Origin of the sequence: Dyadobacter sp. UC 10 (genome assembly GCF_008369915.1) — a bacterium.
GTDB lineage: Bacteria > Bacteroidota > Bacteroidia > Cytophagales > Spirosomataceae > Dyadobacter.
This window is the reverse complement of sequence record NZ_VSRN01000001.1, coordinates 403,701-461,371: the sequence shown is the minus strand read 5'-3', so window position 1 is coordinate 461,371 and position 57,671 is coordinate 403,701. Positions and strand designations below refer to the sequence as shown.

General features: G+C 48.8%; 46 protein-coding genes and 1 tRNA gene (2 of these 47 cut by a window edge). 28 read left to right on the top strand and 19 right to left on the bottom strand.

What is annotated here, in order from left to right:
* The 5 genes from rny to FXO21_RS01600 all read right to left on the bottom strand — a co-directional run.
* Nucleotides 1-850, bottom strand: the 5' portion of a protein-coding gene (gene rny / locus FXO21_RS01620; RefSeq protein ID WP_149638459.1) for a ribonuclease Y. Its footprint begins 722 nt before the window's first position; the window shows 850 of its 1,572 coding nt (coding positions 1-850); its start codon is at nt 848-850; its stop codon lies beyond the left edge, outside the window.
* 120 nt (nt 851-970) lie between these two features.
* Nucleotides 971-1,282, bottom strand: coding sequence for a cell division protein ZapA (gene zapA / locus FXO21_RS01615; RefSeq protein ID WP_149638458.1), 312 nt, complete (start codon nt 1,280-1,282; stop codon nt 971-973).
* On the bottom strand, nt 1,279-1,623 hold the full coding sequence (locus tag FXO21_RS01610; protein ID WP_149638457.1) for a hypothetical protein: 345 nt from the start codon (nt 1,621-1,623) through the stop codon (nt 1,279-1,281). Before FXO21_RS01610 ends, zapA begins: the two co-directional genes overlap by 4 nt.
* 43 nt (nt 1,624-1,666) lie before the next feature.
* The gene (gene pheT / locus FXO21_RS01605) at nt 1,667-4,096 is read right to left on the bottom strand and encodes a phenylalanine--tRNA ligase subunit beta (protein ID WP_149638456.1); all 2,430 of its coding nucleotides are present in this window, start codon (nt 4,094-4,096) and stop codon (nt 1,667-1,669) included.
* Nucleotides 4,097-4,222: 126 nt separating this feature from the next.
* Entirely contained in the window at nt 4,223-4,867 is a 645-nt protein-coding gene (locus FXO21_RS01600) for a DUF1684 domain-containing protein (RefSeq protein ID WP_149638455.1), read from the bottom strand.
* A gap of 186 nt (nt 4,868-5,053) precedes the next feature.
* Here FXO21_RS01600 and FXO21_RS01595 point away from each other — a divergent pair, with 186 nt between their 5' ends.
* Entirely contained in the window at nt 5,054-5,431 is a 378-nt protein-coding gene (locus tag FXO21_RS01595) for a response regulator (protein WP_149638454.1), read from the top strand.
* Nucleotides 5,432-5,437: 6 nt separating this feature from the next.
* Nucleotides 5,438-6,202, top strand: coding sequence for an MBL fold metallo-hydrolase (locus tag FXO21_RS01590; protein ID WP_149638453.1), 765 nt, complete (start codon nt 5,438-5,440; stop codon nt 6,200-6,202).
* Between the two features lie 12 nt (nt 6,203-6,214).
* On the opposite strand, the gene FXO21_RS01585 is transcribed toward FXO21_RS01590, so the two are convergent.
* The 4 genes from FXO21_RS01585 to FXO21_RS01570 all read right to left on the bottom strand — a co-directional run bounded on the left by FXO21_RS01585 (nt 6,215) and on the right by FXO21_RS01570 (nt 10,750).
* Nucleotides 6,215-7,453: a DUF819 family protein gene (locus FXO21_RS01585; protein ID WP_149638452.1), complete on the bottom strand. Its 1,239-nt coding sequence runs from the start codon at nt 7,451-7,453 to the stop codon at nt 6,215-6,217.
* 145 nt (nt 7,454-7,598) lie between these two features.
* Nucleotides 7,599-9,158, bottom strand: a complete 1,560-nt coding sequence (locus FXO21_RS01580; protein WP_149638451.1) for a phosphatase PAP2 family protein — start codon at nt 9,156-9,158, stop codon at nt 7,599-7,601.
* Between the two features lie 16 nt (nt 9,159-9,174).
* On the bottom strand, nt 9,175-10,101 hold the full coding sequence (locus FXO21_RS01575) for a hypothetical protein (RefSeq protein ID WP_409014738.1): 927 nt from the start codon (nt 10,099-10,101) through the stop codon (nt 9,175-9,177).
* Between the two features lie 94 nt (nt 10,102-10,195).
* Entirely contained in the window at nt 10,196-10,750 is a 555-nt protein-coding gene (locus FXO21_RS01570) for a hypothetical protein (RefSeq protein WP_149638450.1), read from the bottom strand.
* Nucleotides 10,751-10,984: 234 nt separating this feature from the next.
* Between FXO21_RS01570 and FXO21_RS01565 the strand changes: the two genes are divergently transcribed.
* The gene (locus tag FXO21_RS01565; protein ID WP_149638449.1) at nt 10,985-11,503 is read left to right on the top strand and encodes a DinB family protein; all 519 of its coding nucleotides are present in this window, start codon (nt 10,985-10,987) and stop codon (nt 11,501-11,503) included.
* Here the strand turns inward: FXO21_RS01565 and FXO21_RS01560 are convergent.
* Both FXO21_RS01560 and FXO21_RS01555 read right to left on the bottom strand, forming a co-directional pair.
* Nucleotides 11,495-13,516: a thioredoxin domain-containing protein gene (locus tag FXO21_RS01560; RefSeq protein WP_149638448.1), complete on the bottom strand. Its 2,022-nt coding sequence runs from the start codon at nt 13,514-13,516 to the stop codon at nt 11,495-11,497. The two genes, FXO21_RS01565 and FXO21_RS01560, sit on opposite strands and share 9 nt — an antisense overlap.
* A 7-nt stretch (nt 13,517-13,523) precedes the next feature.
* Nucleotides 13,524-15,131: a T9SS type A sorting domain-containing protein gene (locus FXO21_RS01555; protein ID WP_225865528.1), complete on the bottom strand. Its 1,608-nt coding sequence runs from the start codon at nt 15,129-15,131 to the stop codon at nt 13,524-13,526.
* Nucleotides 15,132-15,273: 142 nt separating this feature from the next.
* Here FXO21_RS01555 and FXO21_RS01550 point away from each other — a divergent pair, with 142 nt between their 5' ends.
* From FXO21_RS01550 to FXO21_RS01540, 3 genes are all read left to right on the top strand, one after another.
* Nucleotides 15,274-15,729: a hypothetical protein gene (locus FXO21_RS01550; protein ID WP_149638446.1), complete on the top strand. Its 456-nt coding sequence runs from the start codon at nt 15,274-15,276 to the stop codon at nt 15,727-15,729.
* Between the two features lie 78 nt (nt 15,730-15,807).
* Nucleotides 15,808-17,121 (top strand): MFS transporter, encoded by a 1,314-nt coding sequence (locus tag FXO21_RS01545; RefSeq protein WP_149638445.1) that lies wholly within the window; start codon nt 15,808-15,810, stop codon nt 17,119-17,121.
* Between the two features lie 19 nt (nt 17,122-17,140).
* Nucleotides 17,141-17,215: transfer RNA gene (locus FXO21_RS01540), tRNA-Val, on the top strand.
* Nucleotides 17,216-17,321: 106 nt separating this feature from the next.
* Here FXO21_RS01540 and FXO21_RS01535 read toward each other — a convergent pair.
* Both FXO21_RS01535 and FXO21_RS01530 read right to left on the bottom strand, forming a co-directional pair.
* Complete coding sequence (locus tag FXO21_RS01535; RefSeq protein WP_149638444.1) at nt 17,322-17,702, bottom strand: iron chaperone; 381 nt, start codon at nt 17,700-17,702, stop codon at nt 17,322-17,324.
* A gap of 112 nt (nt 17,703-17,814) precedes the next feature.
* On the bottom strand, nt 17,815-18,183 hold the full coding sequence (locus FXO21_RS01530) for a hypothetical protein (RefSeq protein ID WP_149638443.1): 369 nt from the start codon (nt 18,181-18,183) through the stop codon (nt 17,815-17,817).
* A gap of 258 nt (nt 18,184-18,441) precedes the next feature.
* Between FXO21_RS01530 and FXO21_RS01525 the strand changes: the two genes are divergently transcribed.
* Nucleotides 18,442-19,017, top strand: coding sequence for a metal-dependent phosphohydrolase (locus FXO21_RS01525; RefSeq protein WP_149638442.1), 576 nt, complete (start codon nt 18,442-18,444; stop codon nt 19,015-19,017).
* 33 nt (nt 19,018-19,050) lie between these two features.
* The gene (locus tag FXO21_RS01520) at nt 19,051-19,350 is read left to right on the top strand and encodes a hypothetical protein (RefSeq protein WP_149638441.1); all 300 of its coding nucleotides are present in this window, start codon (nt 19,051-19,053) and stop codon (nt 19,348-19,350) included.
* Between the two features lie 18 nt (nt 19,351-19,368).
* Here FXO21_RS01520 and FXO21_RS01515 read toward each other — a convergent pair whose 3' ends face one another.
* The 3 genes from FXO21_RS01515 to FXO21_RS01505 all read right to left on the bottom strand — a co-directional run bounded on the left by FXO21_RS01515 (nt 19,369) and on the right by FXO21_RS01505 (nt 21,386).
* On the bottom strand, nt 19,369-20,214 hold the full coding sequence (locus tag FXO21_RS01515) for an SRPBCC family protein (protein ID WP_149638440.1): 846 nt from the start codon (nt 20,212-20,214) through the stop codon (nt 19,369-19,371).
* Nucleotides 20,215-20,234: 20 nt separating this feature from the next.
* Nucleotides 20,235-20,570 (bottom strand): ArsR/SmtB family transcription factor, encoded by a 336-nt coding sequence (locus FXO21_RS01510; protein WP_149638439.1) that lies wholly within the window; start codon nt 20,568-20,570, stop codon nt 20,235-20,237.
* A 90-nt stretch (nt 20,571-20,660) separates the two neighbouring features.
* The gene (locus FXO21_RS01505; RefSeq protein ID WP_149638438.1) at nt 20,661-21,386 is read right to left on the bottom strand and encodes a hypothetical protein; all 726 of its coding nucleotides are present in this window, start codon (nt 21,384-21,386) and stop codon (nt 20,661-20,663) included.
* A 155-nt stretch (nt 21,387-21,541) separates the two neighbouring features.
* Between FXO21_RS01505 and FXO21_RS01500 the strand changes: the two genes are divergently transcribed.
* From FXO21_RS01500 to ubiG, 20 genes are all read left to right on the top strand, one after another.
* Nucleotides 21,542-22,273, top strand: a complete 732-nt coding sequence (locus FXO21_RS01500) for a sulfite exporter TauE/SafE family protein (protein ID WP_225865527.1) — start codon at nt 21,542-21,544, stop codon at nt 22,271-22,273.
* Nucleotides 22,274-22,369: 96 nt separating this feature from the next.
* Nucleotides 22,370-23,020, top strand: coding sequence for a FadR/GntR family transcriptional regulator (locus FXO21_RS01495; protein ID WP_225865526.1), 651 nt, complete (start codon nt 22,370-22,372; stop codon nt 23,018-23,020).
* A gap of 28 nt (nt 23,021-23,048) precedes the next feature.
* Nucleotides 23,049-24,260 (top strand): MFS transporter, encoded by a 1,212-nt coding sequence (locus FXO21_RS01490; RefSeq protein ID WP_149638436.1) that lies wholly within the window; start codon nt 23,049-23,051, stop codon nt 24,258-24,260.
* 123 nt (nt 24,261-24,383) lie between these two features.
* Nucleotides 24,384-26,708 (top strand): alpha-galactosidase, encoded by a 2,325-nt coding sequence (locus tag FXO21_RS01485; RefSeq protein WP_225865525.1) that lies wholly within the window; start codon nt 24,384-24,386, stop codon nt 26,706-26,708.
* Between the two features lie 140 nt (nt 26,709-26,848).
* Nucleotides 26,849-27,985: a Gfo/Idh/MocA family protein gene (locus tag FXO21_RS01480; protein WP_149638435.1), complete on the top strand. Its 1,137-nt coding sequence runs from the start codon at nt 26,849-26,851 to the stop codon at nt 27,983-27,985.
* A gap of 11 nt (nt 27,986-27,996) precedes the next feature.
* Complete coding sequence (locus FXO21_RS01475; RefSeq protein ID WP_149638434.1) at nt 27,997-28,902, top strand: sugar phosphate isomerase/epimerase family protein; 906 nt, start codon at nt 27,997-27,999, stop codon at nt 28,900-28,902.
* A gap of 22 nt (nt 28,903-28,924) precedes the next feature.
* Nucleotides 28,925-29,680, top strand: coding sequence for a 3-keto-disaccharide hydrolase (locus tag FXO21_RS01470; protein WP_149638433.1), 756 nt, complete (start codon nt 28,925-28,927; stop codon nt 29,678-29,680).
* Nucleotides 29,681-29,989: 309 nt separating this feature from the next.
* Nucleotides 29,990-33,244 (top strand): SusC/RagA family TonB-linked outer membrane protein, encoded by a 3,255-nt coding sequence (locus FXO21_RS01465; protein WP_149638432.1) that lies wholly within the window; start codon nt 29,990-29,992, stop codon nt 33,242-33,244.
* 10 nt (nt 33,245-33,254) lie between these two features.
* Nucleotides 33,255-35,042, top strand: a complete 1,788-nt coding sequence (locus tag FXO21_RS01460) for a RagB/SusD family nutrient uptake outer membrane protein (protein WP_149638431.1) — start codon at nt 33,255-33,257, stop codon at nt 35,040-35,042.
* Nucleotides 35,043-35,244: 202 nt separating this feature from the next.
* A complete protein-coding gene (locus tag FXO21_RS01455) occupies nt 35,245-36,129 on the top strand; it encodes an AraC family transcriptional regulator (RefSeq protein ID WP_149638430.1) in 885 nt (294 codons plus the stop codon).
* A 140-nt stretch (nt 36,130-36,269) separates the two neighbouring features.
* Nucleotides 36,270-37,136, top strand: coding sequence for a sugar phosphate isomerase/epimerase family protein (locus FXO21_RS01450; RefSeq protein ID WP_149638429.1), 867 nt, complete (start codon nt 36,270-36,272; stop codon nt 37,134-37,136).
* Nucleotides 37,137-37,149: 13 nt separating this feature from the next.
* On the top strand, nt 37,150-40,008 hold the full coding sequence (locus FXO21_RS01445) for a PVC-type heme-binding CxxCH protein (RefSeq protein WP_149638428.1): 2,859 nt from the start codon (nt 37,150-37,152) through the stop codon (nt 40,006-40,008).
* Between the two features lie 19 nt (nt 40,009-40,027).
* Nucleotides 40,028-40,816: an SDR family NAD(P)-dependent oxidoreductase gene (locus FXO21_RS01440; RefSeq protein ID WP_149638427.1), complete on the top strand. Its 789-nt coding sequence runs from the start codon at nt 40,028-40,030 to the stop codon at nt 40,814-40,816.
* Nucleotides 40,817-40,822: 6 nt separating this feature from the next.
* Complete coding sequence (locus FXO21_RS01435) at nt 40,823-41,749, top strand: ROK family protein (RefSeq protein WP_149638426.1); 927 nt, start codon at nt 40,823-40,825, stop codon at nt 41,747-41,749.
* Nucleotides 41,746-42,564 (top strand): sugar isomerase domain-containing protein, encoded by an 819-nt coding sequence (locus FXO21_RS01430; RefSeq protein WP_149638425.1) that lies wholly within the window; start codon nt 41,746-41,748, stop codon nt 42,562-42,564. Before FXO21_RS01435 ends, FXO21_RS01430 begins: the two co-directional genes overlap by 4 nt.
* 10 nt (nt 42,565-42,574) lie before the next feature.
* On the top strand, nt 42,575-43,948 hold the full coding sequence (locus FXO21_RS01425; protein WP_149638424.1) for an FAD-dependent oxidoreductase: 1,374 nt from the start codon (nt 42,575-42,577) through the stop codon (nt 43,946-43,948).
* Between the two features lie 20 nt (nt 43,949-43,968).
* Complete coding sequence (locus FXO21_RS01420; RefSeq protein ID WP_149638423.1) at nt 43,969-44,919, top strand: phosphotriesterase family protein; 951 nt, start codon at nt 43,969-43,971, stop codon at nt 44,917-44,919.
* A gap of 91 nt (nt 44,920-45,010) precedes the next feature.
* On the top strand, nt 45,011-49,165 hold the full coding sequence (locus tag FXO21_RS01415) for a hybrid sensor histidine kinase/response regulator transcription factor (RefSeq protein WP_225865524.1): 4,155 nt from the start codon (nt 45,011-45,013) through the stop codon (nt 49,163-49,165).
* Between the two features lie 194 nt (nt 49,166-49,359).
* The gene (locus FXO21_RS01410) at nt 49,360-51,816 is read left to right on the top strand and encodes a T9SS type A sorting domain-containing protein (RefSeq protein WP_149638422.1); all 2,457 of its coding nucleotides are present in this window, start codon (nt 49,360-49,362) and stop codon (nt 51,814-51,816) included.
* Between the two features lie 31 nt (nt 51,817-51,847).
* Nucleotides 51,848-52,651 carry a bifunctional 2-polyprenyl-6-hydroxyphenol methylase/3-demethylubiquinol 3-O-methyltransferase UbiG gene (gene ubiG, locus FXO21_RS01405; protein ID WP_149638421.1) on the top strand — a complete coding sequence of 268 codons (804 nt, stop codon included), beginning with the start codon at nt 51,848-51,850 and terminating at the stop codon, nt 52,649-52,651.
* Between the two features lie 76 nt (nt 52,652-52,727).
* Here the strand turns inward: ubiG and FXO21_RS01400 are convergent, their stop codons facing one another.
* The 3 genes in view from FXO21_RS01400 to FXO21_RS01390 are tightly spaced (at most 38 nt apart) and all read right to left on the bottom strand, a layout consistent with a single transcriptional unit that may run on beyond the window.
* Nucleotides 52,728-53,948: a polysaccharide deacetylase family protein gene (locus tag FXO21_RS01400; protein ID WP_149638420.1), complete on the bottom strand. Its 1,221-nt coding sequence runs from the start codon at nt 53,946-53,948 to the stop codon at nt 52,728-52,730.
* Between the two features lie 38 nt (nt 53,949-53,986).
* On the bottom strand, nt 53,987-55,300 hold the full coding sequence (locus FXO21_RS01395) for a neutral/alkaline non-lysosomal ceramidase N-terminal domain-containing protein (RefSeq protein WP_149638419.1): 1,314 nt from the start codon (nt 55,298-55,300) through the stop codon (nt 53,987-53,989).
* Between the two features lie 9 nt (nt 55,301-55,309).
* Nucleotides 55,310-57,671, bottom strand: partial view of a PVC-type heme-binding CxxCH protein gene (locus FXO21_RS01390; protein WP_149638418.1) — the 3' portion only. 671 nt of this gene lie beyond the right edge of the window; 2,362 of the gene's 3,033 nt are visible here — the last part of the coding sequence; its start codon lies off the right edge, out of view; its stop codon occupies nt 55,310-55,312.

The window sequence follows — 57,671 nt, the reverse complement described above, 5'->3', positions numbered from 1 at the left end:
GGTGTATCCTTCCGTCCTGAACAAGTCTGTGCAGCGAAAGTCTCGCGATTTCCCTTCTGACAGGATCGAAACCGGATATGACGATCGCCTCGGGGGTATCGTCTACGATGATCTCAACGCCCGTTGCAGCTTCCAGGGCACGGATATTACGTCCTTCACGACCGATGATTTTTCCTTTGATATCATCATTTTCAATATTGAAAACTGATACGCAGTTTTCGATCGCGTGTTCGGCAGCAGTCCGTTGAATGGTTTCGATGACAATTTTCTTGGCTTCCTTGGTGGCAGTGAGGCGTGCTTCTTCCATCGCGCTTTTGACGTACGATCCGGCTCTGGTATCCGCCTCGGCTTTCAGCGCGTCGATCAGTTGCTCACGTGCCTGCTCGGCTGTTAGATTTGCTATTTTTTCAAGCTGGGTAACCTGCTGCTGTAATGATTTTTCAGCCTCTTCCTTACGTTTGGTGGCGGCTTCGAGTTGTTGGTTCAGGTTAGTTTTGAGGGCTTCCAGCTCGTTCTCCCGGCGCTTGTTCTGCTCCTGGGCCTGGTTCATGCTTTGCTCGCGCTGCTTGAGTTTTTGTTCATTGCTTTGAAGAATGCTGCGTTTCTTGTTGGCATCTTCTTCGAACTCCGTTTTCAGGCGCAAATATTTTTCTTTGGCTTCAAGAATGCGGTCTTTTTTGATGTTTTCGGCTGCACTTTCCGCATTTCGAAGAATTTCAGCGGCCCTCTCCTGGGCTTCTTTTTCCTTTTGATCAAATGATCGCTGGAAAATGTATTTACCTGCAAAAATACCCACGCCAATGGCAATGATATCAGAGAGGACTACGATGAAAAACAAAGAATTTGACATTTCCATAATGGTTTATATATAGTTGGTTTTACCGACTACGCCAATACTAAAAATGCCGAAATTGAAGGATTTGAAAGAAGTATTAGAAGATTCTCAAATTAAAGGGTTGCTCTAAAGTTGTTAGCTTTCAATGGCACCGGAAATTGCTTCATCCAGTTTCTCAACTCTGTTCTTAAAAGCCAGGATCAGATCATCCATCTGCTCCTGGTTCCTTTGCAATGCCACAAGGCACTCAATGGAAGTCAGCGCGATGGCTTCAATGTCTCCGTATACTTTTCCTCTTAATTTATGCTGTTGCACACGATGCAAGAACACCTCATACCCATCCCTGTAAAATTTCTCCTGATCCGCCGGAACGCTCAGTTTGAAACCTCTGTCCAGCAGTTTTATAAAGACAGAAACGTCTGGATTAGGTATGCTATTTTTTTTCATAAGGTATCTTCAAGCAATTCGATGCACTTATCAATCTCCTGGATATATCTTTCAACTGAGTCTTTCAGCTCGGCAATTCCGCTTGTTGGTGTCAGTTTACTAGTGACAATTTTAGCGAAAGTTTTGGACTTATTAAAGTCTTTTTCCAAACTCCCGCTTTTTTTCTTCAATTCCCTCGACTCCTCTTTTAGCTTAATATTGGCCAGTTTCAGCTCTGCATTTTCCCGCTGCAATTCAGAAATGGTCCAACTTAATTTCTCTTTTGTATTGATCAGGAACTCAAGTTTTCTTTCCAGGTCAGAAAGTTTGTGTTCAATAATGCGCTCAATGCTCCTTTCCATTTGTCAGCCTGATGAATTTGATCAAAAACAAAAGTAACTCTGCTTATTTCCTGATGACAGCCTCAAATTCTCTTTCATACGCACCGATCAGCCTTTGCATCGATTTATCGATCACTTTGTCGGTCAGGGTCTGCTGTTCATCCTGCAAAATAAAGCTGATCGAATAGGATTTTTTTCCTTCCAGGTTTGCTCCCTCGTAGACATCAAACACATTGACCGACCGTAAAAGCTGGCGCTCAGTGCGATAGGCGATTTGCTTGAGTTCTTCAAAAGTGATTTTCTTGCTAACCACCACGGAAAGATCGCGGCGCACTTCGGGGAACTTGGGTACTTCCTTGTATTCCACCGCGGAGTTGTATTGCTTCAAAAGATATTCCCAGTCAAAATCAGCGAAATAGACCGGCGCCTTGATATCCAGCTTTTTAGTGATCGCCGCATGGAGCAGACCAAGGGTAACCACCGGTTTTTTGTTAGCCAAAAGCGTTAGTCCGCTTTTGAAGATCGTTTGATTAGCTTCCTGCTTTTCGACTTCTTTAATTTTTAAGGATGTCAGCACCTGATTGACAAATGCAGCCAGATCGTGAAAAGTAACTTCGCGGGATTTTTCGATCCAGTTTTCCTGGCGGATATTACCTGTCAGGAAAACGGAAAGCCTTTCCTTCTCTACATATTTTTCTCCTGTCTGATGATAGGTTTTACCAAATTCAAACAGTTTCAGATCACGCTGCCTGCGGTTTACATTGTGGGCTATTACCTCCAATCCTGAAAATAGAAGCGTCTGGCGCATTACCGACAGATCTTCGCTCAGATAGTTCAGGATTTTCACCGGCCCGCCGAAAAGGCTTTCTCCCAGCGTCTGCTGGTACTCTTCTTTCGTCAGCGAGTTGTTGATCATTTCATTGAATCCATTGCCCACAAGAAGCTCAGCCGCGCGCAATCTTAGCTTTTCCGGATCGTTGACTGGAAAGTCAGACAGAAAATCAGAGCTCATCGACTCGGACAATTCAACCTGGCCAAACCCGTAAATACGCAGGATCTCTTCGATCACGTCCGCCTCTCTTTGCACATCAACCCGGTATGGTGGTACAATCGCCGTAAAAGTAGCCTCAGTCTCATTTTCAACCCGAATATCCAGATCACTCAAAATGGTTTTGATCTGCTCCGTTTCCAGTGTTTTCCCGATCAGCCTGTTGATATTACGGTATTTCATTTCAACCCTGAAATCCTGAATCGGCCCGGGATAAATATCAACAATATCAGATGTAACCTGCCCGCCGGCAACCTGCTGGATCAATAATGCAGCACGTTTCAGTGCAAAAAGGGGCATATTAGGATCAGTACCTCGCTCAAAACGGAAAGATGAATCCGTCTTCAGACTAAACCGCTGGGCAGTTTTGCGCACCCAGGCAGGTGAGAAATAGGCGGCTTCCAGGAAAATAGAGGTGGTTTCGGCCGAAACTCCGGAAGTAAGCCCTCCGAAAACACCGGCAATGCACATCGGCTCCGGTGTAACGCCGTCACCTGCATTACAAACCATCAGGTCGGTCGACGATAGTTTTCTTTCAACACCGTCGAGGGTAACGAAGGGGGTACCTTCTGCCAGGGTAGTTACAATAACTTTGCCGCCTTTTACTTTTGCAGCATCGTAAGCGTGCATTGGCTGGCCCAGCTCGTGACATACGTAGTTGGTAATATCTACAATATTGTTGATCGAGCGGATACCGATCGTTTGTAAGCGCGTTTTCAGCCACTCCGGTGATTCTCCTACCGTAATACCTGAAATTGTCAATCCTGTAAACCGTGGAGCAGCTTCCTGATTGCGTACTTCCACCGGAATCACAAGTTCTTGATTGGTTGCCGTAAAATCGGCAACGGAAGGAAGCGTAATAGGTCGGTTTAAAACGGCTTTCAGATCCCGTGCGACACCAAAATGCGAAGCTGCATCGGCTCTGTTAGGCGTTAATCCTATTTCAATCAGATAGTCGGAAGAAATACCAAAATATTCGCTGGCCGGTGTTCCGTTTGGCGCGTCGGTATTCAAAACCAGGATACCATCATGAGAAGTACCGATCCCAAGTTCATCTTCTGCGCAGATCATGCCTTCCGACAAAGCGCCGCGGATCTTTGATTTTTTCAATACCAAAGGCTGCTCGCTGCCGGTTGGGTAAAGTACGGCGCCGACGGTCGCTACGACCACTTTCTGGCCTGCGGCGACATTAGCCGCGCCGCATACGATTGAAAGGGGATTTTCTCCGCCTACGTCAACGGTTGTCATGCTCAGTCTGTCGGCTTCCGGATGTTTTTCACAAGTTAAAACCTGCCCAATTACTACGCCCTGCAAGCCGCCTTTTACAGATTCTATCTCTTCTATTGCTTCCACTTCCAGTCCGGTGGCTGTCAGCAGTTTCCCGATTTCTTCGGGTGTTTCGTTAATTTCAATGAGGTCTTTAAGCCACTTATAAGAGATCTTCATGCGATTACTGTAATGATAATAAAAGCGGCTTTGTCGTAAAACCGCTTTTATGCAAAAATAATGATTTAGTTGGAACGCGACTTTGTCAAATGCATTACAAATGACTTTTTCTGTGGGCCAAACGCGTTATTCGTGAACCGCACTCTCGATCAATTCGCCGGCTTCAATGGGCACGGTCAGCTTATTTTCAGCTGGCGGAACCGGGCATGCGTACGATTCCTGATATACACAATAAGGATTATACGCTTTGTTAAAATCCAGGACCAGCATATTGTTTTTGATGTCGGCAGCAGGGTAATCAATGTAGCGGCCGCCTCCGTAAGTTTGCTTTCCGCTGGTGGCATCCCGGAACAGAACAGAGATAACGCCTTCATTTTTAAGCAATAATAGTTTCTGGTCTTCGCCCATAATCTTGAAATTGGCATAACCGTACTTCTCATATTTTTCTTCGGTACCATCGGTGTATTTCACGATCATTTCCTTATCGTCGTTCATATAAGGAGATATTGTCGCAATGACGCGAAATGTCATGTTCGGATCGAAGTAATGCAGTCCATGGAAGCTTTCCTTGTTGGCGATCGGCGAATCTTCCGCAGTCCGGAACTGCTCATCTTTGGCTGCTCTTTCTTCAAGCAGTTTGGTTTTGTATTGCTGGGGATCTACTGCGGCAAGGGGATCATTGGCCGAGGAAAAATTTTCGATCATAAAGTAGGCCAGGATTGCGATAACCATCGCGATCGTGCTGTACCGGATCACTTTATTTTTAAACATAACTAAAACGGTAATGGTAAACGGTTTGCAAACTTACACCTTATGCCAGCACGGAAAAAAGTATCCCGGCTTTATTTACTTTTTTGTGACAATTTTGAAATTTCACGCAAAACTGGTTTGTGTTGTTGATTGAAATATACCTAAATTGACCTGGCAAATAATTAAAACCAATACCTGACCCATCATATGTCATACACAAAGCGAGTCCTCATTGCCGAAGACAGTTCAGTAATTCAAAATCTGGCAAGGAAAATACTGGAATTCCAACACTATGAAATCACTTCGGTGAAAAATGGCGAACAAGTATTGCAGCTTCTTGAGAAAGAGGATTTTGATATCATTTTGCTTGATATCAATATGCCCGTGATGGATGGAATGGAATGTGCAAGAAGTATCCGCAAATTGCCTAACGAGAAAAAGGCCAAAACGCCGATCGTTGCTATCACGGGAAATGCAAAAAATTATTCAGAAGAAGATTTCAAAGAGGCTGGATTTGATGACGCGCTGATGAAACCTTTGAATTTTGACCGCCTGGTTGAAGTGGTGGCGCATCTGACAGAATAATACCGAATGAGGATCACATTTTTAGGGACCGGCACATCACAGGGAATACCAGTTATCGCCTGTGAATGTGCCGTTTGCCATTCTGGTGACCAGCATAACAACCGTTTACGAGCCTCCGTACTGATCGAAACAAAAGGCCGGACTTTCGTGATCGACACAGGCCCTGACTTTCGTCAGCAAATGTTGAGGGCCGATGTGAAACATCTCGACGCTGCCATTTTTACCCATCAGCATAAGGACCACACCGCTGGTTTGGACGATATCCGGGCCTTCAATCATCGCCAGCAAAAGGATATGCCGCTATACGGCCGGCCCGAAGTACTCAATCAGATCCGTAGCGAATTCTCCTATGCCTTTTCTGAAACACGCTACCCCGGCGTTCCGCATTTTGAAATGCATCCCATTGAAAACAAGCCGTTTGATATAGCTGGAGTGAATGTGACGCCCATTGAAGTCATGCATCACAAATTGCCAGTTTACGGTTACAGGATAGGCGGCTTCACCTATATTACCGACGCCAATTTCATTTCTGAAAAAGAGCAGGAGAAAATCATAGGGTCGGAAGTTCTGGTGCTCGATACTTTACAAAAAGAGCCGCACCTTTCTCATTTCACGCTTTCGCAGGCGCTTGAACTGATTGAAAAATTGAAAATCCCGAAAGCATATCTTACCCATATCAGCCACAAGCTCGGGTTACATGCGGATATCGAGCAGGAACTCCCCCGAAATGTGCGGCTTGCTTACGACGGATTGGTTCTGCAGACTTTGTAAGTATGCTAAGAATTACAATGACTTACTAACAAACTGCATGGCCAGCGCGGTCAGATATCCGCCGTAAGTCCCGATCGCATAGCCCAGAATCGCCAGCAGAACGCCTACCGGGGCCAATGAAGGATGGAAAGAGGCGGCAACCACCGAAGCCGAAGCCGAGCCGCCAACATTCGCCTGGCTCCCTACCGCCAGAAAGAAAAAGGGGATCTTAAGCCATTTGCAAACCGCTATCAATATGACGGCGTGAATGGAGATCCAGATCAGTCCAATGGCAAATAAACCCAGATTCCCTGCAACAGCGCCCAGGTCCATCTGCATCCCTATCGTTGCGATCAGAACATACAGAAAGACGCTGCCCAGCTTGGAGGCGCCCGAATATTCCAGCTTTCGCGCGGGAGTGACCGATAGGGCAATGCCGATCAGCGTTGCAATGCTGATCACCCAGAAAAAGTTGGAAGTCAAACTATACTTTTCGAGTTGCGGATAGTTCGCCTTCAAAAATGGAGTTATCAATTCCGCCAAACCGTGTGACAGGCCGGTCGCGCCGAAGCCGACAGCAGCCATAAACATATAATCTTTCATTTGAGGATTGCGCTCATTCAGCCGGGTCTCACTGTCCATGTGCAGCTTAACGTCTTCAACCAGCGCACTGTTCGCACCCAGTAGTTTATCCACACGGCTAGCAACTCCGGCTCCGTAAATCAATGCGGCCATCCATAGTTCGGCGACCAGAACATCGAGGGCGACCATTTGAGAAAACAACACATCACTGGGCTTGAAGACTTCCCGGAGTGCAGTCTGATTTGCGCCGCCGCCGATCCAGCTTCCTGCGACGGTAGCGAGTCCGCGCCAAACCGCGTCGGGGCCTTCGCCGGCAACAGTCTGCGGGCTGATGCTTCCTACGATCCAAAGCGCCAGCGGCCCGCCTATCATAATGCCCATGGTACCGGTCAGCATGGCTATCAACGCTTTCGGGCCCAGTTTTGCAAGTGATTTCCAGTCCATTCCGATGGTGAAAAACACCAGGCAAGCCGGCAGGAAATATTTGGAAACGACCGGGTATAATTGAGATCCGGCACCGTCGATAACGCCAAAAGAGTTAAGCAGCCCCGGAATAAAATAGCAAAGGAGCAGCGGCGGAATGATGCTGTAAAAACGTTTCCAGGATTTAGTATCGAGAGAGGCAGTATAGAATATTCCGCCCAGTATTAACATTAGAATTCCCAGTACGACAGCGTCGTTTTTGATCATTTGTTTGAAAGTCAGGTTTCGTCTCCGGGTAAAAATAGCGGTGTTTTTGAAATATTGGTCAAAACAGCCGGATATTGACCAATGCAAAGGCATAAAAATAGCAGTACCAGGGTGGCACTGCTATTTTTTGTGTTTTCAAGATAGTTTATTCTGCGCCGTCTGTTTTCGCTCTTGCAACAGCGAATTCACCTACTTTATGGCCTGAGGATAGTCCGGCCTCGCAGTCGAACCGGTAGTGGATCAATCCATAAATGCGCGATACCGAGGCTTCATTGGCCATTGCGTCCAGCTTTTGCTTTTCGGCTGGGAAAATATGCGCCAGCAGCTCTGCCGCAGCTCCCGAGAAGGTGGAATGCCCCGAGGTATAGGATGGAAAGTTTGGTAATCCCACTGAGGTTTTTACTTTTCTGTCCATCTGGTTGGGCCGGGGGTAGTAGTAGTAATATTTAGCGTCCCAGCAGGCAATACCGGCATCCTGTAAAGTTGTCCCGAGCAACGCAAGTGTTCTGGCTGTCCTTACTTCACTGAATTTTTTTTCGTGGCAAAGATTGGCGGCGCGGCGGTGCCAGTGCCCCGGAGGCGTGTAGCTTCCTACGCCGTCGGACCAAAAACTGGCAATCCGGGCTTGTTCCCGTGTCTGATTTTTGGCAATGCTGGTAAGCTCGTCCATATCCTTTTTAAACCCGGCGCTGCCAATTGCAGGAGGGGGTGTCGGGCGCAAGGTAGGGACCGTTGCGGCGTCGAAGTTCCAGGGCTTTACAAAACCGTAAGTTGGCAGCATAGGAGCGCGTGGCGGGAACTCCTGGCTGACCCAGGGCTCTGAGATGCCGATCAACTTGGCATTCGCGATCATCTCCGCCGTCTTGGCCTGGTTATTGGCCGCACCCATTCCATCAGTTTTCGCTCTGGCCATGATCTTTTCACCAACCGCTTTTCCTAACGCACTTCCTGCCTCGATATCACTTGCTACGTTCATTCCTGCCCACATGCGGCTTTCCTTGTGTTCTTTCAGCTTTTGCTCAAGGTAAGGTACTTCACCGGGAAACATTGCCTTTAAAATCTGAAAAGAAGCTTCGGCTACCACGGCATCTTCGGAGGGGTACGAAGGCAGGTCTGTAACAGGCAGCAATGTTTTGATCCCTCCGTCTGTTTTGGAAGGGGCCGGTCGCCTGTATTTAAATTTATAATTCCAGGCACTGACCAGCGCGTCGTACTGTGCCACACTCAGGTATGCCAGCGCGCGCGCTGTATAAGGAGGGTTCGCAAATGGAAACTTCGGGTCTGCCAGCGGGTTGGCCGGATCAGGAAGTGGGTATTTACCATCCTTGTCGGACGCTGGCGGGGTGTTGTAGCGTGCGGCCAGCTCGCGACCAATTTCATTCCAGCGAAATACAGCCCCGGCGCCCCAGAAATTAACCTGCTCTTTTTGGTGAGGTGTTACTGCGTCAGCGATGTCCCGGAGCTTTTTTAGCTCGGTTTTATAGTATTCACTGTTGACAGCGGTCGGCTCGGCGACAGCGATCTCGCCCGAAGAAGCTAGCACATATGGTTTCCAGTTACCCGCATTCTCTTCCAGGCTGGAAGGCTCGTTGATACCGGCTGTCGGTTCATCAACATTTTTATTGCAAGAAAAAAGGGCCAGAGAAATGATGACAAGCATCCCGGCACTGCCGGATCTGAGGCTAGCTATTTGAATTTGTTTCATTTTAAAAAAATGTCGTTTATTTCTTATCAGTTTTTGCATAGCGGAACTGGTAAAGGATACCAGCCGAAAGTGCAGTGCTTTGTCCCACATTTGAACCTTGAACAACATACGCAGCCCTTGCATTGACGCCAATATTTTTTGGCTGATATTTGGCGTAAACCCCCAGGCTGGTCGACTTCATGTTATTGGTAGGAAACGGCATGTCATTTCTTCGGATAAAATCGCCCCCGTCACACGCGCCGTATTCCAGGTACGCTTCCGCCTGGATCGCACGCTTAAGATAGCCAAGTCGCACTGCTGCGTCATAGGCGTTTGGGACACGTACCTGATTTGAACTATACAATTTGTTGTCGGCCAGGTACGAATCGCGGTCTATTTCAATATTGCTGCGGAAAATGTAGCTGGCATGCGCAGTCATATAAATGCCGGTTTTGTGCTGGTAGCTTGCCAGCAGCCTTGCCGTGGCTGTCTTGCATTGTATCCCGATCGACATCGGCAAAAAATCCGGGATATAGTTGGTCACTGGAATAGATCCGCCAGCGATTGCGTGTAGAGAAAATCCGGAGACATTTAGAAAACGATATTTGAGCCAGCCAGACGCATCCTGAAAGCCTTTCTGCCACCGCAGGTTACCAGTACTGGTCTGGGTCCATATGTACGGCACTGCTACAATCAGGTTCAGGTTTTTGACAATACCGACTGCCAGCATCGGCATTACGCTTTGAGTTGTATGCGTGCCGATATTGAGGTTCTCCCGGCGAAGCGAATTCTCCCAGTATTTGTCCCACGAGCTATGGTTGTATGATACAGCCAGGCAGGCAGTTCTGTTGGCCATATAGATCGCATCGTTGGGCATTTGCGCCATGACGGAAGAAACCGATAGGAATAGCGCAGCACAATATACAGCCAGTGAGTACTGGATTTTAAGTATAGTTTTTAACATAAGGAATAACAGATAAAATAAAATGCCCTGACAGCTACTTGCGATGCCATGAAGGATTCATGTAAAATGAATTGATCAGAAACGAACTGTTTGATTAGCAGACTTCCGGAGGTGGGGTAGAAAGCGGGCTGTTATACGAAATGTAGATTCCAGGATTCAGCAGGCGATATTGCTTTATATTGGTAGGAAATGACCCAAAAGTCAACTGGAAATGGGTGAAGCCGCCGGCCGGAAGATAGGAATTAAAAAGGCTGCCAAATAGCTTTAATGCCTTACTATAAGGTGATTGCGGCATTTCCGAGCTGGTATCGCTAAGCATTTCCATTGCCCCGGCCAGCTCTGCGAACCTGTCCCGTGCGCCCTGATTGGATTCAAGCGTGATGTACAGTGTATCATTGGCATGACGTACCTGTACGGGGTTATAAAAATGATTTTCCGAACGTATCAAACCATTTATTTCCTCCGACAGTTGAACCTCAGGCGAGTAAGGAAGGTTAGGGTGGTACATCTTGATCAGCTTCCGGTCTCCATGCTGTCCGGACAATGCAGCAACTTGATAATCTTTTTCAAAGCACAAAACAGCCATGCTCAGGCCAAGCATATGGTAGAGCAGCAGGGACAATAGGCCGATTGGTACTATTCTTTTCAATTTGAAAGAGGATTTGTATTCAAATGTAGCAAGAAATTTAGCACATAAACAAGAAGGTTTGTGATGCAAAAATGTCTTATATCAAATGAAATAATTGTAACCCAAGGTTAATAAATTATCCGGTCTGATGGATTTGTTTGTAGTGTCCGAATCCGTATTTTGCTTTCAAGCTACCAGCGCAAATAATATCAAATACCGATTACTTTAAAAATCCCTTTAACTCCACAAAACGACATGAAAAAATCCAGTATTCAGCCAATGCCCCCATTCTTTGACAGGTACATTAACCTAATTGAAGACATTGATATTTTTGAAGCCTTTAAAAAATACGCGCCTGTGCAGGTATATGCGCAAATTGAACAGTTGCAGGCACTTGGTGATCTGGTGTATGCGCCGGGAAAATGGACGGTGAAGGATATTCTGCAGCACGTAATTGACAATGAGCGGATTATGGCCTATCGCGCGCTTCGCTTCTCACGCGGAGATAAGACAGCCCTGGCAGGGTATGAAGAAGAATTGCTGGCCGCCAATACCATGGCCGCCAATAGAAGTGTCGCTGATCTGATGACCGAATTTGAGTTGGTACGCGCCGCTACGATCCCGCTTTTCAAGAATATGAGCGAGTCAATGCTGCTCAATGTGGGGACGGCCAATGAAACGCAGATCACGCCGCTGGCGCTCGGCTTTGTTATTTTGGGACATCCGGTTCATCACATGCGCATTATCAGGGAGCGGTATTTTCCTTTATTGTGAGGCGCCTCCAAGCTGTTCAAGGGCTTTTTCAACTTCGGTGACAGGCAACTGGCAGGTTTTATTGTAACAGATATAAATGGCTGTCTTGGCATTGATATCCGTTCTGTTTTTCAGTAGAGGCAGGTCGGAGCCCTGGCTGGTACCCATCACAATTTTGTTGGGTATGAAAAAGCGGTCAAAATCTTTGCGCATGGCATCGGCCTGCTCGCCTATGATCGCGATTTCGGCTGTGGGAACTGCCCTGCCGCAATAAAGCGCTGCCCAGTTACTGACCCACTGCACGTCGGTTAAGATCAGTTTGGATATTTTCGAAAGCATTTGATCCGCAACCTCAATGTATCCGACCTTGTCGAGTATCATGCCCAGACTATACAGGTTATGTGCCATGATAGAGTTGGAGCTCGGGGTTACATTGTCAAAAAGCTCCTTTTTGCGCGCAATCAGGGCTTCGCCATAGGTGTCGGTGAAATGGAAGAAATTTTCAGCGGTGTCGTAAAAGTTAGATAGTGTGTAACCGGTGAGCGTATCGGCCTTTTGCAGCCAGCTTTCGTCAAATGTGATCTGATAAAGTGCGAGATACCCTTGTATGATGGCCGCATAATCTTCCAAAAACCCGGTAACCGAAGATTTTCCGTTTTTGTGACTGTGAAAAAGCCTTGTTTCTACGGTCATTTCTGATGCCAGAAATTCGCCTGCCGAGACGGCCAACAACCGTATATCTTCGTCGCCCAGCGCGCGATAGCATTCTGCCAGTCCTTTGATGAGCAGGCCGTTCCAGGAGGCCAGTATTTTATCATCAAGCCCGGGACGAACGCGTTCTTCCCGTTTTTTGGCAAGCTTTTCCAGCGCGTTTCTGTAACGGCCTTCGAACTGATCATCATACACACCGGCTGATTTGGCCGCTTGTGCAGGCAGTTCGGTCAAATGCAGGTGATTGTAGCCGTGCTCCCAGTTTCCGGGCCGGGAAATATTGTAAATTTTTGAAAACCAATTGAAATCATCGCCCAAAACGCTCTCCAGTTCATTTTGAGTCCATATATAATATTTGCCTTCTATTCCCTCGCTGTCTGCATCCAGCGCAGAGTAGAATCCGCCTTCCGGGCTGCGCATTTCCCTGCTCAGCCAATCGACGGTCTGCCTGATCCGGTCGGCGTAAAGCGGGTTACGGGTAAGTGCATAAGCTTCCGCATAAATTTCGAGCAGCTGCGCATTGTCATAAAGCATTTTTTCAAAATGCGGGATAAACCATTCTTCATCAACTGAATAGCGGGCCCAGCCCCCACCGGCGTGATCATAAATACCGCCCAGCGCAATGCGGTTAAGAGAAAGTTCAATGTGCCTGAGCGCCTCCGGGTTCTGGCTCACATCATAGTAACGCAGCAAAAATTTGTAAATGGAAGGCATTGGAAATTTGGGTGCCCTGTCCATTCCTCCCTGAACGGTATCAAAGTTTTTCTGCAATGTTTCAAACATCGTGTCCAGGTTTTCTACCTTAAATCCGCCCGTGGAGCTGGCAAGCCCGTATTTTTCCGAGTCTGAAACGATCATATTTTCCACAAAACCATCTGCCGACTTAGCCAGCTCGTCAAAATGGTTGGTGAATGCGTTGTGAATGCTTTGAAGCAGCTGCGTCCAGTTCTGGGGCGGCAGATAGGTTACTCCGTAAAAAGGCTTGGAATCGGGAAGCAGAAATACGTTCAGCGGCCAGCCGCCACGCACTCCCATGGCCTGTACTGCATCCATATACACCGCATCTACGTCCGGTCGCTCTTCCCGGTCGACTTTAATACAGATAAAATGCGCATTCATGATCGCAGCAATATCCTCTTTTTCAAAGCATTCCCTTTCCATGACATGGCACCAATGGCAGGCCGAATAGCCAATGCTCACCAGGATCGGCTTGTGTTCCTGCTTTGCTTTTTGCAGGGCCAAATCACCCCAGGGATACCAGTCGACTGGGTTGTGGGCGTGTTGCAACAGGTATGGGCTGGTTTCCTCGCTGAGTCGGTTCATATTCAACTTACTGGTTTACAGCTACTTTTCTGGTAATTGTTTGTTTGGAAGTCTCAAACCGGGCAAAATACATGCCAGCGGCCAGGCGGGGTAAAGAGATGGTTTCCCGGGTTTCCCCGGCTTGAGCTTTTAGTTTTTGTTTGAAAACGACCTGGCCTCTTGTATTGACCAGGGAGAAATCAACATCGGTAGCCCCATTGACTCCCGTTAACATCAAATTCAGCTCACGGGCTGCCAGATGCGGAAAAACATACGCATCAGAGAGCATCGGCTGACTGGAATTGACAGTATCGTTCAGATCGAATTTGCATAAAAAAATTTCTTTACCTGTTACCGTCACCGTCCGGGACCAACCCAGATGAGATACGCCAATGGTAGTCTGCTGGTCGTCGGCTGCATAAGGGTTTTGAGCAGCGATTAAAATCTGGTTGTCCTTTACTACGCCGCGCCAGACGGGGTTTTGCAGTTCCATATGATCGCGCGCCGACTGGGGTATGACCAGCTGGTAGTCGCCTTCGAACATATCTTTAAACTGCGAAAGGCGGTAAAGTCCGTAAATGAAATGCTCATACGCACGATAGCTTTCCCGCCGCTCGCCTGGGAAAAACGGGTTTTCCCACATCCATAACCCTTTTGCACCCGAGAAAAATGGAAATATGGCAGTGGCTTCTGCCTGAAAATCACTGATCAGCGGGGTATTGGAATCATAGCTGTCGTGGATACGCATCCATATAAAGGGGATAACCGGCTTGTCGCTCCACGCGGCATTGGCCTCGATATTAAAGAGCAGGTAGGAGAGGTAGTCCTTACCGATCGGGTGATTATAGCCGTAATAGTAATAAGGGGAAGGAGACTGAAAATCCAGGGCATTGAGGAAGCTTCCTCCGATTTTTCCCGCATTGTCCTGGGTCAGATAATGCGTACGGGCAGGGTTGGTTTTCCAATCCTGCCACGAATTGGTGGTAATATTCAGCCACGTATTACGGACAGGCACGTCACTGTAACTGCTCACACTGGCGGTTACACCTTTGGCTCTGAGCCGGTTAATCGCTTCCGTGTACCACCAGCGCATATCTCTTTTATAGGTGGCAAGAAATTCAGCATCCGAAAGACTTCTGTAACTGGCCGGGATGGAAGGATTGTTTTTCAAAGCCAGAATATCACGGTCTTCCCGCTGCATGCGCTCGATATCCAGGCATACGATATCAACATCGGTTACAGTGGAAGCAAAATTGTCCCAGTAACTGCGGTAAACCGCAGTGTCGTTTCCCCAGGGACTTCTCAAAGTATTATCTGCCCAGGGCTGCTGGCCGCTTGATGTGGCAACCCCGTACCAGAGCACTGCACGGTTCTTGCGGGGAAGTGAACCGGGCTCCGGCCCGCTGAAAGCTGCAATGTGGCTGAAACCATGTTTTAAAGGACGCGACTGTGTGTCGCCAAACCGCGGGCCACTGTAAATGATCTTGAAAGGAAGTGAAAACTCAGGAAACTTATCCCATTCGATGGTATTGATGGCAGTAACCGGATTTAGCACATAAGCAGGCTCGCAGTCCTGACCCAGGCAAGCTGACCAGGTGCAGCTAACCGCCAGAATACAGCTAAAAAATCTTCTCAAATAGTTTTTAGTGAAAAGGATCATAAGATAGGCCAGACAAATTCGTTACTTTTGTAATGTGTGCAATGTTAATTTTCCGTGAAAGCGAAATGGCTTGAACACCAAATCAATAAATGCCTTGAATTTTAAAATAAAGAAGAATATGAAAAAATTACTCCTGCTGACCTGCTTGTTTCTGGCACTTTTTGTATCAGCCTGTGACAAGAGCAAAGATAAGAACGAAACGCCTCAGCCGACAGAAAAGGCCAAAATACTGGTTAATTATCCCTGGCGCATGTCCACAGTGACAGACCTGGCAGGCAAGGATATTCCCATGAACCAGCTCAACACCCAGACCCAGGCGATCAAATCGGTAATGGACATCCAATTTTTTCAGAACAATTCTACCAAGGCCATTGACCAGAAATCCAAACAGGTAATCAATGGCGGTACCTGGTATCTGATTGAAGACAACAAAACGCTTGATATCGATATCTCGGGTTTTAAAGGAAAGTTTGGCGTTGAGGAGCTGACCAATAGCAAAATGCGCCTGAAAAGCACGATGCCTGTCAATGGAAAAGACCAGGAAACGATTATGGTATTTCAGCCGGCGATCTGATCGGCCCGAAAGGATATAAATTTGCGGAAGCGGCGGAATTGATCTGCCGCTTTTCTTATTTTGTGCCAAATACTTGGAATGAAAAAGAATATACCCTCTGTGATCAATGCCTGGTGTATGTACGACTGGGCCAATTCGGTGCACGCGCTGGTCATCGTTTCCAGCATTTTTCCCGTTTACTTCTCCGCCACCGCCCTGAGTGCGTCGGCCAGCGGGGAAGTGGATTTTCTGGGTTTCCAGATAAAAAGCTCGGTGCTGTTCTCGTACACGGTTTCAATTTCCTTTCTGATCACGGCCATGCTGGTCCCCATTTGCACAGCCGTTGCCGACTATACCGGTAAAAAGAAGCGGTTCATGCAGCTTTTCTGTTATACGGGCGCCGTGAGTTGCATGCTCTTGTACTTTTTTACAAAAGACACACTGCTTTCGTCCATTTTTTTGTTCGGCCTGAGCCTGATCGGGTGGAGCGGCAGCATTGTATTCTATGACTCGTATCTGCCTGAAATTGCTACCGAGGAAAATTTCGACCGTTACAGCGCGCGCGGGTTTTCAATGGGTTATCTGGGAAGCGTGCTGCTGCTGCTTTTCAACCTGAGCATGGTTTTGTTCCCTGATTTTTATGGTATCACCCAGAAATCACTTCCGGCCAGGATTTCCTTTTTCACTGTCGGCGTGTGGTGGATACTGTTTGCACAGATCCCTTTTCATTATTTACCCAAAGCGAACGGGGGAAAGCAAAAAGGGGGCAACTGGATATTCAACGGTTTTATTCAGCTGAAAAAAGTGTACTCAACGCTTAGGCAGCAACCGTATTTAGCTAAATTTCTGAGCGCATTTTTTATCTATACCATGGGTTTGCGCACGGTGATGTACGTGGCCACGATTTTTGGTGCCTCCGAGCTTCGGTTGCCTTCGCAAAGCCTGATTATCACCGTTTTGCTGATACAGCTGGTCGGAATTGCCGGCTCTTTTACTTTCGCCTGGCTTTCGGGACAGATCGGCAATATCTACGCTTTGATGATCGGTGTTTGCATCTGGATCGGCATTTGTACCGGGGCCTATTATACTACCGAGGCAATTGAATTTTATATGGTTGCCTGCACAGTAGGTATGGTCATGGGCGGGATTCAATCGCTTTCAAGGTCGACATTTTCCAAGCTGATTCCCGAGAATGTGACCGACACTGCTTCCTATTTCAGTTTTTACGATGTGACCGAAAAACTGGCCATTGTGATCGGTACGTTTATCTACGGATTTGTAGAGCAGCTCACTGGCAGTATGCGCAATAGTATCCTGGCGTTGCTGGTCATTTTCGTAATCGGGCTCATGCTGCTCTGGCGGATTCCGTCGCGGAAAGTTTATCGTTTCGAATTGGATCGTAATAAAAATTGATTTAATATCGCGGCTCGACAGGATGTTAGCTCAGCTGGTTCAGAGCGCCGCCTTGACAGGGCGGAGGTCAGCGGTTCGAACCCGCTACGTCCTACAAAATGATATTTAACTCGCTGGTATTTACTTATATACGGCGAGTTTTTTGTTTTAAAGCAGTATAGCAGGATTTTATCTGAAAGCAAGTGTCTCGCTGGCTTCGCTTACTTCTTTCCCTTCTCGGCAGCCATTTCATTTTCCGATTTTCTGAACCTGATGATCCCGGTGATCAGATCCATCGGAAGTGGTTCGTTATTTGGGAATTGAATAGCTGATTTGCTGACCTTATATTGCTTTAAGTCTTCTTTGAAGTTTGCCAAAAGCTGGTCACTGAAAGGATAGGAGAGCGAAATGTGGTTAGTGTAAGCCGAGTAATAAATCAGGTATCCCTTGTATTTAAAGCAAGGTATCTGGTAGCTGATCATTTCCTGCACGTCCGGAACAATCTGATGGACGGCCTGGCGGATTTGCTGCATTCTTTGAGCAGTATCACCTGAAAATACGCTATGATATTCGTCTATGGACTTGTAATCTGTCTTTGCCATCTGTTTCTATCTGTATGATACATTTAAAAGCTATTGCATATTTAAGACAGCGCATATGGCTAGTCTACTTTTCATTTTTTCAGAACTGTTTTTTTACGTTTTGAATCTGAGTTTAGCGCTTTGCTTCAATTTTTGTAATGGTGGCAGGCTGATAACCTTCCCATAAACGGTTAAAATCATCAGGACAACTCATTTTCATATTGCCGCTTATGATGTAGTTAGCGATCGTCGGGCTTGTGCTGACAGCCCAGGAACTATCCATATTGCACGCTATTAGTGCCGTTATCTGATCTGAGTACGAAGAACCTTCCTTTTTCTGCGGTACCAAAAAGTAACCGTCGCCGAGGTAAGAGACGGCTACGTCCTGAAACCTCTTTGTTGTAGGGCCGTCGCATCCACAATCCGCCTTGGGACCTTCGTGATTGCACGAAATCAATAATGTGCAAATGCAAACAGCTGAAATGATGTGGAATAGTTTCATAGTGTTTAGGTTATATTACGCAATCACGACCCGGTTTGCAAGCGATGGTTGTAGTGATCTTTAAATTTTTTCCAAAAATAATACTAAATATTTTTCTATCCCGCCTGACCGCGTGAGATTGGTTTCCACGTTCAGCGGCAGGCAGACTTACTTTCACGGTTTATTTCGAAGGTTTTGATTAGCTGATATAATTTTGTTATTTGAGCTGAGAGGCTTTGATGCAGACAGCTGCAATATTAGCTGCAAACAGACGACACCATGGAGCTTACAGAAAGACAATGGCAATTGTTTGACTTTGTAAAACAATTGCACGGTTCGCAGAAGCGGAAATACTCCGGGCAGCCCTATTATACGCACCTGCTCAGCGTGGCCGACCGGGTTAGCGGATATGTTCAGTCGGGCTGCGAGATTGAAATAGCGCTTTGCCATGACCTGATCGAGGATACCGAATGCTCACTGGCAACATTGTCTTCGTTGCTGATCAGTTTAGGTTACAGTGTGGAAGAGGATGCGGAGATACTGGCTAGTGTTGACGATCTCACTGATAAATACACATCATCCAGATATCCGAAGCTTAACAGAAAGCAGCGAAAGCTCATGGAAGCAGCGCGGATCATCTTGTCCAGGCCAATCGCCCAAACAGTGAAATATGCAGATATTATGGACAATATCCTCTCGATCACTGCCGAGGATCCTTCCTTTGCCAGAATTTACCTGGCTGAGATCGACCAATATATCTGGCGTATTGACAAAGGAAATCCGGCGCTTTACAGCGAATGCTGCCGGTTGTTTACCGCCGCTTATGAAAGTTTGCAAAAGAAGCGGCCAGCCTGAAAGCCGGCCTGCAGAAATTTTAAAGAAAATAATATGAATTCGTCTGAACAAAAGGATTTTGAGCACATTACACCCACAGATGAAGAGGTTAATGACACAATCAGACAGATCCGGGCCAGGATCGCCAGCCCGGATCGGCACGATATAAGGAAGGAGCAGATTGCGCAGGGTTATGAGCTGGCGCTGGAAATTTTATCGGAGAAATCGAGCAATTATGCCGACATACCAATGAAAGCCGGGTCAGAGCCAGCCAAGGCAATCGCTGTTCTGGCCATTAACTATCTGAAAGGGGAGTGCTCACGTCAGGTTTTGCTGGCATACTCGGCCGGGTAGCGTTTTTGTGGGCACAGACTAGCGCTTTTCGGCTAAGTCCCTGATAATTTCCACGGCTTGGTCCCACATTGCTGCGTGCTGCTGAATGTCTTTTTTAGCAAGCGGACCAGCTTCGATGCTCAGTACATAGTTTTCATCATTGGTCTTAGTCAGTTTGTATTTCTCTGAATACGCACCGGTTTGGGTACCTGGTGCCGGGTCAATATCATCGTACATATCCACCTGCAAATATTCGCCCGGACGATGCTCGGCCACGATCCCGAAGGCACATATATCTCCGGTTTCATCAGTCCATACCACATTGGAGCCTGGATTCCAGTCGCTTTTGGCAATCGCGTTTTCGCCGAAAGCCTTACCCCACTGGCCACCGGGGTTCAGCAGGATATTCCAGATTACCTCGGATAAGGCATGAATGGAAATATGCCGGGAGATTGTTTCTGTTTCCACAAATTTAGGCAGCGCCTCATTTACGAAGTAATTCCAGCCGCCGGAGAAGCTCTCGACACGGAAATTCGGATTTTCCTGAGGGAAACTTTCCAATCCTTGATGGGTCAGCCTGAGCCGGGTTTTTTTCTCACCCTCACTGAACAGTTCCCAGGTCAGCACTGAATAGCCTTTGTATTCCGGATAAGTCCAGGAGTAGCTGAGCTTCCGTGGCGGGTCAGATTCGAGTATTTCACACTCGTGCAGGTACTGTACTTTTTCATCTCCTCCGGTAAACTGGAATTTGAACCCTTTTTCAGCTTTAAATTCATCGAGTTCAAAATACCATTCTTTCATTTGCTTTCTGTCGGTAATAGCGGCCCATACTTTTTCGATGGGGGCATTGTAGGTGCGTTCAAGGATCAGTGGTTTTGCTTCCATGCTAATTGGTTTTTATCGAGTTAATCTTCCATTGAATTACTATCAATACCGCGCTCGAGAAAATCGCCCAGCGCATCTAGCTTGCTGTTCCAGAATTTCCTATGGCGGTTTAGCCACTGGTCTATTTCGCCCAGCTTGCGCACATCCGCACTGCAATAGCGCTCCCTGCCTTCGCGCCTGATGACGACCAGCCCGCATTCTGTCAGAATTTTGATGTGTTTGGAAATAGCCGGCCGGCTGATCTCGAAATGACTTGAAACCGCATTCAGATTCATGGACTGATCACTCAATATATCAATAATCTGCCGGCGGGTCGGGTCTGCTATTGCCTGAAATACATCTCTTCTTAAATCCATATATCTGAAACCATATAGTTACAAATGTATATGATACCATTTGGTTACACAAAATCTTTTTGGAATATTTTTGAGTAGGGCATGGGCAACTCAACCTGCCTGTCCAAAAAAGTACATGAGGGCAGCTGTGCCCAAAATAGCCAGTGGCCAAAGAATTATATTCCGACTATCAGGTTTAGGCCCGTCAGACAACACCCTTATACCCAGAGGAATAAATGCAACACAGAGCCCGGCAGTGCATAAAACAGACACCGGCGAAGCCCCTTTGAGCACTCCCAGCATTAAAGCAGACATCAGACCCAGGCATATGGAATGAACCAGGTTGAGTAAGCCGGATCGATAAGCACCAAATGCCAGCATAATCCAACCGAGCATAATAGCGGCTGACAAAACCGATACAATGTGGAAAGCGCCGTAGGAATCTGCGACGGCCTTTGTCGCCACTTCCAGATTTTGCACATCGACCAGCTGAAAAGCCAGGTGGTTAATGCCATAGTGAAAAGTTCGCGCAAATAGCCCGAGCATAACCAATGTCCCTGCCCATAATCCCAGCATTGGTTTCTTTTGACCAATATACCTCGCTACTGTGAGTACTGCCGGCCAGAGCAGAATATTACCTGCCAGGAAAAGGTTGTAAGCTGTAGCAAGGCGGGTCGGATGCGCATGGTAAGCTGTCAGTTGCTGGGGAAAGAAAAAGTCAAATTCTACTATAAGAATCTGAGCAGTCAGAAGCAGGAGTGGCCCGATAATCATAGAGGTTCCGCCGATCCAACGGCCGGGGAACCAAAAATCGGGAGTATTAGTAGGTTCAACCATTAACGCGTGTCAAGTTTTTGTTCAGACAATTAAGTACAATGCAAGGTACTATGCAATGCATAATACATAGGCGGTATTTTTACTTTTTTTCTGGTAATATCGCTGATTAAAAAGACGGTGATCTGCCTATTGATTTTAAATTATTTACAATTACTATGACCATTTTATTTATCATGTCGATCAGTTTTTTTGCGACACTCGTCCGTTCGACATTTGGATTCGGCGAGTCTCTGATTGCCGTACCGCTTCTGATCTTGTTCCTGCCCATCGGCGTTTCTGTTCCCTTGTCCGTACTTCTTTCAATTTTGATTGCCCTCATTGTCGTCATCCAGGATCATAGCAAAGTCCAATTTCAAAGTGCAAAATGGCTTATTTTTTATGCGTTGCCGGGAATACCCGTTGGCCTTATGCTGTTGTTTTTTGCCAGCGTATTTTGGATTAAACTTCTTTTGGGGATATTGCTGGTTGTCTATTCCCTCTATTCTCTTTTCGGAAAACAAACGCTCAGCAATGTGAGCAGTGACCGGGCCTGGCTTTTTGTATGCGGTTTCTTTTCCGGCGTCTTCGGAGGAGCTTATGGCATAAATGGACCTGCGTTGGTCGTTTATGGGAAGTTGCGTGGTTGGAGTGCAAACCAGTTCAGAGCGACCTTACAAGCGTACTTTTTTGTGGCTAGTTCAGCAAGCATCATTGGATACGGCTACAAAGGACTAATAACGCAACAAGTACTGACTCATTTTTCATACGCTGCTCCTGCTGCAATACCGGCAATTTTTTTTGGACGGTACCTCAATAATAAACTGGAAAGCAAAGACTTCTATCAATACGTCTACATTGGCCTGCTTACCATGGGAGCATTCCTCATTATTCATACTTCCTACCAGTAATAGACTGTTGCAGGCGTTATTTTTCGTCCTCAATAAGGTATCTAATCAAAATCTGACGAAGAAGAATTATCTTCGTCATCAGATGATATGATGAATATGACAATTAATCGAAAATCCCTTGCTGATGAAGTCGCAAGTCAGCTGATCGCCTTTATAAATTCTGGGCATTTTGTAGCTGGTCAGCAATTGCCGACCGAGCCGGAGTTGATGAAACAATTCGGGGTTGGCCGTTCTACGGTTCGGGAAGCGGTCAGGATGCTGGCAAATTCCGGATTGTTGCGCGTTCAGCAAGGCGTCGGGACCTTCATTGTGGAGAATCCGGAAAACAGCGAACCGCTGCATCAACGTTTGAAACGTGCAGCTGCAAAAGATATTGATGAAGTAAGGCAATTGTTGGAAGTTGATATTGCGCAAAAAGCGGCCGTCAATCATACACAAAAGCAGCTTGATCAGATCGAGGAGTATCTGAAAGAACGAATTCGAACCTCTCATGAGGGAAAAACGGAGGAATGCATACAAGCGGATATTAACTTTCATCTGAGTATTGCCAAAGCTTCCGGCAACGATATTCTGGCTGATCTGTATCAGGCGTTTTCTTCCCGGTTGAAAAGTTGGTTTTTACAAATCCACCCGGACACGAGCAGGTTTATCGAAACCAACGACCTGCATCAGTCGTTGTTTTTGAGCATTAAAGAAGGGAACGAGGAAGATGCATTCAATTATGCCAGACAAATTCTAAAACGTTAATTTCATTTACCAAAAAACATCAGATGATATGATGAATAAGTCGATTACGCAGCCACTGCCAACGCCGATACCGCAATCTCAGAAAACCGTCTACCCAATTCTCTTTGCGATCAGCTTTGCACATTTGCTGAATGATACCATGCAGGCAGTCATCGCCTCCATTTACCCAATGCTCAAAGTCAATTTTCATCTCAGTTTTTCCCAAATCGGCCTGGTGACCCTGTGCTATCAGCTAACCGCTTCCATGCTGCAGCCGTTTATCGGGCTGTACACAGATAAAAATCCCAAGCCTTATTCTATTGTTGCCGGAATGGCTTTTTCCCTGGTCGGAATAGTGTCGCTGGCCTGGGCAAATTCTTTTGGCCTGGTTCTGATTGCTGTCGCCCTCATTGGGATTGGATCGTCCATATTTCATCCCGAATCATCACGCATTGCTCATTTGTCGTCCGGAGGCAAACGGGGATTCGCTCAGTCTTTTTTCCAGCTGGGCGGCAACAGTGGTAGCGCATTAGGCCCCTTGTTAGCCGCGCTGATTGTTGCGCCGCTGGGCCAGCATGGCATTATGTGGTTCGCAGTGGCTGCTATACTGGGTGGATTGCTGGCATTTAATATCGGAAAATGGTACAAGGGAAGCGTGCTGCCTAAAACCACTAAAACCGCATCTTCTGCCAATCCTTTAATAGGTCGCAACAAGGTTGTTTTTTCCCTTGTGATCCTGCTCGTTCTGATCTTCTCAAAGTATGTCTATCTGGCTGGGATGACCAGTTATTATACGTTCTTTTTAATGAACAAATTCGGTTTGGGTATACAGGATGCCCAGATTCAATTGTTTATATTTTCGTCAGCTGTTGCCATTGGGACGCTGGCCGGAGGCCCGCTGGGTGATCGCTTTGGTCGTAAATACGTGATCTGGATTTCGATCCTGGGAGCAGCTCCTTTTACTATGCTGTTACCTTACGCGAATTTGTTTTGGACTACCATTCTGTCCGTCTGCATCGGATTGATTATCTCGTCCGCCTTTTCCGCGATAGTTGTTTACGCTCAGGAGTTGGTACCTGGCAAGGTGGGACTGATTGGCGGATTATTTTTTGGCTTATCATTCGGTATGGGTGGCCTTGGTTCTGCCTTATTAGGTAGCCTTGCTGACCAAACCAGTATCATATACGTGTTTCAACTCTGCGCTTTTTTGCCCTTGATAGGCATTATCACAAGCCTTTTGCCGAAACTTAAAAATGCCTGATCAACAATGAATTAGAAGAGAAGCAATGACTGGTACCTTGTCGATGCCGGTGGTTGGGGGCAAATCGGGGCGTCTTTGTTTGAGCCGCCCGATAAACTTATAGCTGTAAATCCTTGGAACACAATGACATTGACGCGAAAAGAGTTTTTGAGATCTGCCACGCTGGCTACGACTGGGTTGCTGACTATCCCGCCATCATTCACCCTGGCAACTGCCCGTTCGATTAAAAAGCAGGCCGTTGCCTTGCCCCATTTTCCTGACAAACTGCATGCTTTTATATGGAGAAACTGGGGTCTGGTGTCTACGGAACGGCTTGCCACAGTGACCGGCGCAAAAACGGAGGATATACTCAGGCTTGCCAGTACGATCGGGCTTCCCGCCGCAAAACCGGTTTCGTCTGACCAGGAGCAGCGGAGTTACCTCACAGTGATCAGGCGGAACTGGCACCTGCTGCCCAGGGAGCAACTGCTGGAACTGCTGGATTGGACAGATGAAAAACTGAGTTTTACGTTACAGGAGGATGATTTTTTCTATATCAAACTGGGTAGCATCAAACCTGAATGCGAACCGGTAAAATTCCGGGCTTCTTCCGGGTTGGTACAAAAGCGGGAACAATGGCTGTCGGATGTTATGCGTGAAGAGTTCCCGGATGGGCTGTCACAGGATGGGCAGCCGCTTTTCGAGTTTGTAAAAGAATTGTCGAAAGCACCTGAAAACACAGTTGAACAAACTTCTTCCGGTTTTTCGCCAAGATTCGGATATGCCTATTTTGCCCTTTTCGGCGATCCGCTCTTGCAGTCCGGCATTGATCCATATCCCGACGGTTACCTTGCGCAAATGGCGGCTTCGGGGATGGACGGAACCTGGATGCACATCGTACTTTCCAAAATTACACCCTTCCCGTGGGACCCGGCTCTAAGCGAAAATTGGGAGCAGCGGCTCGAAAATCTGGGCAAACTGGTTGCAAAAGCTAAAAAGCACGGGATCGGGATTTATCTATACCTCAATGAACCCCGGTTCATGCCACTCGCCTTTTTTGAAAAACACCCGGACCTGAAAGGTGTGCAGATCGGCGGGCAGGCATCGCTTTGCACGAGCCACCCCGAAGTACAGCAATATCTGGTAGAGGCGATGGCGACCATCACATCAAGGGTGCCCGAGCTGGCCGGCTTTTTTTCTATTACCGCATCAGAAAACCATACCAATTGCTGGTCGCACGGAAAAGGGGCAGAATGCCCGCGCTGTTCAAAACGTGGTCCGTCTGAGGTGATCGCCGAACTGAACCAGCTTTATCTGAAAGGTATCAATCAAGGCCTGGCTAACCATAAACAACAAAAAGGTCCGGGACTGATTGTCTGGGACTGGGGCTGGCAGGAGGGTTGGGCTGAAGATATTATTCCTGCATTGCCTAAAACCGCCGCGCTGATGAGCGTGAGCGAGTGGGACCTTGAAATAAACCGCGGCGGCGTAAAAAACAAGGTAGGTGAGTACTCGATATCATCGGTAGGTCCGGGACCGCGTGCGTTGCGGCATTGGGAAATAGCCCGGAAAAACGGTCTGAAAACCATTGCGAAAATCCAGGCTGGCTGTACCTGGGAAATCGCAGCCGTTCCCTATATCCCGGCCATGGAAAACGTGGCGCGACATGCCGAAAATCTGCGTAATACACAGGTTGACGGACTTATGTTGGGCTGGACACTGGGTGGCTATCCCTCTCCTAATCTTGAAATCGTTGCCGAAATGGGAGGCAGCAAAATGATCACGGCACCGGAGGCTATGCAGAAAGTGGCCGAACGCAGGTATGGTGCTGCAGGCGTGGCGGTAACAAAGGCCTGGCGGCAATTCAGCAAGGCTTTCAGTGAATTTCCTTACCATGTCGGCGTGGTTTACTCGGCACCTTTACAGGCGGGGCCATCGAGTTTATTATGGTCAAAACCTACTGGCTATCAAGCGAGTATGGTTGGTCTGGCATATGACGATGTAAACAGCTGGCGGGCCAATTATCCGGTTGAGATTTTTATTTCACAGCTGCAAAAGGTGGCCGCGGGTTTTCACGATGCGCTCGCTTATTTACGCAGAGAAATTGTGGATATGCCATTATCGGTACACATGCGCAAGGCTGTGACCGACGAGTGCGGCGTGGCTGAAACCGTGGCGGTACATTACAGCAGCGTCGCCAACCAGGCGTTATTTGTGGTGACCAGAGACAAGCTGGCTGCGGAAAGGGATAAAAAGCGGGCGGCAAACCTGGTGACCGAACTTGAAAATATCCTTCGACACGAAATGAAGCTGGCCAAACGCATGGCCATATTACAGCATAATGACAGTCGGCTGGGCTTTGAAGCATCCAATCATTATTTCTATGTACGTAACGATCTGGCGGAAAAGGTAATCAACTGCCGCGATTTGCTGGATCACTGGTTGCCTGAGGTCAAAAAAGCGTTGTAAGTGGGTAGAATTGAAACTTACCAGTGCTACAAGTAAATTTTTATATCAAAATAGTTTAATTTTTTGGTATAAAAGTACTGGATGAATCCGATTAAATAGATCAACTTTGACGCTTTGGAACACTCTGATCACAAAGCCGAATGCAAGTATCTCCCAGCCCAGATCTCGAATATCTCCCACGCCTGCCGCAGGACAAAAGCATAGGAATCGGTTGCATCGGTTCGGGATTCATCATGGCCGACTGCCACCTCGTTGCTTACAGGAATGCAGGCTTTAATCCTGTCGCCATTGCCTCGCGCAACCGCGCAAACAGCCAGGCCGTGGCAGATCGTCATGGGATCAAAACGGTTTACAATACGTACCAGGAACTCCTGCACGATCCGAAAGTTGAAATTGTAGACATAGCTGTGCCTCCACAGTTATTGCTGGGAATCGTGAAAGATGCAATCAAACATGCAGGCCGCATCAAGGGCATCCTGGCACAAAAACCATTGGGGATCAACTTCGCCGAGGCGCAGGAAATCGTAAGGCTTTGTGAGGAAGCTGGTATCGCACTGGGCGTCAATCAGAATATGCGGTACGATCAGTCTATCCGGGCCTGCAAGGATATTCTGGACAAAGGTTACCTCGGCAAACCCGTATTTGCGTCTATCGACATGCGTGCCATTCCGCATTGGATGCCCTGGCAAAAAGAACTCGGCTGGGCTACGCTCCGTACCATGAGTATCCACCACCTGGATACCTTCCGCTTCCTTTTCGGCGATCCGCAGCGTGTGTATGCCAGTGTTGCTGAGGACCCCAGGAATGCCGCTACATTTGCCCATGAAGATGGGATCGCACTGTACATTCTGGAGTATGAAAACGGTTTCCGCGCTTCTGCCTGGGACGATGTCTGGACAGGCCCGGCCCGGGAAGGTGCCGAAAGCGATATTTACATCAAGTGGCGGGTGGAAGGTACCGAGGGCATAGCCAAGGGAAACATCGGCTGGCCGGACTACCCGCTCCCGGTACCCAGTACCCTCGATTTTACCACGACCCAACATGCCGGCTGGCAAAGGCCACGCTGGAAGGAAGTGTGGTTCCCCGACGCCTTTGCAGGACCCATGGCGCAGCTCATGTGCGCCATTGAAGAGGACCGCGAGCCTGAGATCAGCGGGAAAGACAATCTTAAAACCATGGCGCTGGTCGAGGCTTGCTACCGCTCTTTCAGGGAACACCGGGCCGTTGCAATTGACGAAATATTAACAGGTCATAACGTCCCGTCCATCCATCACTAACTTTCAATACTATGATTCAGGTTGGCATATTTACAGGATATTTTCCGTACGGCTTAGAGGAAACAGCACTGCGGATTCGTGAATTAGGTTTCAATACGGTGCAGCTCGACGTTACTTTTAAAGACTTGGATCTTTCTACAGAGAATATCAGCCAGGACAAGTGCCGGAAGATAAGGGACACGTTCCGAAAGCATGACCTGCCTGTCTGCTGTATTTCGGGTTATACTAACCTTGTGCACCCCGATCCTGCAAAAAGAAAAGCTAATCTTGCCCATCTGAAACAGATCATCCGTTTCGCCCGGGACCTGGGCTCTCCCTACGTGATCAGTGAAACGGGCACTTTCGACCCTGACAGCGATTGGGTACACCACCCGAAAAACAAAACCGAAGAAGGGTACGCAGACTGCCGCGAGGTTATTCAGGATATTGTAGGGTTTGCACGTGAACATGGTGTGACCTTCCTGGTTGAAACCTACGTCAATAATGTGATCGGATCGGTAGAGGAAACCTTGCGGCTTTTTGCAGATATCAACTCACCCAACCTGGGATTGTTAATGGATCCCACCAATTATTTTGAAGAGCACAATATCGGCCAGATGGACAAAACCCTCGGTCAGATTTTCAATGCATTGTCTGATAAGATTAAAATCGCACACGCGAAAGATGTCAAACTGGCTGATAGTCACCAGGGAATCCAGTTTGCCGATATCGACGCGGATGAAGCGCACGCACTGCGCGGCGTAGGCATGATCGAGCTGCCTGCTCCGGGGCTGGGCGCACTTAACTACGACCTTTACCTGGACCGGCTGGGAAGGGATCACCCGAATATCCCCATCATTATCGAGCATCTGGCCGAAAGCGATGTCCCCCGTGCCAAGTCTTTTTTAGACGGCAAACTCCTCGCAACCGGTCGCTGATTTTCGTTTAAATATTAATAAAATGAAGAAAATACTTTTTTACATTGGATTGACCGGCCTCGGCTTCACTGCTTCTGCCCAGGATACTAAAAAGGATTATTCGAAACCGGAAGCTACCGAAGTATGGAGCCCCACGCCTAAAATCGTAGCGCCGGGGAAAGAAAATGACGCTCCGCCCTCGGACGCTATCGTACTTTTTAGTGGGAAAGATCAGGGAAACTGGGTGTCGTCCAAAGACGGGGCAGCCAGTCAGTGGGAGTTGCAAAATGGTGTGCTGGTTACCGAAAAGGGCGCGGGTAATATCCAGACCAAACAGAAATTTGGCGATTGCCAGCTGCATATCGAATTCATGATGTACCCGGGCTCAGATCCCGGCCACCTCAATGAAGGCAATAGCGGCGTATACCTGCAGGAACGCTATGAAGTACAGATATACGATTCGCATCAGGATGCTTCCAAGATATACGTCAACGGCCAGTGCGGGAGCCTCTACAAGCAGGCAATTCCTCTGGTAAATTCCACTAACAAACGGGGCGAGTGGAATGTGTATGATATTTATTATACCGCGCCGCAATTCAGGCATAACGGTACCGTTGAAAAACCTGCCTACGTTACCGTTGTCCAGAACGGTGTTCTGATCATCAACCATTTTGAGATACAGGGGACCATTCAGCATGCAGGAATTCCCCGCTATGAACCGCATGGTAAAGCGTCGGTGATGTTACAGGAGCACGGCGCCAAAGTTGGTTTCAGAAATATCTGGATCAGAGAATTATAGATGCAATGTAACCAGACGTAAATATTCATATTCGATAAAAAAGTATCAATAATCGCCTAATACTTATTGGAATAATAACATTGATAACAACACCTTTGTAGTACCTGAAATGCAGCGAATTTTATAGCCGGTTCCACTCAAAGATGAAACGGAGTTCCCTTTGTATTTGAGCAGATTTTGAGATCTGCATTGTCTGAGTTATATGTATGCCTTTACGATATATCTGCCGGTTTTCCTGAGACCGGTAGTTGGACACCTTTTGCCCATTGCTACTACTCCTGAACCTTTAACCAATTTATCAATCACCTAATGAAAAAGAAAAAGGATCCTGTCCCGAAAGGCGCTGCTCCCAAGTGGCCCGCCTTTCTATTTTTAGTCTGTCTGCTTTCGTCTGGCGGTGCTGGCAGCTATGCCGCATCCGGTAAAGGCATTACAATCGTTGATGACGTATATGCAAACACGTTATCCGGTCCGGCTTTGGGAAATGCACCTGAACAAGGAGCAGGCGGGCCGTCAGAAGAGAAGTCGCAGATTATTTTGGATAAAAATATTAAAGGAAAAGTCACCGGTGAAAATGGAGAAACACTACCAGGCGTGAGCGTCGTCATCAAAGGCACGCAAAGAGGGACCATTACCAACAATGATGGAAATTATGAAATGCAGATGCCTGAGGAGGAAACAATACTGATATTTTCATTCATCGGTTATGCCACCAAAGAGGTGTCTGTCCCCGCAGCTTCGGGCAGCATGGATGTAGTATTGGCTGTTGACAATAAGTCCCTCGAGGAAGTGGTCGTGGTAGGGTATGGTTCTTCCAAAAAAGAAACCCTTTCAGGCTCCATCACCACGGTGAAAGGGGCTGAAATCCTCCAATCCCCGGCGGTGAACGTCAGTAATAGTCTCGCCGGCCGGATGGCAGGTGTAACAGCGGTAACGAGAAGCGGAGAGCCCGGACGCGACGGGACGACGATCAGGGTCAGAGGGATCAATACCCTGGGCGACAACAGTGCGCTCATCGTTGTGGATGGCGTGCCGGGACGTTCACTGGACCGCATCGATCCTTACAGCATCGAATCCATAACCGTTCTCAAAGACGCTTCTGCCGCTATATATGGTTCTCAAGCGGCCAACGGCGTTATCCTGATCACAACGAAAAGAGGAGCCTCGGGCAAGCCGCAGGTTTCACTCAGTCTCAATCAGGGCATCCAGCAACCCACGAGACTGCCATCTATGACCAATGCGGCGGAATATGCCACGGCGCTCAACGAGGTAGATTCCTATCGCGGCAGGCCGGGCAGGTTCAGTAACGAGGCCATTCAGAAATTTGCCGATGGTTCGGACCCGTGGCGCTATCCGAATACCGACTGGTTTGACGTGGTGTTCCGTAAATGGTCGCCTCAGACGATCGCCAACATGAATGTTTCCGGAGGCGGCGAGTCCGTGAAGTATTTTGTGTCGGTCGGGGCTAAAAACCAGGGGGCGATGTACAACAACAGTGCTACGAAATTCAATCAATACGATTTCAGGACCAACCTGGACGCGCAGGTAAGCAAACACATCAAGCTTGGGTTTGACATGGCAGCCCGCATGGAAGACAGGCACCGGGCGGCTACGCGGAACCGGGACGATTCGGCTACCGACTTGTTCTGGATGCTCATGCTCAGCAAACCGACTTCCCACGGTTTCTGGCCGAACGGAATGCCCGGGCCAGACCTGGCCTACGGAATGAACCCGGTTGTGATCGCAACGGATGCCGGGGGGTATGACAGGGAGAAAAACTATGTGATAAACAGCAATTTCAGGGTCAATGTGACCATTCCGGGTGTGGAAGGCCTTTCATTTACAGGAAATGCGAGTCTCGACAAAACGATTACCGTCCGCAAGCGGTTTCAGAAGCCCTGGTACCTGTATTCCTGGGACGGACAAACTTTTGACCAAAATGAAACACCGGTATTGTCCAGAAATAAAATGGGCCAGCCCGATGCCGCATTGTTCCAGACAATGGGCGATGTGCAGAACATTTTGCTGAACGGCTTTTTCAATTATGAAAAAACATTCGGGCTTTCTCATAACATCAAGTTCCTGGCCGGGATGGAAAACCGCAGAGGCAATGGAGAGTCATTCGGGGCTTACAGACGATATTTCGCGTCTGCGTCACTGGATATCATGAATGTAGGCGGGGGCGAAGCGAAAGACAATCAGGGAACTGCCAACCACAATGCCCGGATGAATTATTTCGGACGTGTCAATTACAATTTTAAGGAAAAGTACCTGGCCGAATTTGTGTGGCGGGTAGACGGATCTTACATTTTTCCCGAAGCAAAACGATACGGCTTCTTTCCCGGATTATCGCTTGGGTGGAGATTGTCGGAAGAAGAATTCTGGAAAAGCAACCTGAGCGGGATTACCAGTGCCAAACTAAGGGCGTCGATCGGTAAAACCGGGAATGACCGGATCGCCGAGTGGCAATATATGACCTCGTACGGCATCACTACTCAAAGTTATATTTTCGACAAGACACAGGAGCAGATCACGTTGTCCGAATCACGTATCCCGAACCCGAATGTGACCTGGGAAGTGGCTAATCAATCCAATCTCGGCATTGACCTCAGTTTTCTGAAAGGCAAGCTCTACACTACGCTGGACATATTCCAGTATAAACGTTCGCAAATGCTATGGCAGCGGAATGCTTCGGTACCTGCCAGCACGGGCCTTACTTTACCGAGGGAGAATATCGGAAAAATGACCAACAGAGGTTTCGATTTTGAAGCGGGATATGATGATAAGATCGGGGAAGTGAATTATCGAATTTCGCTCAATGGGGGCTATGCGAGGAACAAAATCACGTTCTGGGACGAAGCCCCGGGTGCACCCGACTACCAGCGGTCGACCGGCCGGCCAGCACCTTCGGACCCCAATAACCCCAATAACGATCTTTACTACGAAGCCATCGGTGTTTACAAAAACCAGGCAGAAATTGACAACTCAATACACTGGCCGAATGCAAGACCGGGGGATATCATTTTCAAAGATGTTAACGGAGATGGCATTATCAATGCAAACGACCGGGTGAGAAACAAAAAAGGCGACATTCCCACTTTTCAGGCAGGTTTGGGCCTCAATCTTAACTACAAAGGATTCGATCTTTCTTTCTTATTCCAGGGTGCGGCAGGTGCTGTACGGTTCCTGTCCTTTGAAAGTACAGGCGACTTTGGGAATTACCTGAAAGAAGACCACGATGGCCGCTGGACGCCGGAAAATACCAATGCTGAAAAACCACGGGCATCCAACCGTCTCGACGAATACTGGCGCGCCAACCGCAATACCTTTTATCTCCGGAAAACCGATTATGTAAGGCTTAAAAACCTGGAACTGGGATATTCACTGCCTCCGAAATTTTCACAAAAAATAGGCATGCAGAATCTGCGGATTTACGTCAACGGGACCAATCTGCTCACTTACAGCCCCGATATGGTTGATTTTGACCCGGAAGACAATCACGTAAACGGTTACGCCTATCCGTTGCAACGAGTTATCAATGGTGGAATATCAGTCACTTTTTAAAAATATGGAGATGAGAAAAATAGTCTGTTTTGCAATGCTGATCGCACTGATCTTTTCAGGTACGTCCTGCAAGGATGCCCTGGAATTACAGCCGCTTGACCAGTTCTCGGACCAGAACGTTTGGAACGGAGAGGATGCTTCTTTAATTCAGGGTTTTGTCAATAATATTTACCGTGGCATTGGTCACGGACAAAAGCAACACAAATTCGCCAGTTTTGTAGACGAATCGATGGTTGTCTGGGATCACGGTACGAGCAATCTGAATATGAGCAATATCAGTCCCAGCGATTATTCTGCGTTTGGTCTGGGTTACAGTTCCTCTTTTTTGTGGGAAAATGCGTATCTGAATATCCGCGCCTGCAATGTGTTTTTTGAAAAAATAGAATCCGCCACGGCTGTTGACGATGCACAGAAAAATAGGTTCAGGGGCGAGGTACATTTCTTGAGAGCGTATCTCTATTCCATGCTGGTGTCGGTTTACGGCGGTGTCCCGATCATTGACAAAGCCTACAAACTGAACGAAAGCTACGAAATTAAGCGCAACAGCTTTGAGGAGTGTATCAATTTCATCGTTTCCGAATGTGACGAAGCGGCCAAGCTGATCGTTCCTGCCGACAAAGGCCACGCAAGCAAAGGCGCCGCGCTGGCACTCAAATCGAGGGTATTGTTATATGCAGCACGGGATCTGTTCAATAACGAAGGGGCCTGGGCAACTGGTTATGCCAACAAAGAATTGATAGGATATGTGGGCGGAAACAGGGCTGCCCGCTGGAAAGCGGCCAAAGATGCAGCTAAGGCTGTGATCGATTTAGGCATATACAATTTGCATAAAACCGACTCGAAAATCGACGAAGACCTGGCGAAGACTTATGGTGAGATATTCCTCCTTAAAGAAACCTCAGAGGATATTTTCGTAAGATATTTCATTCAGCGACTCGACGGGGACGGAGCTAATCCGGGTTTGTTCAACAGCCCGAACGGATACCATTGCTGGGGTGGAAACACGCCCATCGGGCAGATGGTGGATGATTACCCGATGCGCGACGGAAGCAGGTTCAGCTGGACCAATCCGCTGCATGCTGCCAGGCCATACACCAACCGGGACCCTCGTTTTTACGCCTCGATCCTCTACGATGGCGCTCAATGGAGAGAGCGTACTGCTGATGTAAAAGGGCTGGATCCGAACGGTATCATACAAACCGGAAATTATCAAAGATGGAATGCCCAGTCCAATTCAGTGACGGTAATACCCGGGGTAGATACCAGAAAAAGCCCGATCGAAGACTGGAATGGTACGTATTCGGGTTATTATCTGAAAAAAGGAATAGACCCGGCTTACGACGCGCAGGTTTTCAGACAGGAATCGCCCTGGCGCTTTATGCGGTACACCGAGATATTGCTGAACTACGCCGAAGCCTGCATTGGCCTGGGAGAAGAAGTGGAGGCGAAAAAATACATCAATATGGTCCGGGACAGAGTGGGAATGCCTGCCATTACCGCAGCAGGCGCTGCCCTGGTTGAAGCATACCGCTGGGAGCGCCGCATCGAGCTGGCTTTTGAGGAGCATCGTTTCTTCGATGTAAGACAATGGATGATCGCAGACCAGGCATATAAAGATGCCAGAGGTGTCGATATTCTTCACAAGCTGAACGCCGACAAGGTGACGACCACTCCGGTATATGCAACGATCGCGTCGGTACAGAAGCGGCAGTGGAACCCGAAATTTTACTTCGTCCCGATCCGCATGAACGAGATGAACCGAAACAAAGCACTGATACAAAACCCATTATATCAATAGTGACCGACTGCCCCGGCTCTTTCCCAAAAACATATATTTCAAACGTTTGCAATGCATTTTCATTAAAGATCTGTCAACTTATCAAAATAGTATCAATTTTTATCTCCAGGATGCTAGAATACTATCGGTAAGTGGCATAATTTCACAAACAGGTTAAGTAGATCTTTATTATGCACAAGCACATTCAACACTAGCGAACATTATGAAGGCAATGTTGGAACGTTTACCCAAAGAGTCGGGACAGTCATTCGTCATTTGCGATTTCGACTATCCATATTATCCGACCCCCTGGCACTATCATCCCGAATATGAGATCGTGCTGGTAACGGAAAGTTGCGGAACCAGGTATGTAGGAGACAGCATTACAACTTTTGAGCCGGGAGATCTGGTGTTGGTAGGCCCCGATCTCCCGCATATGTACCGAAACGATGAGCATTATTATAACATTGAATCCGAGCTGAGGGCCAAATCCATCGTGATCCATTTTTCCGAGGAATCACTGGGAGAAACCCTGAAACTGCCCGAAATGGACCGGATACGCAAGCTTTTACACAGAAGCAAATACGGGCTGGAGTTTACAGGCGCAGCCAACCTTAAAATTGCCTCGACCCTGAAAAAAATTGTGGCTACAACCAATGGATTTGAACGCTGGCTGACCCTGATGGAAATTCTCCAGGTAATGGCTACCTGTGAAGAATCAGAATGTTGTGCGATTTCATCGTCCAGCCTGCTGGAACTGCACGAGACGGATGAAGAGCGTTTACACGGGGTGTTTTCTTATGTAGGTGAACGTTTCAAGGAGCATATTTCGCTCGAACAGGCTGCCGAGCTCGCAAACATGACGCCTTCGGCTTTTTCCAGGTATTTCAAATACAGGACCCGTAAGACTTTTTCATCTTTTCTGCTCGAACTGAGGATCGGGCATGCCGCCAAATTATTAATGCAATCGGAACGAAGGGTCGGGGAAGTATGCTACGAATGCGGCTTTAATAATCTTTCCAATTTTAACCGCCACTTCAAAACCATTTACAATATGCAGCCCAGGGAATTCAAGAAACAAATCCATTTATTACAAAAAAGGGCCTGACCGGCAAACCTGGGTCCGCCGACTGAATTTTTATAATTGATCAAAAGTGATTATGCAGGCTGTTATGAAACTCCTTTTCATAACACGGGACCGCTATATCCGAAAAGCAGCTATTCTGTCATCAAAACGCATCCATATTCATGATTCAGGCCATTAACAGGCGTGAAGCCATACGCCATTTGTCTGGCCTGGCCGCCGCCGCGCTCATCCCGGAAGTACATGCTTCCGCGCATACAAAATCGAAAATAAAGATCGGCGCCTGCGACTGGTCTATCAACGGCCACAGCAAAATCGAAGCCCTCGACACTGCCAAAAAAATCGGCCTCGACGGCGTGCAGATCAGCCTGGGCACGGTGGCCAATGATATGCATCTGAGAAGACCGGAAATTCAGCAACTATATAAAAAAGCTTCCGCGGAAACCGGCGTGGCCATTGGCGGCCTGGCGATCGGTGAATTGAACAGCATCCCCTACAAATCGGACCCGCGCACAGAAAAATGGGTCAGCGACAGCATCGATGTCGCCAAAGCCATGGGCTGTCGCGTGGTTTTGCTCGCATTCTTTTCGGAAGGCGACCTCAAAAATGACCCTGTCGGGACAAAAGAAGTGATACGAAGATTCAAAAAAGTAGCGTCAAAAGCTGAAAATGAAGGAATTGTATTGGGGATAGAATCCTGGCTGAGTGCACGCGAGCATATGGAAATCATCGACGCCGTAGGTTCTCCCAATATCAAGGTCTATTACGACGTCGCCAATTCCACCCAGATGGGCTACGATATTTTTGAAGAAATACCCTTCCTCAATAAGCAGATTTGTGAAGTGCACATGAAGGAAAACGGGCAGCTCCTGGGAAAAGGGATTGTGAATTTTGAAAAAGTAAAAAAAGTGCTGGACGATATCTCCTACCAGGGTTGGGTGCAAATCGAAGGGGCAGTTCCCAAGGACGGCGATATGCTCACGAGCTACATCGCCAACAACCAGTACCTACGCCAGCTATACAAAAGTTGAACAAATCAAAAGCATGGATACAATCATAAAACTGTGGCAGAAACCTGTCCGAAAAACATTGCTGGCGACTTCCCTATGGGCTTCGCTGGGTTTGACCGGTATCGGAAACATGGACGACAAGCGGGCGCTGTATGTACCCGACGATCTCGAAGTGGCCGTCTGGGCTGAGTCGCCGCAGCTGTACAATCCTACCAGCATTGACGTGGATCACCGCGGCCGGGTCTGGGTTACGGAAGCGGTTAACTACCGGGCTTTCAAGAACAAGGGCGAGAATGTTCTGCACCACGAAAAAGGCGACCGGGTACTGATCCTGGAAGATACCGACGGTGACGGCAAGGCCGACAAAACCACAGTGTTCGTGGAAGACAAGGATCTTCAGGCACCCATGGGCGTAGCGGTTCTGGGGAATAAAATTATCGTTTCCTCGGCACCGTCCCTGATCGTTTACACGGATGAAAACGGAGACGACAAGCCTGATAAAAAAGAAGTTTTTCTCACTGGTTTCGGAGGTTATGATCATGACCATTCCCTGCATTCGCTCATTGCAGGGCCGGATGGGAGATTGTATTTCAACACCGGCAACGCGGGGCCGCACATCGTTACCGACAAAGGCGGATGGAATCTGCGATCGGGCAGTATTTACAATGGAGGCACGCCCTACAATACAACCAACAAGCCGGGCATGAAAAGTGATGACAACCGACTGTATACAGGCGGCCTCGCTTTGCGGGTAGATCCGACCGGGAAGAATCTGAAAGTAGTCGCACATAACTTCCGCAATGCCTACGAGCTGGCGGTTGACTCCCACGGGAATATGTGGCAGAATGATAACGACGATGAAGTAGCCGGGTGCCGGACCACCTGGGTCATGGAGAACGGTAATGCCGGGTATTTCAGCGCGGACGGTACACGTTCATGGCGTGCCGACCAGCGTCCGGGACAATCTATTTTTACGGCTCACTGGCACCAGGAAGACCCAGGCACTATGCCTCCGGGAAATCAGATCGGCTCCGGGTCCCCGACAGGCGTGAGCGTGTATGAGGGTGATGCATTGGGTAAAAATTACAGAGGAATGCTGCTGAGCTCCGACGCGGGCAGAAATGTGATATTCGGGTACAAGCCCGCTGCGACAGGGGCCGGATTTGACCTCTCCAACCGTATCGATTTTGCTTCATCCATAGGAGCTTCCACCGAAAAATACAGGTGGGACAATGAGGAAACAGACACACGAAAATGGTTCAGGCCCAGCGATGTAACGGCCGGAACCGACGGATCCGTATTCATTGCCGACTGGTACGACCCTATCGTGGGCGGCCACGCCATGCACGACAAGGAGGGTTTTGGGAGGATATACAGGGTTAAACCGAAAAACAAATCTCTGAAAACACCTGTCATCGATCTCAAAACTAAAAAAGGCCAGATCCAGGCATTGTTAAGCCCGGCGGTCAATGTGCGGAATCAGGGATTTGTCAGTCTGCTTGGACAGGGCGAAAAAGTAGTGCCCGATCTCGTCCAGATCATTGAAAAGGACGAAAATCCGTATCACCAGTCGCGGGCAATATGGTTACTGGCCAATATACCCGGCGGTGGAATGAAAAAAGTAGAATCTCTTCTGAAACATCCCAACGAACAGATCCGACTGACTGCGTTCAGGGCAATCCGTAGTGTGAGGAACGCATTGCCTGAGGCGAAGATCCTAGCTTCGGACCCTTCTGCGGCTGTGAGACGGGAGGTGGCTATTTCGCTAAGGGATGTGCCGTTTGCGGCCGCCAGGGATATTGTGATAAAATTATGCGAGGGGTACGATGGCAAAGACCGGTGGTATCTCGAAGCATTGGGCACTGCGATGGACGGTAAGGAAAAGGCTTTTTATGGGATACTTCTTGAAAAATTCGGGAAAGCCCCTCTGAAATGGGACGACCGTATGGCGACACTGGCATGGCGGCTTCACCCCCAGGAATCGATTGGCGCCCTCCGGCAACGGGTAACTTCCCCCCAACTCACTTTTGAGCAGCGCCAGCAGGCATTGACTGCATTGTGTTTCATTCCTTCGAAAGAAGCAGCACTCGCGGTAATGGATATTAAAAAGATGAAAGACCAGAAAGAAATGGCGCCCATGGTGGATTGGTGGCTGGAATTCAGGAGCGGAAACGACTGGTCGGGTTATTATCAGGTTGATAAAAAAACACCTGAATTGTCTGCGGAAGTTAAAAACTGGCAAACGCAGCTGACAAAATCCGGCTCAACCCCGGAGGAAAAATCAGCCGCTGCCGCCTCGCTTGCCAAAGACCCCGCCGGGGCAAAAATGCTGATCCAGATGGCAGCCGGAAACAGGCTTTCGCCTGAACTTACGGAAGTCACAGCGCAGCATATTTTCTCAAATCCCGACCAATCGGTAAGGGTATTGGCAGGAGAGTATTTCAAAAATGGTGATGCCAAAAGCTACAATATCTCGGAGATCCTCAAACTAAAATCCGAACCTGTCCGCGGGAAGGAGGCATTTACCGCTTCATGCAGCTCCTGTCATCGCACAGGCAACAACGGCGGGCAGATCGGACCGGATTTGACCAACATAAAAAACAAGCTGGACAAGCGTGCCTTGCTGGATGCGATTATCCACCCCGACGCCGACATTGTTTTCGGATATGAGCCGTGGATGATCACTACCAAAAGCGGCGAAACGGTTTACGGCTTTTTGCAAAGTGAAGGAGAAACAGTTTTGCTCAAAGATGCGACCGGCAAGCAGATCAGTCTGGTGAGCAAGGACATCGTGAAACGCGAACGTGCCCGTACCATGATGCCCGACCCCACCACACTGAACCTGAAAGAGCAGCATCTGGCCGATATAGCAGCCTATTTAATGAATTTTTGACCCTAAAAGCCTGAACAATATGCATCAATGGCTGCAAAATAAGAAGATCGTTATCATTGGCGGCACCACCGGCCTCGGTCTCGCTGCTGCCCTGGAATTTGTGAATGAGGGAGCGCAGGTAGTCGTAGTGGGGCGCGACAAGGAAAACTGTGAAAAGGCACAGGCAGCGCTCAACGAAAAAGGTATTGGTTATCAGGGAGATGCGACTCAGCCCGAAACAGCCGAAGGGGCGATCCGTCTTTGTACCGAAACCTTCGGGGGCTTTGACGGTCTGTACCACGTAGCCGGAGGAAGTGGCCGCAAATTCGGCGACGGGCCTCTGCACGAGCTGTCGCTCGAAGGCTGGCAATACACATTTGATCTCAATCTGACATCCATGATGCTGTCCAATCAGGCGGCTGTCCGGGAGTTTCTGGCAAGAAAACAATCCGGCACAATCCTGAACATGTCATCGGTTTTGGGATATGCGCCTTCGCCCACCTATTTCGCCACGCATGCTTATGCAGCAGCCAAATCTGCAGTGTTCGGTTTTGTCAAATCGATTGCGTCTTATTATGCAAAGGACAATATCAGGATCAATGTGGTGGCTCCTGCACTGGTGCAAACCCCTATGTCCAAAAGGGCTTCTGAAGACGAGGTGATCGTCAATTTTATTAAAACAAAACAACCCCTGAATGGCGGAAGAGTAGGAACACCGGAAGACCTGAATGGTGCTTCTGTATATTTTATGTCTGACCTGTCCGGATATACTACGGGACAAATATTATCGGTAGACGGCGGCTGGAGTGTCAGCGAAGGCCAAATCTGAATGATTATGAGAGAAACAACTTTTGATGGGTACGCCATTGGAATCGATCTGGGCGGTACCAGGATCAAAGGCGTATTGATCGATCTGCAAAGTGGCGAACCGGTTCAGCAACTGTCCGTAGATACGCGCGACGGCAACGCCGGTAACTGGAAACAGGAGATCAGAGAAATGGTGTCTGCGCTGAAACAGCTGTCTTTTGATGAAGTCAAAGGGATAGGCCTTGCCGCGCCGGGCATTGCATCCGCAGATAACCAAATGATTATCAACATGCCCGGACGTATGCAGGGACTGGAAGGTTTCGACTGGCAGGCATTGCTTCAGCATCCCGTTTTTGTATTGAACGATGCACATGCCGCGCTGGTGGCAGAAGCGCATTACGGAAGTGCAACCGGCCATAGCCATGCATTGATGCTCACGCTCGGAACGGGTGTAGGCGGTGGGTTATGGCTCAACGGAAAGCTCTTCCAGGGAAATGCGAACCGCGCGGGACACCTGGGACACATGATACTCGACGTCCATAACCCGGAACTTGATATCACCAACGTGCCGGGCAGCCTCGAACAGGCGATCGGCAATGCAACAGTCCCGCAGCGTACTTTTTACAAATACAATGATACGCGTGAGCTGGTTGCGGCATACCGGCAGGGCGAGCCCATTGCTACCAGAGCCTGGCTGGATGCAGTCCGGCAGCTTGCGGCAGGGCTGGCATCCCTGATCAACATATTTTCGCCCGAGGTCATCGTGCTGGGAGGCGGTATCACCCAGGCCGACGATGCCCTTTTCGGGCCGCTGGCTACGTTCATGGATATTTACGAATGGCGGCCGAAAGGAACTGCGGTACCTATCAAAAAGGCCAGTTTTACAGATCTTTCAGGATCCATCGGCGCGGCAGTTTGCAGTGTAAAAACATTTCAATTTAATCAGACAGTATGAGTGTGACCCAACAATTTATTGATAAAACAAAAGAGATCCTGACCGTCATCGAACAGCAGGAAGAAGCCATTCAAAAAGCTGCCTCGTGGTTTGCGGAGTCCATTCTGGCGGGGCGGATGGTCCATGTTTTCGGTAGCGGTCACAGCCGGATCATGGTGGAAGAGATGTGGCCGAGATATGGTTCTTTTCCGGGTTTTAATCCCATCGTCGAGCTTTCGCTGACATTTCACAATCTGGTAGTAGGGGCCAATGGCCAGCGCCAGGCCATGTTTCTGGAAAATGTGCCCGGACTCGCAGCCAGGATCCTGAGAAATTACAAGCTCTCGGAGGTCGATACTGCCCTCGTTATTTCTTCCAGCGGATGCAATGTAGTTCCTGTAGAAATGGCGGAGCTGTTTGCCGAATCGGGTATAAAAGTAGTGGCACTGGTAACCTCCCGGCACGCGGAGAAAAGCCGCAGCAAACGCGCAGATGGCAAGAAACTGACCGATTTCGCCGACCTCATACTCGACACGGGTGCCCCGGCAGGCGATGCAATGATACAAATCCCCGGTTTGCAGACACCCGTGGCCCCCGGCTCGACCGTCGGAGGGGCGATTATTATCAACAGTATCAAGGCGGAAACGGCGAAACTGTTAACCGAGGCGGGCAGGCCTCCCAAAGTCCTTACGGCGGAAGTAAATGTAGGCGCCGAAAAAGCAAAAGAGCTTTTTGAAAGTGCCTATGATGAACATGCGCACAGGCTCGCCAAACTCTACGAAAGTGTAGGGTACAGCTCGTACGTAAGCACAAATGACCTTGTTCCCGGAACCTGAAAGCTTCAATATGAAAGGAATAATCAATCATTTACGCGTACCCGTTATCCGGGAGGTCGATATACTGGTGATCGGGGCCGGATCGGCGGGGTGTGTAGCGGCTATCGCTGCGGGGGCAATACCGGGAAAGCATTCGGTGATGCTCCTGGAACGATATGGGTTTCCGGGAGGCTCGTCCACCCAAATGCTGGACACATTTTACGGCTTTTTCACGCCGGGCGGATCACCGAAAAAAATAGCAGGCGGCTGGCCCGACAAGGTCGTCAATACCCTGGATGGAGAGAAAGCCATTTTCCTGAGACCCAATACCTACGGTGCAGGAACGGGTGTGAACTATAATCCCGAAAAGCTGAAAAGCGCCTGGGACTATCTTATTGGTAACCAGCATATTACTTATCTGCTCCATACCACATTGATTGATGTGGACAGTGGAAATGAAAATTACAGCTGCATCGTGTGGCATAAAGGCGGATTTGGAAAAATCATTGCCCGGCGCGTCATTGACGCCTCCGGAGACGCAGACTTTTGTCATTTGGCAGGAATGGAATATGAAATCGCCGGCCAGCTCGAACCAGCGCAAAGCATGACCACTACTTTTCGCATGAGCAACGTGGACCCTGAATTATTTCAGAGTTCAGGCGGGAAGAAAATGCTTACGGAAAAAATGCGGCAGGCTGTGCAAAGCGGGCGACATCCGTTACCGCGAAAAGAAGGTTCCGCCCATGAAATGAATGCCCGCAAATGTATCTCGACTGTGGCGGTTAAAGTTTCAGGCTTTTCTGGCCTCGACGCTTCCCAATTGACTCAGGCTGAAATAGAAGGCAGAAGACAGGCTTTTATTTACGAGCGGTTTTTCCAGGAGGAAGTACCCGGATACGGGCAATCGGACATCATTGGTCTTTCCCACCAGATCGGCGTGCGTGAAACCCGCCGCGTTTACGGGGAACACAGGTTGACCAAGGCAGAATGCATGGAAGCGAACATTCCGAACGACAGCATTTTCCTGTGCGGGGCGCCCATTGAAGACCACCGGCTCGACGAGCAGAGCGGGCAGGAAACACATTGGGAATACATTCCGGGGACAGGGATATACGGAGTTCCTTACGGTTGTATTGTACCAAAAGGCAGCCGGAACGTATGGGTGGTTGGACGGTGTTTTTCAGCCACGCACGACGCCCATGCCTCGTGCAGGTCTATGGCGCAAACCATGTCCATGGGTCAGGCCGCAGGTATTGCGGCAGTACTTTCGCTGCAATGCGACGAAGCTGCCAACGAACTGTCTGTTAATGCCTTGCGGGAACACCTTCACGATATTGGTGCCGTACTGGAAATTCCGGAAAAAGAAGCATACACCGGCAGGGACGACTGGCGGAAGAATTTATAATGGACAATAAAACAGGTAGCATGGCTTTTATCAGAACGGTCAACGGCGATATCGACATCCGGGAAATGGGGACCACCTATTCCCACGAGCACATTGTTATTGAAGAAAGTTTCCCGACCCAGGCCAACCCGGCTTTTTTACTCAATGATATAAAAAAAATAGCCATGGAACTGCAAATGGTGCACGACCTGGGCGGCCGGACGATGATCGACACCATGCCTGCCAACTGCGGGCGTAATGTCGTCAAGCTGGCGGAGGTCTCAACCCTGTCGGGAATCCATATCGTGGCCCCGACGGGTCTGCATCTGGAAATGTATTATCCTTCCAACCACTGGCGTTATGATTATTCTGCAGACCAGCTGGCCGCACTTTTCGTCGCGGACATCGAAGAAGGCGTAGACCTTTACGATTACAATGGCCCGATTATCAAACGAACCGGACAAAAGGCGGGGCTTATCAAACTGGCGACCGCAGACGAAAGCATTAACGGGCATCAAACAAAGATTTTTCACGCAGTTTCCAATGCGCACTTAACCACGGGCGCGCCGATTCTGACGCATACCAATTCGGGAAAACACGCCCTGGCACAGGCACAGCTTTTTGAGAAGTTGGGCGTCAACCTGTCACACGTTGTGATCTCCCACGTCGACAAACACCCTGATCATGAATATGTCAGAGATGTATTACAAACAGGCGTCAGGGTCGAGTTTGACAGCGCATTCAGGTGGAAATCCGGGGAAACGAACAGCACTTACGCACTGCTGGAAAAGTTACTGCCCGAATTTCCTGACCAGATTACCGTGGGTATGGACGCTGCCAAAAACACCTACTGGAAATCCTATGGCGGCGCACCCGGTCTTGACTTTTTACTGACCACATTCAGGGAGGAACTGGAAAACAGGGGGCTAAACGTTTATTGGAACAGGATCATGATTGACAACCCGGCTTCGCTCTACGCATTTAACGGCTAAATTTTCCTCATCGACTTTCCTGGAATTTACAAATTGTTTTCAAATAGAGGATATAGATCCGATCCGTGCCTTTTCAGATTTATTCTATCCTGTGAAAACAACAAGTCTCGTGGCGGGCGTGCTTATGCTGCTATGCACGCTGGCAAAAGCGCAACGGTATGCGACCCAGCCTGGTGCGGCCCAACCTGGTGCGGTCCAACCGGGTGCGGCCCAACCCTATGTGGGGTGGGTGAAGCATTATGGCCCGGAGAACGGTCTTGCTCACCGGGAGGTAAATGCCATTTTTCAGGACAGACAAGGGTTTATGTGGTTCGGGACCAAGTTTGGACTTAGCCGCTTTGACGGAAAAACTTTCACCAATTACACAAAGGACCGCAACGGACTTGCATTTGACGATATACAATCCATTTCCCAGGATGCTGACGGAATGCTATGGCTCATGGGGCCGTATGGGGAGTCAAGGATTTTCCTGTTCAATCCGCTGACGGGAACGACAATTCCTTTTGAGAAGAAATTCGGCGAAAAGCATACCGGGAGCTACCTGAATTTTCCCCAGCGCCTGTTTGGCAGCACGGACGGAACTATATTTTTTGCAAATTTCCGTCCGGCTGTACTTTCCTCTTATCACCCTGAATCGGGACTGAAACATGTTCGTCTTTCACGGTTTAAACAGCTAACCATTCGCCAGGTAACCGTCCGTAAAACCGTTTGGGCCATTGCCGACGGACAGTACTTCGTTGAACTTACTGCTGACGGACAAATTCTTAGGGAGTTTAAGCATTCAGAAGACCTGTTTACCAATTGTCTGGGACAACGTAATGCCGGTACCGAATTTTGCTATCTGGCTACAAATCTGTCAAACGGCTTTGTTAAAGCTTACAGAATCGACGAATCAGGTAAACGGTACGAAATTCCGCATGCTCAGCAACCAGCCCTAACACATTCACTTTTCCCGGTTTGTCATGTCTTTGATAAAACCGGCGCAATATGGGATGGAACCCGCCTCCGGGACAGAACGGGTGCAGTACTGCTGGATATCACGGATCAGCTAACCGGGGAAGCGGTAATCAACCGCAGTTTTTTTGTGGACCAAAATGGCTCGATGTGGCTGGGGACAAGTTTTGGCGTGTACCAGGTTAAAGTAGTGCCCAACTATTTCCGTCGGTTATTTTACAATGCAACTTACACAGGGGAAAAAACGGCGGCCATTCGGGGGATTACAGTCAGCGGAGATACTCTTTATGCGAGTCTCGAAAAATTTGGACTCTACACTTCCACTGCAAATGGTGAATCGGTAAAAAAACTGTTAACTGATCCGCAGCATGGACCAACGATAGCGCTGGCCGATGATCCACCCGGGCGGCTGATGCTGGGGCTGGCAAATCAATTGATTGACTATGATCGTAAGACTGGCGGGCAAAAAGGATATCGGTTGCTTAACAACAGTACAATCTGGGCACTCCAATCGTTAGGTGGCGATCAATGGCTGGCCGGCGGCCGTTTGGGGCTGTGGCTGTTTCATCCAAAGGCCGGCGCGATCGAATCATTTACCCGGTATAATCAGTTTCAGGAGCTTGCTCAGTCGCACGTGCTGCATATCGCCCCTGACCGGCAGGGCACGTTCTGGATTTGTTCTGGAACCGGTCTGTATATTCTGGATCCGGTCAAAGGGGTCACCGCCCGCTATTGGAGTGGCGGAAAGGGGTCTTTTTATTTACCGGCTGATGCTTACGAGCATTTTTATCAGGATCAAAAAGGCATTTATTGGTTGGGAACAGCCAATGCCGGGTTGATACGGTGGGACCGGGCGCAGAATAAATACCGCCAGTTCCGGCGTTCGGAGGGCCTGACCAACGACAATATTCACGCGATTTATCCGGACCGGAGAGGTAGCCTCTGGCTAAGCAGCGATCATGGTATCATGCAATTCAACCCTGCCAGGCTCACCACACGCGCATATTTTACCCAGAATGGCATCACCCACAATGAATTTAACCGTATTGCACATTTTCAGGACAAAGCCGGAAGGATATATTTCGGCGGACTGAACGGGATCACTTCTTTCGATCCACGGGACTTCGAAAATGAGAAACCACCAGCTCCGCTGCAAATGCGTCTTGTTTCATTTCGCCAGTTCGATCATGCGGTGGGTCGGCTTCTCGACAAAACGGAGCAGCTTGCCAGGACGCACGAAATCATCATACGGCCCGGCGAGCAGACGGCCGTGCTCGAATTTGCAATGTTGAATTTTGCCGATTCCGAGAAGAACGTTTATGCGTATCAGTTACAAGGGCTGGACAATGCATGGATACAGCAGGCCGAATCGTCGATACGGCTGGGCAACCTGCCTTATGGTAAGTACAAGTTACTGATCAGGGGCCAGGCGGCCAACGGGCAATGGTCCGCCAATATGCTGGCTATCGGAGTTGATGTCAGGCGCCCTTTTTATCTGCAAATATGGTTTTTGGGCCTGGCAGTACTCTTGGTGATCGTCAGCATCTGGGGTTGGCTGAAATGGCGAATCTGGAACCACCGGCAGGAACAGTTACGGCTCGAGTCGGAGATCAGGCATGCCACGGCCCGCATTGAACAGGACAAGGGTGTTATTGAGCGCCAGGCGAAATCGCTTCACCAGCTCAATGAAGCCAAGTCCCGCTTTTTTGCCAATATCTCCCATGAGTTCCGGACGCCGCTCACTGTTATCCTGGGTATGACCTCCGAACTGAAACGTTACCAGCCGGACGAGATCGTAGCACGAAGCCCACGGGTTGCCGATCTGATCGAACGTAACGGAAGCAGCCTGCTTCGGCTTATCAATCAGATCCTTGACCTTTCCAAACTTGAATCCGGGGCGATAACCTGGCAACCGGTCCGCGCCGATCTGGTCCGGTTCACACGTTATGTGGCCGAGTCGTTTGATACCCTGGCCGCTGCCAGGCACATTCAAATGCATTTCCAAACCGATGAGAGGGATTTGGAAACAGATTTTGACAAGGATAAGCTGCAAGATATCTTATCGAACCTTTTGACAAACGCCATCAAATTTGCCCCAGCCGGCGGCGAGGTTTATCTCCGGCTAACAACTGCGGCAATTAAAACTGTTGGGTACTACGAGGCAGTTTCAACCGCGCAACAACCGGATGCCGAATGGGTGTCGATCTATGTCCGTAATACCGGCCCCGGTATCGAGCCAGAGAAGTTGCCGCTGATCTTCGATCGGTTTTTTCAGGTTTCCGGCCAGCCAGCCCCAGAAACGGGCGGAACCGGCATCGGCCTGGCGCTGGTGCGCGAACTGGTATCCCTGATGCAGGGCAGATTGGCTGTCCGAAGCGTACCGGGCGAGGGCGCCGAGTTCGTGGTGAGTTTCCGCCGGACCCGTCAGGCCCCATACATTTTGCTGCCACCTGCTGAGCCGGCTTCCGGTAGCCACGCCATGTCCGAAGATGCTGTTGCGATTAGTAAAACAGCCGAAGAAAAACCTGTTCTGCTCCTGGTAGAAGACAATGAGGATGTAGCAGCCTATATCATCTCCGCTCTTCGAAGCGATTACAACATCATCCGGGCCGACAATGGTCAGACCGGCATAGATTCGGCTTTGGGAAACATTCCGGACCTTATTGTCACGGATGTCATGATGCCCCTGAAAGATGGTTATGAATTGTGCGATACGCTGAAAAACAATCTTGCGACAAGCCACATTCCCATTGTCATGCTGACAGCCCGGGCCGGCATCAGCGACCGGATAAGCGGGATAAGGCGTGGTGCCGACGCCTACCTGACCAAGCCGTTTCAAAGAGAAGAATTGGAGGCGGTATTGAACAACCTGCTGCAATCCCGCCGCCGGCTACGGTCTTATTACAGCCAGCGGATAACAAAACCGGCAGAGCCGGAGGTGCTCCCGATCGAAGAAAACGAATCTCTTGAGAATTTGTTTTTGCAAGGACTGCGCACTGCCCTGGAAGCTCAGTGGGATAACAACCCGGCTTCGATGGAAACGATTTGCCAGCAGGTTGGAATGAGCCGTTCTTCGCTTCACCGGAAGATGGTCGCGCTTACAGGAATGTCTGTCACGCGTTACGACCGCGCCCTTCGCCTGGCCCGGGCCCGCCACCTGCTGGTCACCACTGCTATGACCATTTCCGAAGTAGCTTATGCGGTAGGATTTGAGGATCCCAAGTATTTTACCCGGTTGTTTTCCGAAGAATTTGGCCAATCTCCAACCGAATTCCGGCGGTTGAAACAATAGTCCACCTTTTTGGGCGAATAGTCCTCCTCTTCCTCCATGTGCTTCAATATGTTTGTTGCATGGGTTTTACGCCGTATCCATGTTTCACACTGGCACATTTGCAACCTCAACTGTCTCTTCAAAATGAAACAGTAGTTCCGAAATCACGGCTTCGGTGAGTATGTCGAATTAATCTTGTATTTACTCAAATCATTATGCAAAACTATATCTTACCGACTAATGGTCGCCTTCAAAAAACAGCCGGATCCGGAAGAAGCAGATTCAGCTTTAACCTATCTGAGCTATCCATCAGGGGGCTGGTCACTGTTATACTGCTCTTTGCCAATAATGCATTTGCAGATACTTACTGGCTCGGCGGCATCAGCAATGATTGGCACACAGCAGGGAATTGGACGGCTGGTGTACCCGATGCGTCCGACGTAGCAGAGATCCAAGCTGCGTCGCTGCCCAATGTTAATCCCATTATCACTGGTGCAGCCGTTGCCAAGACTGTTATCGTAGCTTATGGTGGATTTCTCACCATAGCTGTGGACGGAACCTTGTCCATTGCTGATTCTCAAGGACATGGGCTAGACGTTTATTCGGGCTCGGTTGAAAATAACGGAACGTTGAATATTAATAATGTCGCGTATACTGGGATTGGGATGTCAGATGGCCTTTTTACGAACAACGGCACAATTAATATTGGAAATGCAGGGGATATTGGCTATGCCGGTATCGACAGCGACGCCAGCACTTTTGTGAACGAAAGTGGGTCCATTTCCATTAACCGGACCTGTAAGGCGGCAACAAACTGCGGAGCAATGACCAATACCGGCTCAGGCAGCTTCACTAACAAGGCCAGCATCACCATTGGCGGGGTTATGCCTGGACTTTACGACGGTAGGGGGCTTTGGTGTGCCGATGAATCGGTTTTTTTTAATGAAGCTGGCGGCCTTATTTCAATTAGCCGAACGGTCTCGGATGGGCTCTATAATGGTGCGACTTTTACCAATCAGGGATCAATTGATATCGGTGCAGCGGGGGACATTGGCGGTGATGCCATATTCAACCGTGGTTACTTTGACAATACGGCCAGTACCGCCTACATCAATATTGCATCGGACAACATCATAAACAACAATTTATCCGGAGAATTCTACAATGGAGGCGTAATCATTGAAAATGCATCCGGCAATAGCAAAATCACTCAAAATACGGGTGTAGTTCAAAACCTGAATGGTGGCAGTTTCTTAATTCCCTCAGGTCCTGCCGCAATTACGGCGACCGGTCAGATCTGGACAGGTTTCTCTGATGCGGAATGGAATAACCCATCTAATTGGCAAAACTCATTAGTTCCTACGGCAACCGATGATGTGACCATCGCACATGTGGCTACCGACCTTGTTGTCGGCTCCATTAATGCGGTCGCAAAGTCAGTCACTGTACAACATGATGCAACACTCACGATAGGAAACTCGGGCATTCTCACAATTAGCGGGGGCGCATTTCAAGGTTTGTTGAACAAGGGAACGGTAGTAAATAACGGGCTGCTCAAAATTGGTCTCATCACAAGCCCCGGAAGCTACGGAATTAGAAATGAGGGAACATTCAACAATAGTTCGGGGGCAATTAGTATCGACAATGCTACCCAGGCAGCGCTTTATAACTTTTCCGGCACGTTTACCAACAGCGCATCGATGTCCCTCAAAACTGCGATAGCAGCACCTTTTTTGATTCATTCAAATGGAGGCGCAATCAGCAACGCCGCAACCGGAACCCTGTCTGGCACGGGTGTAATTAACCCCACGCATTTTAGCAATAATGGAGGCATCCTTTCGCCGGGATATTCGCCCGGGGTCATGACGTTCAATGGGGATGAAAACTTCTCCGCAAGTACCCTGGCCGTTGAAGTGAATGGAACGGGTGTTGCGGGTACCGCTTACGACCAGGTTGTAGTGAACGGAACGGCTACGTTGGAAGGTACACTGGATCTGACTTTCAATTTCCCCTCACCCGTGACAGGTGATGTAGTCAAGATCCTGGACGCCACTGCCCTAAGCGGTACATTCAGTGTGGTAACGGGCCTCCCTGATGGCTGGACGATCAATTATGACAGGCCCAATCCGGGTGAACTAAGCCTGGCGTATCAAGTCATCCTGCCGGTAACAATGATCCGTTTTACTGCCAAAAAACTGGATAGTGGCATCAAACTGGATTGGCAAACTTCTGAAGAAACCAACAACAAGGGATTTGAAATTGAACGCAGGCTTGATAGTGGAATGTGGGAAAAAGTCGGTTTCGTGGATGGGAACGGGACTACGAGAGAAAATAACACTTACTCTTTCCTGGATCTCAGGCCTTTACCAGGTATGAACTATTACCGGCTGCGGCAGATGGATTTCGATGGAAAAGTTGAGCTCTCGCGGATTGTGGGCGTAAAAATGGACAGCGGTAAAATGCTGAAAATTTACCCTAATCCAACCACTGGAATCGTCAATATAGAAGGCGGCGGGTCAAGGGTCAGAATCCTGGATAAGCTTGGCAGACCGGTGATGAGCGGAATGATTATCAATCAAAAAATCGATGTTTCACATTTACCCAGCGGTTTTTACATCCTGTCAGTTCCTTCTGAAAGCAATGTAAAGTCAATCTCAATGATCAAACAATAAATAAACCTTCAACCAATTAATCCAGAAACAAATGGAAAAGATAGCACCGGAAGTGTACAGCCAGATAGACAACGATCTTTACAACGGGAAAGGCGACCTGTGGTGGAACCCGGAGAATGTTTTGCATATCTTAAAAACATCCGTCAATCCGTGGCGGGTAGGCGTCGCTGCTGACGCATTAAAGAAGCTCAACTTTGATCCAAAAGGCAAAACCGCCCTGGAAGTTGGCAGCGGGGGCGGGATACTGACCGAGGAAATTTGCAGAATGGGGTTTATCACAACCGGTATCGAGCCAGCGGAGGAGTCTATCCGTGCTGCGGCAGGTCACGCGAAAGCCATGGGGCTTGATATCACCTATGATAAAGGAACCGGAGAGAATCTTCCTTATCCCGACGCGTCGTTCGACTGCGTGTTTTGCTGTGACGTGCTGGAACACGTTGCAGATTTACCCAAGGTTATTTCTGAGATTTCAAGAGTGCTTAAACCCGGTGGTGTGTTCCTTTATGACACACTCAACAGAACGTTTATCAGCAAGCTTGTCGCCATCAAAATTTGGCAGGAATGGAAACGATGGGCATTTATGCCGCCTAACCTGCACGTATGGAAAATGTTTATCAAACCGGAAGAAATAAAAGGTCTTTTGGCAAAGAACGGTTTCGAGTGGAAAGAACACAGAGGCTCCGAGCCGAATGTACCAATTCCTAAAATGTTGAGTTACCTCAGAAAACGGGTTAAAGGGGAATGGACTTTTGTGGAACTTGGGCAAAAATTCCGCCTGGTTGAGAGCGATGATATGAATATACTTTACGCCGGCTATGCGGTGAAGAAGTATTGATAACAGCTCTCGCGGATTGTGCGTGCAAAATGGACGGGAGCGTGTGCCTGCATGATGAAGCAGCTTAATCTGTAAATTATTTTGCAGGCACAAGTTCAATCCCTCTCAAATCAAGCAGTGCACCGTCTTTGAATTGCGAAGCTGGCCTGAAAACCAGCTTTTGCTTTCCGGAAGAGAGTTGAATGTGGCCTACTGTTTTTCTGCGAAATGTTTCCCATGAGCCCGTCTTTTCGACTTTGCCTGCATATTTCGTTCCGCCCACTTCCACAGTAAAGGGTTTTCCAGCCTCCTTGTCATCAACTGACCATTCCATCTGAATTTCATATTTGCCTGCTTTGGCCACATCCACGTCCCATTCCACCCGATCTGCTGCGGTAAACCACCCAAACGCTTTCCATTCGGGCATATACTGGATTTTTGGACCGATCCCTTTTCCGGTGTTGGCAGTCAGAACAAGTTTTCCTTCACTGTTCGTCCCCACCATTTCAGGGATATTGATGGTATCCCGGGCAGCTTTTACATAAGCAGCAACTTCCCCGACAGGGGCAATCCAGATCCCGTTTGCAGGATCTTTGGCATAGGCGCAAATTTCCCGCAGTACGTCCAGCCGGGTAGTCTGCGGGCCTGATGCAGCCGTTTCGTGTCCGGCAAGAACCAGCCACTGGCCGTTTTTTCGTGCATCTTTGATCATAGTCAGGATTTGTTCAAAGCTCTTTCCGTCCGTTTCCACGCCGGTAAGCTGCGCCATATCGCAGTACGCAGGGTCAACCGGCGCTTCATCAAGCCAGGTGCGCCCGGCCAGGAAAAGGTCCGAAATGACAGGAACAAAGCTCTGCGTGTTTTTCCCGCGCCCGATGGAAGTCTGACCGCAGGGATAGGCATAAACCGTAGGCGTCACACCAAGCATATCTTTGAGCTGCCTGTTGGTTTCGATCAATTCTTCCCGCATTTTTTCCAGGGTATAATCTTCCAGCGGATTTGCCCTTGCCCACACGAAATTGCCGCTGCAAGCGTGGTTAATCGAGTGATTCCCGATTTCATGTCCGCTCGCGACCGCTTTTTTCCAGCCTTCCAGCCGCTTTTTTGCATTATTAGGGACGAGGTAAAAAGTGGCTTTTACATCATATTCGTTGAGTAATGCAGTGCCTTCATCTACGTTACTGAGCCTTGCATCGTCAAAGCTCAGACTAATCGCCATTTGCTTGCCCTGAGGCCAGGTGAAGGATTTTTTCTGTGCAATGGTTTGCTCTGTCAAAAAGCAGCTCAGTATCAATGCAGATGCGATTAAATGCTTCATATTAAAAAAGTTATCGGGTTTAGGATTGATAAAAAATACTAGTGTCCGCTGCGCATTTCCCCCTGAATGTAATTGACGACTGCTTCCGTCAATGACTTCGCTGCACCCGGTGCGTAGGGTGAAACGGTCGGTTCGTAGCCGCCATATTGCAGCTCTTCTTCCGCCAGCAAATAGCCCAGCCACCCATTCGTATACCCGAAATAGAAGGTATAGGGAAATGGGGACCGGTCACGCACTTCATTGGAAATCTCGCAGAACAATTCGAGCGGGGCGCTCCATATGGCTACGTCGTCATTGATTTTAAGAAAGCGGACGGGCAGTTTGATCATTTTCACGCCCGCCTTGGTGGTGCGGGTGTAATTGCCCAGATCGTCCGGCCAGCCTAAGCCTTCTTTCCGGGGAATTTCCACGATGGTACCGGCCGCTTTGAGCGTCACTTCATTGGTGGTGGCCGAAATCGTTTTATTCGCTTCCAGGATCTTTTCGCCCAGCATCGCCTTGAACTGATTCAGGCGCCCGGCGCCCGGACTTGGGTATACACTATAAATCGGGGCGATATTGCCGGCGGCACCATTGATGTACAAAAGTGGCGCACCGGTTTTCTCCTCAACATATTCCGAAACGATTCCAGGCCCATCTCCGCTGATCAGCAGGTTTTCACCGCTCATGACGGTGCCGTGCATGGCATAGTTGGCGATCAATGCAAGCAGGCTGCCGTCTGCTTTTTCCAGCCGGAGCAACCCAATGCGCCGGTCGACAGGGCCGTCGGGGTTCATGCCCAGACTTGTTTTTCCGTCAATACCCCTGGCGCGGCGGTTGATGTTTGCGTTGGATAATCCCCAGCCGGTTCCCAGTTTCGCAGGTACCAGGTTTTTCTTTGCTTCCGTCATTCCGTCGATGATTTTCTGTTCGACCATATCGGTATATTTTGCATCAAAGTCGTGCTTATAGCGGTCTCCCAGAAACACGGAAGGCAGTCCCGCCGGACCTACTTCGGGCGCAGAGTGCGTGTGCGTAGCGGCCCACCATACATGCATTGGGTTGATACCCAGCTGTTTTTGCAGTTTGGCCGTCAGCTTATCGTATTGCGACGGCGAAATCAGACAGATGTCAGTGGAAATAATGTAAAACTGCGTTTTTCCATCGTCCATGGCGACAATGCGGTGGTAGATATTGTCGTGCACGCCGGTCGATTTTCTGGCTTGATATCCAAGTAGTTGCTGCGAGTTGTCAGGCGTAATATCCACCTTCACAACCGATGCGCGAAAATTTTGGGCAAAAGAAATATTTGCATTAAAAATATGGACAAGAAGAACGCAAATGAGGGAAAAACGCATATTGAGGTTTCGCATATCGGTATCTTATTTGGGTTGTTTGATGTACGCCAGCAAATCGGCCATCGCCTGCTGGTCAATTTCGGCTTCCAGTCCGGCCGGCATGCTCGACATGCCCAGCGCTTTCAGCGACTTGATATCTTTCCGGCCAATCACTGTTTTCTGTCCGCCATAATTGCTCACCGTAATCGCAGTCGGCGTTTCGTTGGCGATCAATCCCTGCATCGATTCGCCCGCTTTGAGCTCGATCAGCCAGATATCATATCCGTCGGCAATAGAAAGGTTAGGATCCAGAATATCCCCGACGATCGATTCCGGCCGCCGGTTGCGGATGGTACCCAGGTCGGGACCGAAAGCGACACCTTCGCCGCCGCCGATCTGGTGGCATACCGAGCAATTCTTCTGATAAACCAACTTGCCGGCGGATGCATTTCCGGTCAGGTCAAGGGCCTGGTTGTATTTTTTGATAATAGCCGCCCGCGCGTCGTTTTTCTTGGTGAGCAATGCCCGGGACCGGTTTCTCAATGCTTCATTTCCCTGCGCCATCAGTCCTACACTTCGTGGCCAGCCTATACTTTCCTGATGGATTTTTCCGGATTCAACCCCATCGAGCAGGAGTTTGATGCGCTTGTCGTTGACCATAAAGGTGTTGATCGCCGCATCCCGCAAATCCGGCGTAAGTGAGGGCCAGTTTTCCAGTAAAAACTTGCTCACAGTTTCATCAGGAATGGAACTCAGTGTTTTTAATGCGGTCAGCTGTATAGCCCGGGGTTCGTTGGGCGCGATCAGTTTTTTCAGGATCTGCTCGTATTTCGCTGGGTTATCAAGAGACAAAAACTGGATTGCATCGTTTCGCCTGTCGGGCGCGGCAGCCGGGTCGGCGGCTACTTTGGCCGATCGCTGCATAGCCAGCCCGGATTCATTGGTTTGCGGCAAACCTGTTGTTTTCAGCAACCGCAAACTTGCCTCGCGCAAAGCTGCTGACGGATTGGAAAGCGCCGCCTGCAATAGCGTGGATTTCGTGTCTTTCAACGCGCCCGGATCTTTCGGCCTTTTCATACTTTGGGCCAAACCAAATAAAACCGACGGCCGCCAGTCTGATTTAGCCGCAGTGCTCGTTTTTGAAGTCGGAGAAGTCAATGCATTTTTAACCAGCTTTTTAATCGCGACTGTATCTCCGCTGGTACCCGTCATCGTGCTCAACCGCTCCACCAACGAGGCATAAGCGGGTATTTCAGATTTATAATTCTTCAAAACCGCATCCATCAAAACACCATTGCCGGACGTGGAGGCCGATAAAGCTGCGATTTGTACCCAGGGATCATTCAAATCTTTAAACAAAATCGCCTGCCGTACTTCCGCAGCCTGCGGCGTATTGACCGAGCCGAGCGTACAAAGCAGCTGAAACCTGACTTTGGCATTGCGATCATTTTTCAGGCTGAGTAAATTCGCAGCAAGTGCTGGATATTTTTCGAGATGTAGTTCTGCCAGTTTGATAGCATTTTCCCTTACACCCGCCTCTTTGTCCTGTAATGCATTGATAATGTGTTTACTACTGAGATTGCCTAGTCCTTCCAGTGTCCATAATGCATGCAGTCTTCCCGCAGACGAGGCTGGATTCGTCGCCATTTTCTCTAATGCCGATATAGCATTTACCGCGTTTCTGTCCAGCAGCAGGCGTTGCGCGTTTCTTCTCCACCAGATATTAGGGTTAGCCAATTGCTTAACCAGTTCTTCGTCCGAAGCATCGCCTAATTTCAGGTTTTTTGTCCAGGAAGCTTTTGGCGTTCCTTTTGGCGTAATGCGGTAAATCCTGCCTTTGTCCACACCATTATAAAGCGCGCCCGATTTGATCACATCTTCGGCCATCCACTCTGGGTGCTCGATGATCTGTCTGTAATAATCCACCACGTACAAGGCGCCGTCCGGCCCCACATACATATTCACCGGCCGGAACCAGGAATCAGTTGAGGCGAGAAATTCGTTGTCTTTATAAACCCGGCTGGCACTGAAACTGGCGCCTTTGTCGCGGATAATATCCGCATGCACAATGTTGCTGACAGGCTCTGCGACAAAAGTAATGCTATCAAAAGGGGAGGGGAAAAGTCCGCCCTGGTAACTGGTAATGCCGCAGGCAGAAGTAAAAACGCCCACGTCGGTCAACAGCTGGTGCAATGGATTTTTGGTAATCGGGAACACCTCCGAAGAATGATCGGACATGCTTTGGGTTACATTGGATACCAGCAGATCGGGATTTCGGCCGAGGTAACGTGCGGCGATCACTTCGTGGTAGCCCGGATTGGCATTACTCACCAGCAGGTACCGGCCCCATTTGTCGAACGTATGGCCAAACTGGGTGTAGCTGGATAGAATTTCAATGTCCTTTTTG

Excerpts from the sequence above, each read along its gene's own strand:
- zapA (WP_149638458.1), bottom strand. The coding sequence starts at position 1,282 with ATGAAAAAAAATAGCATACCTAATCCAGACGTTTCTGTCTTTATAAAA.
- FXO21_RS01610 (WP_149638457.1), bottom strand. The coding sequence starts at position 1,623 with ATGGAAAGGAGCATTGAGCGCATTATTGAACACAAACTTTCTGACCTG.
- pheT (WP_149638456.1), bottom strand. The coding sequence starts at position 4,096 with ATGAAGATCTCTTATAAGTGGCTTAAAGACCTCATTGAAATTAACGAA.
- FXO21_RS01600 (WP_149638455.1), bottom strand. The coding sequence starts at position 4,867 with ATGTTTAAAAATAAAGTGATCCGGTACAGCACGATCGCGATGGTTATC.
- FXO21_RS01595 (WP_149638454.1), top strand. The coding sequence starts at position 5,054 with ATGTCATACACAAAGCGAGTCCTCATTGCCGAAGACAGTTCAGTAATT.
- FXO21_RS01590 (WP_149638453.1), top strand. The coding sequence starts at position 5,438 with ATGAGGATCACATTTTTAGGGACCGGCACATCACAGGGAATACCAGTT.
- FXO21_RS01585 (WP_149638452.1), bottom strand. The coding sequence starts at position 7,453 with ATGATCAAAAACGACGCTGTCGTACTGGGAATTCTAATGTTAATACTG.
- FXO21_RS01580 (WP_149638451.1), bottom strand. The coding sequence starts at position 9,158 with ATGAAACAAATTCAAATAGCTAGCCTCAGATCCGGCAGTGCCGGGATG.
- FXO21_RS01575 (WP_409014738.1), bottom strand. The coding sequence starts at position 10,101 with ATGTTAAAAACTATACTTAAAATCCAGTACTCACTGGCTGTATATTGT.
- FXO21_RS01565 (WP_149638449.1), top strand. The coding sequence starts at position 10,985 with ATGAAAAAATCCAGTATTCAGCCAATGCCCCCATTCTTTGACAGGTAC.
- FXO21_RS01560 (WP_149638448.1), bottom strand. The coding sequence starts at position 13,516 with ATGAACCGACTCAGCGAGGAAACCAGCCCATACCTGTTGCAACACGCC.
- FXO21_RS01550 (WP_149638446.1), top strand. The coding sequence starts at position 15,274 with ATGAAAAAATTACTCCTGCTGACCTGCTTGTTTCTGGCACTTTTTGTA.
- FXO21_RS01545 (WP_149638445.1), top strand. The coding sequence starts at position 15,808 with ATGAAAAAGAATATACCCTCTGTGATCAATGCCTGGTGTATGTACGAC.
- FXO21_RS01535 (WP_149638444.1), bottom strand. The coding sequence starts at position 17,702 with ATGGCAAAGACAGATTACAAGTCCATAGACGAATATCATAGCGTATTT.
- FXO21_RS01530 (WP_149638443.1), bottom strand. The coding sequence starts at position 18,183 with ATGAAACTATTCCACATCATTTCAGCTGTTTGCATTTGCACATTATTG.
- FXO21_RS01525 (WP_149638442.1), top strand. The coding sequence starts at position 18,442 with ATGGAGCTTACAGAAAGACAATGGCAATTGTTTGACTTTGTAAAACAA.
- FXO21_RS01520 (WP_149638441.1), top strand. The coding sequence starts at position 19,051 with ATGAATTCGTCTGAACAAAAGGATTTTGAGCACATTACACCCACAGAT.
- FXO21_RS01515 (WP_149638440.1), bottom strand. The coding sequence starts at position 20,214 with ATGGAAGCAAAACCACTGATCCTTGAACGCACCTACAATGCCCCCATC.
- FXO21_RS01510 (WP_149638439.1), bottom strand. The coding sequence starts at position 20,570 with ATGGATTTAAGAAGAGATGTATTTCAGGCAATAGCAGACCCGACCCGC.
- FXO21_RS01505 (WP_149638438.1), bottom strand. The coding sequence starts at position 21,386 with ATGGTTGAACCTACTAATACTCCCGATTTTTGGTTCCCCGGCCGTTGG.
- FXO21_RS01500 (WP_225865527.1), top strand. The coding sequence starts at position 21,542 with ATGACCATTTTATTTATCATGTCGATCAGTTTTTTTGCGACACTCGTC.
- FXO21_RS01495 (WP_225865526.1), top strand. The coding sequence starts at position 22,370 with ATGACAATTAATCGAAAATCCCTTGCTGATGAAGTCGCAAGTCAGCTG.
- FXO21_RS01490 (WP_149638436.1), top strand. The coding sequence starts at position 23,049 with ATGATGAATAAGTCGATTACGCAGCCACTGCCAACGCCGATACCGCAA.
- FXO21_RS01485 (WP_225865525.1), top strand. The coding sequence starts at position 24,384 with ATGACATTGACGCGAAAAGAGTTTTTGAGATCTGCCACGCTGGCTACG.
- FXO21_RS01480 (WP_149638435.1), top strand. The coding sequence starts at position 26,849 with ATGCAAGTATCTCCCAGCCCAGATCTCGAATATCTCCCACGCCTGCCG.
- FXO21_RS01475 (WP_149638434.1), top strand. The coding sequence starts at position 27,997 with ATGATTCAGGTTGGCATATTTACAGGATATTTTCCGTACGGCTTAGAG.
- FXO21_RS01470 (WP_149638433.1), top strand. The coding sequence starts at position 28,925 with ATGAAGAAAATACTTTTTTACATTGGATTGACCGGCCTCGGCTTCACT.
- FXO21_RS01465 (WP_149638432.1), top strand. The coding sequence starts at position 29,990 with ATGAAAAAGAAAAAGGATCCTGTCCCGAAAGGCGCTGCTCCCAAGTGG.
- FXO21_RS01460 (WP_149638431.1), top strand. The coding sequence starts at position 33,255 with ATGAGAAAAATAGTCTGTTTTGCAATGCTGATCGCACTGATCTTTTCA.
- FXO21_RS01455 (WP_149638430.1), top strand. The coding sequence starts at position 35,245 with ATGAAGGCAATGTTGGAACGTTTACCCAAAGAGTCGGGACAGTCATTC.
- FXO21_RS01450 (WP_149638429.1), top strand. The coding sequence starts at position 36,270 with ATGATTCAGGCCATTAACAGGCGTGAAGCCATACGCCATTTGTCTGGC.
- FXO21_RS01445 (WP_149638428.1), top strand. The coding sequence starts at position 37,150 with ATGGATACAATCATAAAACTGTGGCAGAAACCTGTCCGAAAAACATTG.
- FXO21_RS01440 (WP_149638427.1), top strand. The coding sequence starts at position 40,028 with ATGCATCAATGGCTGCAAAATAAGAAGATCGTTATCATTGGCGGCACC.
- FXO21_RS01435 (WP_149638426.1), top strand. The coding sequence starts at position 40,823 with ATGAGAGAAACAACTTTTGATGGGTACGCCATTGGAATCGATCTGGGC.
- FXO21_RS01430 (WP_149638425.1), top strand. The coding sequence starts at position 41,746 with ATGAGTGTGACCCAACAATTTATTGATAAAACAAAAGAGATCCTGACC.
- FXO21_RS01425 (WP_149638424.1), top strand. The coding sequence starts at position 42,575 with ATGAAAGGAATAATCAATCATTTACGCGTACCCGTTATCCGGGAGGTC.
- FXO21_RS01420 (WP_149638423.1), top strand. The coding sequence starts at position 43,969 with ATGGCTTTTATCAGAACGGTCAACGGCGATATCGACATCCGGGAAATG.
- FXO21_RS01410 (WP_149638422.1), top strand. The coding sequence starts at position 49,360 with ATGCAAAACTATATCTTACCGACTAATGGTCGCCTTCAAAAAACAGCC.
- ubiG (WP_149638421.1), top strand. The coding sequence starts at position 51,848 with ATGGAAAAGATAGCACCGGAAGTGTACAGCCAGATAGACAACGATCTT.
- FXO21_RS01400 (WP_149638420.1), bottom strand. The coding sequence starts at position 53,948 with ATGAAGCATTTAATCGCATCTGCATTGATACTGAGCTGCTTTTTGACA.
- FXO21_RS01395 (WP_149638419.1), bottom strand. The coding sequence starts at position 55,300 with ATGCGAAACCTCAATATGCGTTTTTCCCTCATTTGCGTTCTTCTTGTC.